The following is a 54,682-nucleotide window of genomic DNA, read 5'->3' on the forward strand; positions in this document are numbered from 1 at the left end:
ACGGGAGAGCGCCGGGCCCCTGACGGAATGTCACGGACCCGGCGCTGAAAGAGAGTTGGGGACTAGTCGGCGAACAAGCAGCCGAACTGCGGGGTGCCGGACGTCGATACGCCCGCGGCGCTCGCGGAGATCCAGCGGGAGCCGGTGGTGGTGATCTTCGTGCCGTTGGACGGGAGGTAGGTCACCGCGCCGTCGCCGCCGTTCTCGTACGAGCCGACGAGCAGGTCCGCCTTGCCGTCGCCGTTGACGTCGTCGAGCTTGACGTCGGCGCCGAACAGGTCGCTCTTCTCGTCGTCGCCGGGGACGCCGGCCGTGCTCTGGGCGAAGGACTGGACGCCGGTCGTGGTGTTCACGCCGCTCGCCGAGCCGTAGACGACCGTGACCATGCCGGCGTTGGTGTTGGCGCCGAGGTCCTCGTTCGGGGCGGAGGCGACGACGTCCTGGTAGCCGTCGCCGTTGACGTCGCCCAGGTCCAGGTCCCAGCCGAAGGCGTCGCCCTTCTCCGAACTGCCGGGTATGTTCCCGGAGTTCTGGGTGATGCCGGTGGTCGAGGCGGGGCCGGACGCGGAGCCGTAGGTGATGTTCACCTTGCCCCCGTTCGCCGAGTCCGGGACGGTCGTACCGTCGCTCGTCGTGGCGTCCCAGCCCGCGCCGCTGACGATGTCGCCGTAACCGTCGCCGTTGATGTCGCCGATGCCGGTGACGATGCCGGGCTTGAGGGTCTGCACGCCCGCGATGCTCAGACCGCTCGCGGCGCCGGGCACGTAGTAGTTGGTGTTCCAGCCGCTGGACGTCTGCGTCTCGTAGCCGTCGACCACGAGGTCGGTGCGGCCGTCGCCGTTGACGTCACCGGCCGTGAGGTGCCGCGGGCCGTACGGGAAGCCGGTCGAGCCGGCCTGGATCGGGGGCTTGATCGTGTAACGGCCGCCGGGCTTGCCGGTGGAGCTGCTGAAGCCGCCCTTGTAGACGTAGAGGGTGGCGGCCGAACTGCCCACCGCCAGGTCGGCCTTGCCGTCGCCGTCGAAGTCGCCGGCGGCCAGGGTCTGGCCCCAGTTGTCGTGCCCGGACACGGCCGGGTCCAGTACGTCGCTGCTCTTGCCGGTGAGGCCGCTCTTGGAGCCCCACAGGATCGCGAGGGCGCCGCCGTCGGTGTCGGTGCCGACCTTCTCGTACGGCGAGCCCACGGCGAGGTCGTCGTAACCGTCGCCGTTGAAGTCGGCGTACGCCGTCGCGAGGCCGAAGTAGTCGCCGGCCTCGGCCGTGCCGGGCACGGTGCCGGAGTTCTGGCTGATGACGGAGCGCTTGGCCGAGGTCACGCCGGAGGCGCTGCCGTACAACGCGACGATCTGGCCGGCGTTCGCGTGGCCGCTGACGGAGGCGCCGGGGGCCGAGGCCACGACGTCGCCGATTCCGTCGCCGTTGAAGTCGGCCTTGGCGACCTTGAACGAGTCGGCGGCGGTGGCCGTCGTCGCCGAGAGCGTGAGCAGACCGCCCGTCAGCGCGGCAGCGGCGGCCGTCGCGAGGGCGAGGCGCAGGTGCGGGTGGTGCTTCTGGTGCATGCGGGGTTCTCCTGCGGCATGCGGGGGATGCGTGGCTGGCATCCGCGTCGATGGGGTGCGGACCGTCCGTGTTCGCCGGGAGTTGTCCCTGGCTTCACGGGTGGTTGGCGATCAGGAGACCTGTGATGGTGCGCAATGGTTGTACGTGACTTCGGAGGCGGGCGGGGTTGTCGGGTCGGGTGCGGCGCTGACAACCGCCGCTGCCTTGACTCGCCGCCCCGAGCTGTCACTTGCGTACGTTGGGGAGTGGCCCAACGTCCACGTATCAGGCTGCGTTCGCTTCCCCACGGCGGCTCGCGAGCAGGCCCCCCGCCGCGCCCAGGGAGACCAGGCCCATGCCGGCAGCCGTCGCGATGCCCTTGATGCCGTCCATCGAGAAGTAACACAGCGCGGCCACACCGCCGTTGAAGAGGAACAGGAACCACAGGGTCGACGGCTTCGACAGGAACGCCTTGATCTTCGGCTTCTTCGCGATGCGTGAACCGGCCAGCAGCGAGACGGCGATACCGGTGTAGGTGGCCGCGGTCTTCGCCGTACCGTCCAGCACCGCCCCGGAGGCCGTGCTCGCGGCGAGGCCGGCGGCGAAGAACGACCACAGCAGCAGGTTGGCGACGTATGACTTCACGGTGACGAGCAGCGACTTCACGGGATTTCCTAAGGGGGAGAGGGGGCGTGATCTCTGTCCTCTACGATCCCGTCGCGCGCTCGCCGTCACGAGGGACCGTTCTCCCGGATCGGGGGTGTAGCCCGCTACACCCCCGGCCTCGAATCCGGTGCGGATACGACGTTGCCCCGCGCCCTTTCAGCAAGGGCGCGGGGCAACGTCGTAGCGGACTGGCCGGTTGTTACTTGACCGGCTCCGGCTCCGGGGCGTTCTCCGACTCCGACTCGCCCGCCGGGGGCTCGTCCTCGGAGGGCTTCCTGACCGAGTCGAGGAGGAGCTGGGCCACGTCGACCACCTGGATCGATTCCTTGGCCTTGCCGTCGTTCTTCTTGCCGTTGACCGAGTCGGTGAGCATGACGAGGCAGAAGGGGCAGGCCGTGGACACGATGTCCGGGTTCAGGGAGAGGGCCTCGTCGACGCGCTCGTTGTTGATGCGCTTGCCGATGCGCTCTTCCATCCACATGCGCGCGCCGCCGGCTCCGCAGCAGAAGCCGCGTTCCTTGTGGCGGTGCATCTCCTCGTTGCGCAGGCCCGGGACGCTGGCGATGATCTCGCGCGGGGGCGTGTAGATCTTGTTGTGGCGGCCCAGGTAGCAGGGGTCGTGGTAGGTGATGATGCCCTCGACCGGGGTTACCGGGACCAACTTGCCCTCGTCCACGAGGTGTTGGAGCAGCTGGGTGTGGTGGATGACCTCGTAGTCGCCGCCGAGCTGCGGGTACTCGTTGCCGATGGTGTTCAGGCAGTGCGGGCACGTTGCGACGATCTTCTTCGCCGACTTCGGCTTCGCGGACTCCGCCACGACCTTGCCGTCGTCGTCCAGTTCCTCGCCGAACGCCATGTTCAGGGCCATGACGTTCTCCATGCCGAGCTCCTGGAACAGGGGCTCGTTGCCGAGCCGCCGTGCCGAGTCGCCCGTGCACTTCTCGTCGCCGCCCATGATCGCGAACTTGACGCCCGCGATGTGGAGGAGTTCCGCGAAGGCCTTCGTGGTCTTCTTGGCGCGGTCCTCCAGGGCGCCTGCGCAGCCGACCCAGTACAGGTACTCGACCTCGGTGAGGTCCTCGATGTCCTGGCCGACGACCGGGACCTCGAACTCGACCTCCTTGAGCCACTCCAGGCGCTGCTTCTTCGCCAGGCCCCAGGGGTTGCCCTTCTTCTCCAGGTTCTTGAGCATCGTCCCGGCCTCGGACGGGAACGCGCTCTCGATCATCACCTGGTAGCGGCGCATGTCGACGATGTGGTCGACGTGCTCGATGTCCACCGGGCACTGCTCGACGCAGGCGCCGCAGGTGGTGCAGGACCACAGGACGTCCGGGTCGATGACGCCGTTCTCTTCGAAGGTGCCGATCAGCGGGCGTTCCGCCTCCGCGAGAGCCGCCGCGGGGACGTCCTTCAGCTGCTCCTCCGTCGCCTTCTCCTCGCCCTCCATCGACTTGCCGCCGCCCGCCAGCAGGTACGGGGCCTTGGCGTGCGCGTGGTCGCGGAGGGACATGATCAGGAGCTTGGGGGAGAGCGGCTTGCCCGTGTTCCAGGCGGGGCACTGCGACTGGCAGCGGCCGCACTCGGTGCACGTGGAGAAGTCCAGCAGGCCCTTCCAGGAGAACTGCTCGACCTGCGATACGCCGAACACGTCGTCGTCGCCCGGGTCGGTGAAGTCGATCGGCTTGCCGCCGGACGTCATCGGGAGCAGGGCGCCGAGCGAGGTCTCACCCGTCGCGTTCCGCTTGAACCAGATGTTCGGGAAGGCCAGGAAGCGGTGCCAGGCGACGCCCATGTCCGTCTTCAGGGCGACCGTGATCATCCAGATGAAGGAGGTCGCGATCTTCACCCCGGCGAAGAGGTACGTGAGGTTCTGGAGCGTGGAGACGTCCAGGTGCTCCAGCGCCGACACCACGGGGTACGAGATGAAGAACGAGGCCTCGTACGCGTCGACGTGGTGCTGGGCGCCTTCCAGCGCGTGCAGCATGAAGATGCAGACGCCGACGATGAGGATGACGGCCTCGACGAAGTACGCCTGGCCGAAGTTCGAGCCGGCGAAGCGGGACTTGCGGCCCGGCTTGTTCGGCTTGTTCAGCTGGCGGATCGCGATCAGCACGAGGATGCCGATGACCGTCATCGTGCCGATGAACTCGACGAAGACGTTGTACGGCGGCCACTCACCGATGACCGGCAGCAGCCAGTCGGCCTGGAAGAGCTGGCCGATGGCGTTGACGATCGTCAGCAGCAGCGAGAAGAAGCCCACCGCCACGAACCAGTGCGCGACGCCGACGACACCCCAGCGGTTCATCCGGGTGTGGCCGAGGAACTCCTTGGCCACGGTGACGGTGCGCTGCACGGGCTCGTCGGTGCGGGTGCCCGCTGGCACGTTCTGGCCGAGTCGCATGAAGGTGTAGATCTGCAGGACGGCGCGGGCGAACAGCGCCACACCGACCACGATCAGTACCAGCGACACGATGATCGCGGCGAGTTGCATTTCAGGGCTCCTCGGGCCTGCGAGGGGTCATGGCATCACCACTCAGCACATTACTAAGCGGTAACTTAATCGGTTCGACCGAGACTACCCCTATCCTGCGTCGCACTGTAGCCAGCCGTGCGGTGATCTGTGTCGCTGAGGGTTGCCTAAAAAGGCCTGCTCCGGGATCGTTCCCAAGCTTGTTACGGTCTGATCGTGTTATTCGTACTGAATTGGTACATTTGCGTCTAATTTAGATCCGTGCTCTACGGGATTCTCGCCGCCACGACCGCCCTGCTCCTCGCCGCCGTCCTCGCCGCACTGCTCCGGGTACCCGCACTGCGGGCGGGAATCGTCGACCGCAGACGGCGGACGCGTCCGGTACCGCTGCTCGGGGGGTTGGCTGTCGTGCTCGCCGTCGTGTCGGTGACCTGGGCGTGTCACTGGACCGGGGTCGCGCCGCTCGGCGACGGGGTCGGCGGGTTGCTCGGCGCCGGGTCCGGCGTCGCCGCGCTCGGGCTCGTCGCCGATGTGTGGCGGCTGAAGACGCGCTTCCTTGTTCTCGGTACGGCCGTGGCGGCGGCCTGTGTCGTGCCGTACGGCGAGATCGGGGTGCCCGGGGGGCTGCTGGCGGTGGCCTGGATCGTGTTCGTCGCCGGTGCCTTCAAGGGGCTCGATCACGCCGACGGGCTCGCCGGGACACTGGGGGTGGTCACCGCCTTCGGAGTCGGGGCCTGTGCCGCGATGGAAGTGATGGACGGGCTCGCGGTGTTGCTCAGTGTGCTGGCCGCCGCGCTCACCGGGTTCCTGATGCACAACTGGCATCCCGCGCGGATCGCGCTCGGCGCGTGCGGGTCGCTGTTCACGGGGTTCGTGCTCGCCTCGGCCGCCGTCATCACGCAGGCCGGGCGCGGGTTCGGGTCCAGTGCGGGGGTGTTGTTCGCGCTCACCGCGGTCGCGAGTGCGGATGCCGTGCTGGTGTTGCTGTCGCGACGGCTCGCCGGGCGGGCGTTGCTGCGGGGCGGGCCCGACCATCTCGCCCACCGGCTGCGGAAGTTGGGGCTCACTCCGCAGGGGGCGGTGGTGCTGGTGGGGATCGGAGGGTTCTCCTCGGTGCTTGTCGGGGTGCTCGTGCACAACGGGTGGGCGAGTGAATCCGGCGTCGCGTGGGTCGCGGGCGGGGCCCTGGTCGTCGTATTCGGACTGCTTAAAGTCACCGTCTACGGGGTGCGGCGTCCTGCATCCACGCAGGTCAGGGCGCAGTTGCGTGTAAGGAACGGATAAGAGTTGAGCCTGGTCGACTCAGCTCTGTTGACCCAGCGGTGAGTGTCGTGCACACTTGAGTCCGTTCCACTCAAGTCATTGCTGGAGGAATCAACCATGGCACGTGCGGTCGGCATCGACCTGGGCACGACTAACTCCGTCGTCAGCGTTCTTGAAGGCGGCGAGCCCACCGTCATCACCAACGCAGAGGGCGCCAGGACCACGCCGTCCGTCGTCGCCTTCGCCAAGAACGGCGAGGTGCTCGTCGGAGAGGTGGCCAAGCGCCAGGCGGTCACGAACGTTGACCGGACCATCCGTTCCGTGAAGCGCCACATGGGCACGGACTGGAAGATCGAGCTGGACGGCAAGAGCTTCAACCCGCAGCAGATGAGCGCCTTCATCCTGCAGAAGCTGAAGCGCGACGCCGAGGCGTACCTGGGCGAGAAGGTGGCCGACGCGGTCATCACCGTCCCGGCGTACTTCAACGACTCCGAGCGTCAGGCGACGAAGGAGGCCGGCGAGATCGCGGGCCTGAACGTCCTGCGCATCGTGAACGAGCCGACCGCCGCGGCGCTGGCGTACGGCCTCGACAAGGACGACCAGACGATCCTCGTCTTCGACCTCGGTGGCGGCACCTTCGACGTGTCCCTCCTGGAGATCGGCGACGGCGTCGTCGAGGTGAAGGCCACGAACGGCGACAACCACCTCGGTGGTGACGACTGGGACCAGCGGGTCGTCGACTACCTGGTGAAGCAGTTCGCGTCCGGCCACGGCGTGGACCTGGGCAAGGACAAGATGGCCCTGCAGCGTCTGCGTGAGGCTGCCGAGAAGGCCAAGATCGAGCTGTCCAGCTCCACCGAGACCTCGATCAACCTGCCCTACATCACGGCGTCCGCCGAGGGCCCGCTGCACCTGGACGAGAAGCTCACCCGGGCTCAGTTCCAGCAGCTGACGGCCGACCTGCTGGAGCGCTGCAAGACGCCGTTCCACAACGTCATCAAGGACGCCGGCATCTCCATCAACGAGATCGACCACGTCGTCCTCGTCGGTGGCTCCACCCGGATGCCCGCCGTCGCCGAGATCGTCAAGGAGCTGACCGCCGGCCAGGACGCCAACAAGGGCGTCAACCCGGACGAGGTCGTCGCCATCGGCGCGTCCCTCCAGGCCGGTGTCCTCAAGGGTGAGGTCAAGGACGTCCTGCTCCTCGACGTGACCCCGCTGTCCCTCGGTATCGAGACCAAGGGAGGGATCATGACCAAGCTCATCGAGCGCAACACCACGATCCCGACCAAGCGGTCCGAGATCTTCACCACGGCCGAGGACAACCAGCCCTCCGTGCAGATCCAGGTCTACCAGGGCGAGCGCGAGATCGCGGCGTACAACAAGAAGCTCGGGATGTTCGAGCTGACCGGTCTGCCGCCGGCCCCGCGTGGTGTCCCGCAGATCGAGGTCTCCTTCGACATCGACGCCAACGGCATCATGCATGTCACGGCCAAGGACCTCGGCACCGGCAAGGAGCAGAAGATGACCGTCACCGGCGGCTCCTCGCTGCCGAAGGACGAGGTCGACCGCATGCGCCAGGAGGCCGAGCAGTACGCGGACGAGGACCACCGTCGCCGCGAGGCCGCCGAGTCCCGCAACCAGGGCGAGCAGCTCGTCTACCAGACGGAGAAGTTCCTCAAGGACAACGAGGACAAGGTCCCCGCCGACGTCAAGACCGAGGTCGAGGCCGCCGTCGAGGAGCTGAAGGCCGCGCTGAAGGGCGAGGACACCGCCGAGATCCGTACGGCCACCGAGAAGGTCTCCGCCGTCTCGCAGAAGGTCGGCCAGGCCATGTACGCCGACGCCCAGGCCACCCAGGCCGCGGGCGGCGACGCGCCGGGTGCCGAGGCGCCCAAGGCGGACGACGACGTGGTGGACGCCGAGATCGTGGACGACGAGCGCAAGGACGGTGCCGCGTGACGGAGGAGACTCCGGGCTTCGACGAGAAGCCCGACGTCCCTTCCGGCGCCACCCCCGACGACGCCGAGCCGCAGGCCGCCTCCCCCTCCAGCAGTGGGGAGGGGGCGGCCCCGGCAGGGGACGCAAGTGCACAGATCGCCGGTCTGACGGCCCAGCTGGACCAGGTGCGCAAGGCGCTCGAAGAGCGCACCGCGGACCTCCAGCGGCTCCAGGCCGAGTTCCAGAACTACCGCCGCCGGGTCGAGCGCGACCGGATCGCGGTCAAGGAGGTCGCCGTGGCGAACCTGCTGACCGAGCTGATGCCCACGCTCGACAACATCAACCGCGCGCGGGAACACGGTGAACTCGTCGGCGGTTTCAAGTCGGTGGCGGAGTCGCTGGAGACCGCCGCGGCGAAGATGGGACTGCAGCAGTTCGGCAAGGAGGGCGAGCCCTTCGACCCGACGATCCACGAGGCCCTCATGCACTCGTACGCGCCGGACGTGACAGAGACGACCTGCGTGGCGATCCTTCAGCCCGGGTATCGCATCGGTGAGCGCACCATCCGCCCCGCGCGGGTGGCCGTCGCCGAGCCGCAGCCCGGCGCCACGGGGACCGGCAAGGCGGAGGACGAGTCCGAGGCCGGCGACGAGAAGGACAACGGCCCTGAAGAGGGCTGACGTAGCTGACGCAGCCGACGCATCGAGCGGACCGAAGGAGGGACGTCGAGGATGAGCACCAAGGACTTCATCGAGAAGGACTACTACAAGGTCCTCGGCGTCCCCAAGGACGCCACCGAGGCCGAGATCAAGAAGGCGTACCGGAAGCTCGCCCGCGAGTTCCACCCGGACGCCAACAAGGGCAACGCCAAGGCCGAGGAGCGCTTCAAGGAGATCTCCGAGGCCAACGACATCCTCGGTGACCCCAAGAAGCGCAAGGAGTACGACGAGGCCCGCTCCCTCTTCGGCAACGGCGGCTACCGCCCGGGGCCGGGCGGCGCGGGCGGCGGCAACTTCAACTTCGACCTGGGTGACCTCTTCGGAGGCGGCGCCCAGGGCGGCGGTGGCGCCGGGGGAGCCGGCGGCTTCGGCGGCGGGATCGGTGACGTCTTCGGCGGCCTGTTCAACCGCGGCGGCACGGGCACGACCCGTACGCAGCCCCGGCGCGGCCAGGACATCGAGTCCGAGGTCACGCTCAGCTTCACCGAGGCCATCGAAGGGGCCACGGTCCCGCTGCGCATGTCCTCCCAGCAGCCCTGCAAGGCCTGTTCGGGCACCGGCGACAAGAACGGCACACCGCGCGTGTGCCCGACCTGCGTCGGCACCGGCCAGGTCGCGCGCGGCTCCGGCGGCGGTTTCTCGCTCACGGACCCTTGCCCGGACTGCAAGGGCCGGGGCCTGATCGCCGAGCACCCGTGCATCGAGTGCAAGGGCAGCGGACGAGCCAAGTCGTCCCGGACCATGCAGGTCCGGATCCCCGCGGGGGTCACGGACGGCCAGCGCATCCGGCTGCGCGGCAAGGGCGCACCGGGTGAACGGGGCGGTCCCGGCGGCGACTTGTACGTCATGGTGCACGTCGACGCGCACCCCGTGTTCGGCCGCAAGGAGGACAACCTCACGGTGACGGTCCCGGTGACCTTCACCGAGGCGGCCCTCGGCGGCGAGGTCAGGGTGCCCACCCTGGGCGGGCCCCCGGTGACGCTGAAGCTGCCCCCGGGCACGCCGAACGGCCGGACGATGCGGGCCCGCGGCAAGGGCGCCTTCCGCAAGGACGGCACCCGGGGCGATCTCCTCGTCACCGTCGAGGTGAGTGTCCCGAAGGACGTCACGGGGAATGCTCGTGACGCACTGGAGGCGTACCGAGAGGCGACCGCGGGCGAGGACCCGCGGGCGGAGCTGTTCCAGGCCGCGAAGGGAGCATGAGAGTGATGGACGGCCGTCGACGCAACCCGTACGAGCTGACCGAGGAGACCCCGGTCTACGTCATCTCGGTGGCGGCCCAGCTCTCCGGCCTGCACCCGCAGACGCTGCGCCAGTACGACCGCCTCGGCCTGGTCTCCCCGGACCGCACGGCCGGACGCGGTCGGCGCTACTCGGCCCGCGACATCGAACTGCTGCGCACCGTCCAGCAGTTGTCGCAGACCGAGGGCATCAACCTGGCCGGCATCAAGCGCATCATCGAGCTGGAGAACCAGGTGGTCGCGCTCCAGCAGCGCGTCGCCGAACTCCAGGCGGCGGTCGAGGGCGCGGCGGCGACGATGCAGCAGCGCGAGGCCGCGGTGCACGCGTCGTACCGGCGCGACCTGGTGCCGTACCAGGAGGTCCAGCAGACCAGCGCGCTGGTGGTGTGGCGGCCGAAGCGGCAGCAGTCCTCGGACTGACGTCCACGCTCGCACGGAGAAGGGGCCCGGAGGATCCTCCGGGCCCCTTCTCCGTGTCACGTGCGGTCCGGGTCAGTCGCCCCAGATGCCGTACGCCTTCTGCTCCCGGACCTCCTCGTGGCCCGCCGGGTCGGTGTAGACCGCCCGGTAGTAGTACAGCGCGAGCCGGTCCTCGTGGACCGTGGTGTCGAGGTGGAACTGCGGGTTGTCGACCTTGCCGGTGGCGAACGTGGTCCAGGCTCCGGTCGCCGCGTCCCACTTCTCCCAGCGGTAGTCCGTGAAGTCACCGCACGGCAGGTCGTAGATGGTGACGCCGCAGCGGACGTAGAGCTCCGGGTAGCGGTCCTGGACGACCTTGGTGCCGGTCCAGCCCGGCGGGCGGGTGTCCGGCAGGGTGACGGAGAGGTCGGCGGGGTGGTAGGCCTCCGGGCCGTCGGCCTCGTCGTAGAGGGGGGAGCCGTCCAGGGCGGCGACGCGGTAGACGTGGGTCGCGCCGTCGGGGACGGTCGGGCAGAGGATCTCGGTCGCGGCCAGGGAGTCCCCGCCCCAGCAGTTCCGCTGCCAGACCCTCTCGCCGGTCTCCGGGTCGGTCGCGCTCTGCCAGACCGCGTAGCCGGTGACGTCGTCGTCGGCGGGCGGGGTCCAGCTCAGGCGGACACCGAGCGGGACCTGTTGCGCGGTCAGGTTCCCGACCGGGGCCGGGCGCTGGGTGTCCGGTGTGGTCTCCGTGGCGGCCGGGCCGGGCTGCGAGGTGTGCCCGTACGGGTCGACGGTCACGACCCGGTACTCGTACGTCGTCTCGGACGCGCCCGAGAGGTCCCAACAGGAGCCGCGGAGCAGCTTGTTGCCCGCGTACGCGGGGACGTCCTCACCGGTGGTCCACCACCAGGACACCGACGGCGGCTCCGGGGTGTCATTGAACAGCGTCGTCGACTTGCACAGGTCGACGCCGGTGCTCTCGCCCGTCGCCGGGTCGGTGCGGACGATCCGGTACGAGGGGTACGGGCCGCCGTCGAAGATCCACGGGTCGACGCTCTCCCACGAGATCATCACCCCCTCGTCGAACCGCGTCGCGGTGGTCTCGTACGCCGGGATCGCCTCCGCCCGGTCCGCCATCGTCAGCTGGATCTCCGCCGGGGCGGCGGCGTTGCCCGTGGCGTCCACCGAACGCACCGCGTACCGGTAGGTGTCGGCGACCGCGGCCAGCTGGCGCGGTACGACGTCGGTCTCCTTGGTGGTGCCCTTGCCGGGCAGCGCGTCGAGCCAGCCGCCGGTCGCCGGGTCGAGCTGGAGGACCTGGTAGCCGGCGGCCTTGTCGACGGGGGACCACACCAGGTGCGGAACACCCGACCGGTACTCGACCCGGGCACCGGTGACCGGGGCCGGCGGGATCAGGTCGGTGGTGGTGAACCTGGTGGCGGCGGAGTACGCGGACCAGTTGCCGGCGGCGTCCCGGGCCCGGCCCCGGTAGGTGACGGCGCTGCCGTCGGAGGGGTAGGTGGTGTCGCAGACCGAGCCCTTGGTGCCGGTGTAGACGGTGATCCACTTGCCCGTCGCGGTGTCGAGGCGCTGCATCTCGTACCAGGCGATGTCGGCCTTGTTCTCCGCCGTGGTGACGAGCTCCGGGGCCGCGTAGGGCGAGAGGTCCGCGCAGCCGTCCAATTCCACGAACGGCGCGGCGGGCGGGGTCCTGTCGGGGGTGGTGACGGGCTTGTCCGCGCCGCCCGCCGACTGGTTGCCCGCCTTGTCGTGGGCGCGGACCTCGTAGTAGTACGTGCCGCCGGTCGCGGGCGGGGTGTCCGTGTACGACGTGGAGGCGGTCGTCGCGAGCGGCTTGGTGCCGAACGAGGTGCCCTTGAGGCGCCGGTAGACCCGGTAGCCGGCGAGGTCCAGCTCCTTGTTCTTCGACCAGGTGAGCTTCGCCTTGCCGGTCGCGGAGGCGTACGTCACCGACGTGCCCGTCGGGGCAAGCGGCCTGACCTTGTCGACGGTGGCCGAAGGCCGGGGCGGGTACGTGAACTTGACCTTCGCGGTGCCCGTCCAGTTGACGTAGTCGATCCGCAGCGTGTGGTTGCCCTTGGGGATCGTCACGTTGACGGTCTTGGTGCGCGAACCGGTCGTGTCGGACCACAGGTTGATCTTGCGGCTGTTGTCCAGGTAGACGCGGATGCCGTCGGTCGCCGAGGCGGCGAAGGAGAACGGGCCGCCCGAGCCGAAGTCCCGCGTCACGCTCCAGCGGACGCCGAAGTTGTCCTTCGGGAGGCCGGAGGCGGGAGCGCCGCTCCAGTTCTGGTCGATCGCGGTGTCGCAGTCCGTCTTCTTCGGGGTGCCCTTGAACGTGGTGTTCGCGAAGAGCTGGCGCTTGTAGACGGGGGAGGCGCAACTCGCCGCCGCGGAGGCGGGCGTGGTCGCGCCGGCGAGCAGGCCGCCCGCGACGGCGAGGGCGAGGGCGGCGGCCGTCGCGTGTCTGGCTGGGTTCATTCGGTCCTCTGTCGGATCGGTACGGCAGCGAACGGCCGTCGACGATCACGACTCGTGAGGAACTGGGTTGGTTGTGCTGATCTTTGCCCGTTCCTGAACTCCCGTTGAGTGGAGGGGGCGTAAAGAGCGTTTGGATAGGATTCGCAGTACCTCCACACATCAAACGGAACATGCTGTTGCCATCTCGTTAAGCGGTTCCGCTTGACGCCGGTGGTCGCAGCCGCGTTGGCTTTTCAGTCACCTGGGTTGCAATGCTGCGCCCACGTCCGCACGGCACCAGAAGTGAGCTCCCAATGCGTCGTATCGCCATATCCGTGGCCGCGTCCTCGCTGGCCCTCCCCCTGGCCGCCTGTGGCGTGCTCAACTCGTCGGGGAGCAGCACGGACGCGACTCCGGCGAAGGGCAACGACATCACGGTGGGTGTGCTCATGCCGGAGAAGACGAACACGCGGTACGCGGAGTTCGACTACCCGATCATGAAGGCGAAGATCCAGGAACTCACCGCGAACAAGGGCAAGGCCGAGTACGCGAACGCCGGCGGCGTCGCGGCCACGCAGGACAAGCAGATGCAGCAGATGATCGACGAGAAGGTCGACATCATCGTGCTCGACGCCGTCGACTCGCACCTCATCCGAACCATGGTGAAGAAGGCCAAGACCGCCGGCATCCCGGTCATCGCCTACGACCGGCTGGCCGAGGGCCCGATCGACGCGTACGTCTCCTTCGACGGCGAACTGGTCGGCGAGGTGCAGGGCCGCTCCCTGGTCGAGGCGCTGGGCAGCAACGTGGACACCTCCGACAAGATCGTCATGATCAACGGCTCGCCGACCGACCCCAACGCCGCGGTGTTCAAGGGCGGGGCGCTGTCCGAGCTGCAGGGCAAGGTGACGATCGCCAAGAGCTACAACACCAAGGCCTGGGACCCGGTCATCGCCCAGAAGGAGATGACCGAGGCGATCGACAAGCTCGGCAAGAACAACATCGCCGCGGTGTACTCCGCGAACGACGCGATGGCCGGCGGCATCATCAAGGCCCTGAAGAACGCGGGCCTGACGAAGATCCCGCCCGTCACCGGCCAGGACGCCGAACTCACCGCCGTGCAGCGGATCGTCACCGGTGAGCAGTACATGAGCGTCTACAAGCCGTACCCCGACCTCGCCGAGGCCGCCGCGAAGATCGCGGTCGCCAAGGTCCAGGGCAGGGACATCGAGTTCGACGCCCTGACCCGTGACACGGTCGACAGCCCCACGAACAAGAAGATCCCCTCGCAGCTGGTGTCCGTGGTCGCGCTGACCCAGGACAACATCAAGTCGACGGTGGTCGCGGACGGCATCTACAAGATCTCCGCCATCTGCACGTCCGCCTACAAGTCCGCGTGCTCGGCCATCGACCTGAAGTAGACCGGCTCCGGCCGGACGTTACGACGACGGCGTCCGTGCCGTCGCCGCTGCCCACGTACGCGACTCCGGCCGCGGGTACCTTGCCGGATCTCAGCCGGGGGACTTGAGGTGTCTCAGGAGGGCGGTGAGTCCCTTGGGGGTGGTGGTGAGGGTGACGTCGGGGGTGTCGCTTTCGCGGAGGCGGATCGTTTTGTCGGGGGCGGGGGCGACGTAGAGGCAGTTGCCCTCGGGGCCGCCGCTGAAGGTCGACTTCTGCCAGGCGAGTTCAGTCATCGGGGCCTCCCCAGAGGGTGTAGAGCACGTGCTGGATGAGGGACAGCGAGTGCTTCACCGAGTGATCTCAGCCGGGGGACTTGAGGTGCCGCAGCAGGGCGGCGAGGCCCTTGGGGGCGGTGGCGAGGATGACGTCCGGGGTGTCGCTCTCGCGGAGGCGGATCGTTTTGTCGGGGGCGGGGGCGACGTAGAGGCAGTTCTGGTCGGGGGCTCCGCTGAACGAGGACTTCTGCCACTGCGGTTCGGACATGCGGGCCTCCTAGAGCGTGTAGAGCAAGTGCTGGATGAGGGACAGGGAGTCCTTCACCGAGTGTGCTTCGGGGGCCAACGATACGTCGACAGGATCAAGGGCGTTGGCGGCGAGCCGGGCGAACAGCGAGCTGTACTCGTCCAGTTGGGCCGGCTCGCGCAAGTAGTCGGTGCCCGTCGCGCGGTCGAGGACCACGGTGCCGAGCTGCGACGTGCGGGGGACGGCATGGACGAAGTTCCCGCTGAGTGCTGCGTACGCCTGCGCGCTGAACGGATAGATCTGGATGGTCACGTGCGGGAAGCGGGCCAACTCGATGAGCCGCACCAGCTGTTCGCGTACGACATGGATGCTGCCGAACCTCATGTGCAGCGCCGCTTCGTGGATCACGGCATGAATGGCGGGCGGGTTCCTGTCGGTCAAGATGCGCTGCCGTTCCATGCGGAACTTCACGGCTTCGTCGATGTTCCCGAAGCCCAGCTCGGGGCTGTTGAAGATGGCCCGTGCGTAGTCCGCGGTCTGGAAGATCCCGGGGACGAACAGGGATTCGTGCACCCGTAGGGCCACGGCCTGGGCTTCCAGTTCGGCGAGGTTGAGGCCGCCGGGGCCCAGGTGCTTCTTGTACGTGCTCCACCATCCCTTGCCGGTTGCCTCGGACATGGACACCAGTGCGTCAATGTAGGGCTTGTTTGTGCAACCGTACGTGCGGCACAGCTCTAAGAGTCGCTCGGTCAGGATCGATGTGCGGCCCAGCTCGATGTGGCTGAGCTGGGCGCGACTCATGCCGATCCGCTGGGCTGCTTCAGCTGCGTTCAACCCCGCTTGTTCGCGCAGTTGTTTGAGTTCGAAGCCCAGCCGGTGCTGGCGTTCGCTGATGGTGGTGCGTAGTCCCACGGTTACTCCTCGACGACTTCCCCCGAGTCTGCACGGCGTGGGGTGGTTGGTTCAACGAATCCAGCGAACAGGTTGATATGTATATCCCCATCCATCTACGGTGAGTGTGGATTCAGTCACGCACTGAAACCGATCAACTCCCCCTGCCCGTAAGCCGACAGAGCACCCGCGCCCCGCGGGCGACGCCATCGCCGGGCTCGGACCCCTCACAGACAGGAGCCGCTCCCCATGGACCCAGCCCGCCGAGCCCCGCACCGCCCCGCTCAACTGACCCACGACTACAGCCTGTTCGCCCCCGCCGACGCCACCGCACCCCGCGTCTGCCGTGACTTCGTACGCGCCGTCCTCTTCACCCACGACCGCGAACCCCTCGTCATGCCGGCGGCCCTCTGCACCTCGGAACTCGTCACCAACGTCCACCTGCACACGAAGGGCATCGCCATGCTCCGCATCCGCCTCACCCCGGCCCGCTTCCGGGTCAGCGTCTTCGACGAAAGTCCGGACCCACCTGTCGTCACACACCCCGCGGCCGGGGCGATCGCCTGCTGGGGGAGGGGCCTCGCGCTCGTCGCGGAGATGGCGGACAGGTGGGGCGTCGCGGACGAGAGGGCGGGGCGGTTCGCGAAGGGGGTGTGGTTCGAGCTGGGTGGGAGCAGAGGATCGATCCGACGCCAAGCCCACACACGAGGAGGTCTGCCGCAATGAACCCCGAACTGGACAAGGTCGTATGGCAGGCATGGAAGGCCATGGAACTCCCCGAGGGCTACCGCGCTGAGATCATCGAGGGAGTCATCGAGGTGTCGCCCACCGGCCGCCTTGCGCATGCCCGGGTTGCCAACCGCCTGCGTAGCGCCCTGGAGGTCTTTCTCCGTGACAGCGAGCGCGGAGCCTGGAACAGCATGCACGTGATCCACGCACACAGGGCGTGGATTCCGGACGGGTTCGTGGCTCGTCGGGACGTGGAACCGGCCGATGTGGAGGAGGACCTCGGCATCAAGGCTTCTGCGGTTCAAGTGGTCGCCGAGGTCGTCTCCCCCGGCAAGACCAACCAGGACCGCGACCGCATCCGCAAGCGCCGCGAGTACGCCCGCGCCGGCATCCCCATGTACGTCCTCATCGACGACTACGACGGCCAGGGCGCCGTAACCCTCTTCACCGGCCCCCGCCCCGACAAGGCCGACTGGGAGGACATCCACCGCGTCCCCTACGGCACGGAGGTCGAGATCCCGGACGGCCCCGCCAAGGGTTTCGTGATCGGGGAAGCGATCACGGGCCCGAAGCGGGGCTGAACAACAAGAAGTTCACGCCACCCGCGTGAACTCCACCGTCACCTCCGGCGGCCCGCCCGCCACCCCCCGGTAGATCCCCTTGTGGGGCGTCACGTCGTCGTAGTCGCGCCCCCGCCCCACCACCACATGGGACTCGTCGGGCCGGGTCCGGTTCGTCGGGTCGTAGCCGCACCAGTCGCCCGCCCAGTACTCGACCCACGCGTGGCTCTGGCCGGCCACCGGGCGGTGCAGTTCCGCCTCGCTCTCGGGGTGGAGGTAGCCGGAGACGTAGCGCGTGGGCAGGCCCAGGCCGCGCAGCAGGGCGATGGTGACGTGGGCGATGTCCTGGCAGACACCGGCGCCCTGTTCCCAGGCCTCGGCGGCGGACGTGTTCACGCCGGTGACGCCCGGGAGGTACGACACCCGGTCGGCGACCAGTGCCGAGACCGCGATCGCCGTCTCGTGCGGGTCGAGGCCGACCGCCGCCTTGCGTGCCTTCTTCAGCAGCTTGGGCGGGACCGTCGTACGGACCGTGGGGCCGATGAACTCCAACAGGCGGGAGTTCGTGGTGCGTTCGGTGATCTCCTGCCAGGTGGGGGAGGGGCCGAGGAGGTCCGGCGGGGACGTCTCGACCAGGCTCGACGCCGTGATCGTGAGGTCTGCGTGCGGGTCCATCAGGTCGAAGCCGGTGACCTGGGTGCCCCAGTAGTCCCAGTACGACCAGGTGGGGGTCGTGGGGTTCACGGTCACCCGCGCGTCCAGTGTCGTCTGGCCGGGGAGCGTGAGCGGGGTCATCCGCACCTCGTTGTGGGAGGAGACGGCCGCCTGGGCGTACGACACGCGGGTGGTGTGGCGGATGCGAAGCCTACGGGTCATCTCAGGCTCCTTCCTGGGCCCACTCGACGGGCCCCTGGTACGGGAAGAACAACTCCGCTACCGCTTCCGCAGAGTCCATGCAGGCGTGCTGCAAGTCCTTGAGGAGGGCGGGCAGTTGCTCTTCCAAGGCGTGCGAGTCCAGGTATTCGAGACGGGTGCGGAGTCGGCCGATGGGGCGGCGGGCGGGGTCCTGGCGCTGGCGGCCGAGAGCGGTCAGGCACTCCTCGGCCGTCGTCAGCGCGTGCAGCGCCGAGCGCGGGAAGTCCCGGTCCAGCAGCAGGAATTCGGCCACGCGCGGGGTGTCGCCGAAACCGCCGTACACACGCGCGTACGCCTCGTCGGCGCCCGAAGCGCTGAGCAGCGTCGGCCAGTCGGGTGCGTGCGCCGCGTCCAACACCCGTACCGACAGCAGCCGTACGGTCATGTCCACCCGTTCAAGGCTGCGGCCGAGGACGACGAAACGCCAGCTGTCATCACGGCTCATCGTGGAGTCCGCGAGGCCGAAGAACAACGCGGCGCGTCTGCGCACGAGTTCGAGGTAGGCGTAGGGGCCCGTACGGCGGGCCGCGAGGCGTTGGTCGGCCAGGGCGTGCCAGGTGGAGTTGAGGCACTCCCACATCTCCGAGGAGACGGCCTCGCGGGCGCTGCGGGCGTTGAGGCGGGCGGCGCCGAGCGCGCCCTCGATGGAACAGGTGGACCGGGCGTCGAAGGCGAGCTGGTCCAACACCTGCTGCATGTCCACGCGTTGACCGCCCGCATCGACCCCGAGGATCGCGTAGAGCGACCGGCAGGCCACGTCCTCGTCGCGCCAGGGGTCCTCCAACAGGCGGTGCAGATAGGCGTCGAGGATGCGCCCGGTGTTGTCCGCGCGCTCGACATAACGGCCCGTCCACGTCAGGGCCTCGGCTATCCGGGAGAGGATCACGTCGTTCACTGCTGCGCCCCTTCCTGTACGACCAAGAGGTTGCCGTCGGGGCCGAGTTGGCGGGGTGCCACCTCGGGCAGTTCGCCGTCCAGGGTCATCTGCTCGGGCTGTTCGGCGGGGCCCTCCGCGAGCACCCAGGTGTCCTTGGAGCCGCCGCCCTGGCTGGAGTTGACGATCAGGTTGCCCTCCTGGAGGGCGACGCGGGTGAGGCCGCCGGGCAGCACCCACACGTCGGTGCCGTCGTTCACGGCGAACGGGCGCAGGTCGATGTGGCGCGGTGCCATGCGTTCGCCCGCGAGGGTGGGGGAGGTGGACAGGGCGACGGGGCGCTGGGCGATCCAGCCGCGCGGGTCGGCGGCGACGGCTTTGCGAGTGCGTTCGAGCGTCTTCGCGTCCGCCTTGGGTCCGATGACGATGCCCATGCCGCCCGCGCCGTCGACCGGCTTCACGACCAGCTGGTCGATCTGGTCGAGGACCGCCTCCAACTGGCCGGGCTCGTCGGGGCGGTACGACTCCACGTTGGGGAGAATCGGTTCCTCTGAGAGGTAGTAGCGGATGAGGTCGGGGACGTAGGTGTAGAGGAGCTTGTCGTCGGCGATCCCGTTGCCGACCGCGTTCGCGAGGGTGACGTTCCCGGCCTGGGCGGCGTTCATGATGCCCGGGCAGCCGATCACCGAGTCGGGGCGGAAGTGCAGCGGGTCGAGGAAGTCGTCGTCGAGCCGCCGGTATACGACATGGACGGGCACCTCGCCGCGCGTGGTCCGCATCCACACCCGGTTGTTGCGGCAGGTGAGGTCGTGTCCCACCACCAACTGCACGCCCATCAGCCGTGCGAGCAGGGCGTGTTCGAAGTAGGCGGCGTTCCCCGGGCCCGGGGTGAGGACCACGACCCGGGGGTCCTGCGTCCCGGGGGGCGCGGCGGCCCGCAGCGAGGCGAGCAGCTTCTGCGCGTACCCGTCGACGGGGACCACGTGCTGCTCGGCGAAGAGCGAGGGGAAGATCCGGGTCATGGCTCTGCGGTTCTCGATGACGTAGGAAACCCCGCTGGGGACCCGCACGTTGTCCTCAAGCACCCGGAAGTCGCCCGCCTCGTCGCGTACGAGGTCGATGCCGGCGACGTGGATGCGGACCCCGCCCGGTGGCTCGACCCCCTGCGCGGCCCGATGGAAATGAGCCGAGTTGAGGAGCAGCCGCCAGGGCACGACCCCGTCCTCGAAGGCACGGCAGTGCGAGTACGCGTCGGAGAGATAGGCCTCCAGGGCCCGTACGCGCTGTGCCACCCCGCGCTGGATGAGATCCCACTCCAGCGCGTCGATGATTCTCGGCACCAGGTCCAGTGGCCAGGGCCGTTCCTCGCCCGCGAAGGCGTAGGTCACGCCGCGGTCGGTGAACGCGCGGGCCATCTGGTCCGCGCGGAAGCGCAGTTCACTCGGCTCGATGGGCTGGAGTGCCGCCAGTACCGGCTCGTAGGCGGTTCTGACCTCACCCGGCCGCACAAACATCTCGTCCCACGCATCGGCCAATGCGTATGCGTCAAATATGTCCGCCATGAGGGGACGTTAAGTGCGATACGTAACACGGTGATCTCTGAGTGATTTCCGGCAGCTCACGCGGAAAGTGATGCGACGAGGGACTCGGTGCTACTGGCCGGTCACCCCCCAGCTTGTTGCAAGGCGAGGTGTGGAGGCCGGGAGATAGTGGTTGATATCGGAGGTTTTCGGGGGCTGTTCGAGAGGGAGCCGTGTTGCGGAGCAGGACCTGTCCGCGCATAGTTGCGCTGCAAAGAGCCGGGAACCGGGGGTGGGATGGGCGATGGCCGGGCACGCGACGGACGAGCATCCACACGGTGCTGACCGACTCTGCGACGCCGGGGACCGCGTGTACTCCCGGGCCGTACGGCGGGGCCGCGTACCGCGCACGGACGCCGAACCGGTGCCGTGCCTGCTGGAGCTGGCACTCCTCCACCCGGACCCCGACGACATGGCCTGGCTGGTCCCGACCGCCCCGCAGGAGGTCATGACCCGGCTGCTGCGCGGGGTCTACGACGAGGTCGGCGAGAGCCACCGGCGGGTGGGTTCGGCGGTCGCCGCCTTCGAGCGGTACGCCGGTCTCGGCCGCCGTATCCAGGCGTCCGCGATGGCGTCGGCGTCGCTGGAGGGCGGTGCCGCGATCCGCGTCCTGGACGGGCTCTCCCGCATCCAGGCCGCGATGGACGACGCCACGGAGGCCTGCACCGGCGAGGTCCTCACCGTCCAGCCCGGCGGCATCCGCCGCGAGCCGGAACTGACGGAGGGCCTGCACCGCGCCCTGGCGCTGCGCTCGCGCGGGGTACGGATGCGCGACCTGTACACCCACGTGGCCCGGCACGGCCAAGGCCTGCTGAACTACCTGGAGTTGATGGGCGACGCGGTCGAGGCCCGGACCCTCGACGAGGTCGTGGACCGGCTGATCCTCTTCGACCGCACGGTCGCCTTCATCCCCGCCAACGCCGACCACACGATGGCCCTGGAGCTGCGCCACCCCGCGCTGATCGACTACTTCGTCACGGTCTTCGACCGCCTGTGGCGCCTGGCGATCCCGGTCGCGGCCGCCCTGCCGGACACCGGCATCGAGGGCATCTCGCACCGCGAACAGTCCATCGCCGCCCTGCTCGCGGACGGCCACCAGGACGCGGTGATCGCGGAACGGCTCGGCATAAGCGTGCGGACGTGCCGTGCCCACATCGCCCGCCTGTCGGAGACGCTGGGCGCGGCGAGCCGTACCCAACTCGGCGTCCGTATCGCCCAGGTGGGCCTGGACGGCGCCGCCGCACGCCTGCCGGACGTGCCCGTGCAGCTCACCCCGGTGGATCGAGAATCCCCGACCGCCCGATGAGGTAGCCGAGTTGGGCCCTGCTCTCGCTGCCGAGGGTGACGGCCAGTTTGGCGATGTGGACCCGGGCGGTGCGGACGTTCATGCCGAGGCGGTCCGCGATCACGGCGTCGGTGTGGCCCTCGACGAGCAGGCTCGCTATGGCGCGTTGGCGCGGGGTGATGCCGTCCTTGGAGGGCTGTCGGACCGCTTTCGGGTACATGGGGGTGGCCAGGTGCCAGAGGCGGTCGAATACCGTCACGAAGTAGGTGATCAGGGCCGGGTGGCGGACTTCCAGGGCGAGGGTGCGGTCCTCGTTGGCGGGGATGAAGGCGACCGTGCGGTCGACGACGATGAGGCGGTCGGTGACCTCGTCGAGGGTGCGGGCCTCGGCGTCGCCCCGCAACTGCTCGTAGCGGGTGAGGACGGCGGGCTGGTGACGGAGCGCGTGCGGATACAGGGTGTGGATACGGCCGCCGCGGTCGAGGAGGGCCTGGTCCTGTTTCAGGGCGTTGAGGTTGATGTCGAGGGACTCGGGGTTCCGCCTGCGCGGCTGGATCGCCAGCACCTCCCGGGAGGCCGCGGCCACGGCCTCCGCGATGGCCGAGTTGATCTGGTCGAAGCCGTTCAGGACGGTGATCGTCGCGGTGTCCGACGTTCCGGTCCGGCCGCCGTCGATACGCATCAGCGGCTCGAACGCCTCGGTCAGCCGCTCCTCGCGCCGCCGTTCGTCCGCGATCCGCGCCCCCGAGGTGCGCAGCAGCCGGTGCAGGGCCACGGCGGGGGCGACCGGCTCCAGCCGGTCCGGGTCCGCGACGGCCGGATGCAGCAGGCCGTGGTCGAGCAGGCACGGAGCCGCGTCGGCGTCCGCGGGGTGCACCCATCCGTCGCGCAGGGCGCGGGCGTACAGCTCCGATCCGGTGGGGCACAGGTCTTCCACACCGTGCTCCGCGTGGGGCGTGGAGGTCACTCTGCCGTTCCCTCCTGTCCGAGGACCTGGACCTGCCTGAGGATTCCCGACTCCGCGATGAGGTAGCCGAGTTGGGCCCTGCTCTCGCTGCCGAGGGTGGCGGCGAGTTTGGCGATGTGGACCCGGGCGGTGCGGATGTTCATGCCGAGGCGGTCGGCGATCACCGCGTCGGTGTGGCCGTCGACGAGCAGGCTCGCTATGGCTCGTTGGCGGGGGGTGATGCCGTTGAGGGAGGGCTGCTGGACCGCCTCGGGGTACATGGGGGTGGCGAGGTGCCAGAGGCGGTCGAAGACGGTGACGAAGTAGTCGATCAGCGAGGGGTGACGGACTTCGAGGGCGAGGTTGCGGTCCCTGCTGGCCGGGATGAACGCCACCTGCCGGTCGATCACGAGCAGCCGCTCGGTGACCTCGTCCAGGGTGCGGGCCTCGGCGTCGCCCCGCAGTTGTTCGTAGCGGGAGATGACGAGCGGCAGGTGGCGCTGGGTGTGCTGGTAGAGGGTGCGGATGCGGCCGCCGCGGTCGAGGAGGGCCTGGTCGCGGACGAAGGCGACGGCGTGCGCCTCCGGACTGCGTGGGTTCACGCTGGGCTGGATGGCGAGGAGTTCGTCCGTGGCGTCCGCCATGGCCTCGGTGATGGCCTGGTTGATGCGCTCCCTGTCACCGAGGACGGTGAGCGTCGGGTTCACCGCGGCCGGCGTATGGGAGCCGTCGAGCTGTATCAGCGGCGCGAAGGCGGTCTCCAGGCGCTCCTCACGGCGCCGCTCGTCCGCGATGCGCTCCGCCGACCGCCGTAGCAGGCGGTGGAGTACGGAGGCGGGGGCGACGGGCCGCAGCCAGCCGGGGTCGGCCCCGATCTCGGGCTGCAGCAGGCCGAGGCCGACCAGACACGGTGCCGCCTCGTCGGTGTCGTCCGCACGCACCCGCCCGGCGCGCAGGGCTCGGACATACAGGCTCTGGCCTGCCTCGCACAGTTCGTCCGCGCCGTGCGTGTGCGCCTCGGTCACGGTGTGCCGTCTCCTCCCCGCGGGGGGTGGTCCTTGTTCAGGATCCCCGACTGGGCTATGAGGAAGCCGAGCTGGGCACGGCTGCCGCTGCCCAGGGCTGTCGCCAGTTTGGCGATGTGGGCTCGGCAGGTCCGCACGTTCATGCCCAGCCTGCGGGCGATGGCCTCGTCGACATGGCCCTCGATCAGGAGCTTGGCGATGGAGTGCTGGATGTCGGTGATGCCGTCGGGGGCGGTCTCGTACGGGGCGCCGGTGCTCAGTGGGACCGCGCGGGCCCACATGAACTCGAAGACCTTGACCAGATAGCCGACGAGTCCGGGGTGGCGAAGTTCCAGGGCGACCTTCTGGTCGTCGCGGGCGGGGATGAAGGCGACGGTCTCGTCGCAGATGATGAGCCGCTCGACCAGCTCGTCGATCGTGCGGTACTCGACCTTGCCGTTGGCGAACTGGTCCGTGTAGGCCAGCTTCTCCGGGCTGTAGCGGGCCGTGTGCTGGTACAGGGTCCGGATGCTCACACCACGTTCGACGAGCGGCCTGTCGCGCTCCAGCCCCTGAACGAGGCTGCGCTCGGGGCGGTGGCCGCTCGGCTGGACCGTGAGCATCTCGTGCTGGCACTGGGCCGTGGCCAGGTCGAGGGCCGCGTTGATGCGGTCGTTGCCCTCCAGCACCGTGATCGAGTGGGTGCTCGTCGTGGTCTGGGCGGTGAGGGCCATGAACGGCTCGAAAGCGTCGGCCAACTCGATCGACAGCCGCCGGCGCTCGGTGATCTCGTGCTCGATGGGGTGGAGCCGCTGGGCCAGGGCAACCGATGGAGGAACCGGACGCAGCCAGTTCGCGTCGTCAGGGTCGGGATGAAGAAGGGCGAATTCCATCAGGCACGGAGCGGGTTCCACGTCCGCGCGGGCTATTCGTCCCGTGCGTAGAGCATTCGCGTACAGGCGCCCGCCCTCCTCACACAGTTTCGCCACCGTGTGGGGATGTGTCGCCCTTGTCCCTTTTATTCCCAAATCTCCACCCCCCAGGGTCCTGAACGTGCAGGAACATGATGCATCGATTATGTGGCCATGAAGTGCCCGAATGAGCCATCGTCGTACTCGACGGGGGAAGAGGGACCTTCAAGTGAGGATGAAGCCGACTATGCGTAACAGAATGCTTCACTCGGTGCTTGTCGCCGCCTTCTCCGCCGTCGTGGCCTTCGGAGCGTTCGGTGGAGTCTCCGGCGAGAAGAGTGACACTCGGGCGGACAGCGTCTGGCCGGCGGCTGCTCAGACCGTTGTTGTCGCCGGTGACAGCGTCTGGCCGGTGGCTTCTGCTCACGCAGACGACAGCGTTTGGGCTTGACGTGACGACGCCTCCTGACGACCGCTCCTTCCGCCGCGAGATGGCCACGGCCTACCGCTCCGGCTGGCACTTCATCGACCTGGCCACCGCCATCCCCCACAGCGGTGACTCGCTCATGGTGACCGTGTTCGGTGAGCCGGTCGTCGTGACGCGGGACGAGGACGAGGACGTACGGGCGTACCGGTGTCTGCGACGGCCCCGGGGGGCGCCGCAGCCAGTGCGATGTGCCATTCGGTACGGAATGATCTTTGTGAATCTGGACCAGCGAGACCACCGGCTGGTGGAGACGGATGCCCCCGACATCCAGACCATCTCAGCCACCCCCCGCAGTGCCTGACGCGATTCCCCCGTCGTAACAAGATCGCTCAGGTGCTTCCCCCCGCAGCGGCGTCACCGTGACCTGAACACGGTGACGCCGCTGCAGTTTGTGCGGAATCTCCCGGTATTGGACGATCCCGGGTGACCGGAAATCGGCGCTTCAGCTTTTCCCCGGCACCTTCTTCACCGCCTTCCCCATCGCCCGCGTCAGCTCGATCTCGATCACCACCCGGGACGGGTTCGGCGACGGCGTCCGCTCATAGCGCTCCGCGTACCGGCGCTCCGCCTCCGCGACCCGGTCGGGCTCCGCGCGGACGAAGGCCCGGCCCTCCAGCGTCGCCCAGCGCCGCCCGTCCACCTGGCACACGGCGACCCGTGCGCCCTCGGGTCCGGCGGCCAGCACGTTCAGCACCTTCGTGCTCGACTTGTTCGCGATGACCCGAGCGAGGCGCGCCTCCGGGTCGTATGTCACTCCGACAGGGACGACGTGCGGGCTGCCGTCCGGGCGCGGGGTGGTGAGGGTGCACAGGTGCCGTTCCCGCCAGAAGCTGAGGTACGACGGGTCGGGATCGCCCGGGTCCACCGGATATGCGGCCATGGTCCCGGAACTTAGTCCCTCGATCCTCCCCGCCACTGCCTTGAGTGGAATAGACTCAACTTTGTGCACGTTGACCGTGTCATTCCGTGCACGAAGGTCGTAGGAGGAGGAGTACGCGAACGTGGACGCCGAGCTGACCAACAGGAGCCGGGACGCGATCAACGCGGCCAGCAGCCGTGCCGTGACCGGGGGGCACGCCGATCTGACCCCGGCGCATCTGCTGCTCTCCCTGCTCGAAGGGCAGGACAACGAGAACATCACCGACCTGCTGGCCGCCGTCGACGCCGACCAGGCGGCCGTACGGTCGGGTGCCGAGCGGGTGCTCGGCTCGCTGCCCAGCGTGACCGGGTCGACCGTCGCGCCCCCGCAGCCCAGCCGCGAGCTGCTCGCGGTCCTCGCGGAGGCCGACGAGCGCGCGAAGGAGCTCGGCGACGACTACCTCTCGACCGAGCACCTGCTGATCGGTATCGCCGCGAAGGGCGGCGCGGCCGGGGACGTACTCTCCCAGCAGGGGGCCGGCGCGAAGAAGCTGCTGGACGCGTTTCAGAAGAGCAGGGGAGGGCGCCGGGTGACCACACCCGACCCCGAGGGGCAGTACAAGGCGCTGGAGAAGTTCGGTACGGACTTCACGGCCGCCGCGCGCGAGGGCAAGCTCGACCCCGTCATCGGGCGGGACCAGGAGATCCGGCGGGTCGTCCAGGTGCTGTCCCGCCGCACGAAGAACAACCCCGTGCTGATCGGCGAGCCCGGCGTCGGCAAGACCGCCGTCGTCGAGGGGCTGGCGCAGCGGATCGTCAAGGGGGACGTGCCGGAGTCCCTGAAGAACAAGCGGCTGGTCTCGCTGGACCTCGGCGCGATGGTCGCGGGGGCGAAGTACCGGGGTGAGTTCGAGGAGCGGCTCAAGACCGTCCTCGCCGAGATCAAGGACTCCGACGGCCAGATCATCACCTTCATCGACGAGCTGCACACCGTCGTCGGCGCGGGCGCCGGGGGCGACTCCTCGATGGACGCCGGCAACATGCTGAAGCCGATGCTCGCCCGCGGCGAACTCCGCATGGTCGGCGCGACCACCCTCGACGAATACCGCGAACGCATCGAGAAGGACCCGGCGTTGGAGCGCCGCTTCCAGCAGGTGCTGGTCGCGGAGCCGAGCGTCGAGGACACGATCGCGATCCTGCGCGGCCTGAAGGGACGCTACGAAGCGCACCACAAGGTCGTCATCGCGGACAGCGCCCTGGTCGCCGCCGCCACCCTCTCCGACCGCTACATCACCTCCCGCTTCCTCCCCGACAAGGCGATCGACCTCGTCGACGAGGCGGCGTCCAGGCTGCGCATGGAAATCGATTCCTCCCCCGTGGAGATCGACGAACTCCAGCGCTCCGTCGACCGGTTGAAGATGGAGGAGCTGGCGCTCGACAAGGAGACGGACGCGGCCTCGATCGAGCGGCTGGAGAAGCTGCGCCGCGACCTCGCCGACCGCGAGGAGGAGCTGCGCGGTCTCAACGCCCGCTGGGAGAAGGAAAAGCAGTCCCTCAACCGGGTCGGCGAGCTGAAGGAGAAGCTCGACGAACTGCGCGGCCAGGCCGAACGCGCCCAGCGCGACGGCGACTTCGACACCGCGTCCAAGCTGCTCTACGGCGAGATCCCTTCCCTGGAACGGGACTTGGAGGAGGCCTCCCAGGCCGAGGAGGAAGCTTCCAAGGACACGATGGTGAAGGAAGAGGTCGGCCCCGACGACATCGCGGACGTCGTCGGCTCCTGGACCGGCATCCCCGCAGGCCGCCTCCTGGAGGGCGAGACGCAGAAACTCCTGCGCATGGAGGAGGAGTTGGGCCGCCGCCTCATCGGCCAGCGAGAGGCCGTAGAAGCGGTCTCCGACGCCGTGCGACGCACCCGCGCGGGCATCGCGGACCCGGACCGCCCCACCGGCTCGTTCCTCTTCCTGGGCCCGACAGGCGTAGGCAAGACCGAACTGGCCAAGGCGCTCGCGGATTTCCTCTTCGACGACGAACGGGCCATGGTCCGCATCGACATGTCGGAGTACGGCGAGAAGCACAGCGTGGCCCGACTGGTCGGCGCGCCTCCCGGCTACGTCGGCTACGAGGAGGGCGGCCAGCTCACGGAGGCGGTGCGCAGGCGGCCGTACTCGGTGATCCTGCTCGACGAGGTCGAGAAGGCGCACCCGGAGGTCTTCGACGTGCTGCTCCAGGTGCTGGACGACGGGCGGTTGACGGACGGTCAGGGCCGGACGGTCGACTTCCGGAACACGATCCTGATCCTCACGTCCAACCTGGGCAGCAACTTCCTGATCGACCAGACCACGGGCGAGGACGAGAAGAAGGACCAGGTTCTGCAGGTGGTGAGGGCCTCTTTCAAGCCGGAGTTCCTGAACCGGCTGGACGACCTGGTCGTCTTCTCCGCCCTGAACCGGGAGGAGCTCGGCCGTATCGCCGCGCTCCAGATCGGCCGCCTGGCCAAGCGCCTCGCGGAACGCCGCCTCACCCTGGAGATCAGCGACGAGGCCCTGACCTGGCTCGCGGACAACGGCAACGATCCGGCGTACGGGGCGCGACCGCTGCGGCGGCTGGTCCAGACGGCGATCGGGGACCGGCTCGCCAAGGAGATCCTGGCCGGCGAGGTCAAGGACGGGGACACGGTGCGGGTGGACGCGTTCGGGGACGGGCTGATCGTGGGGCCGGCGAGCGGGAAGACGCTGTGACGCCCGGTGTTCGGGTCGTGATGCTCGGCGTTCAGGTCATGACGCCCGGCGCTCAGTAGGAACTCGCGTCGAAGGTGACGAGGGCGGTGTCCCCGGCGGACCCGCCCTCGTAGTACACGCTCACCGTGACGCCGTAGGCGCGGGCCGGGTGGGGGTGCGGGTCGCGGAGGACGTGGACGCACTCGTCGTCGTCCCCGTCGCACGGGATACCCGTACTGTCCGGGAACGACTCGGTCAGCCAGCCGCGCACCGCGGCGCGCGGCATGCGGAAACTGCCGTCGTACGCCTGGCCGCCCCAGGTGTACGAGGTGCAGTGCGCGTCCCGGGTGTCCTCGGGGAGTGCGGCGCCGGAGAAGTCCATGGCGTCGGCGCAGTCGGCCTTGTGGACGGTGTCGGGCGGGTCCTCACTGGAGGCGGCGTAGAGCATCGTCTGTGCGAACCACCAGCCCGCCCACACCACGAAGAGCAGGCACATCCACCACATCCCCCACAGCGGCCACCGCATCCCCCTAGGCATGTGCATGACCGTATATCGGTCAGCCCGTGGCGGACAGTCCCGGCAGGGGTTGCCACCCCCCTCCCCGCATGGGGGAGGATGGCGGGATCCGTACGAAGGGAAATACACGGTGAGCATCGACCCGTCCTCGATTCCGAACTTCGGGGGCCAGCCCGAGCCAGACCCCCAAGGACCGGCGGGCCCCGTCGTCCCGGATCAGGACCTTGTGAAGCAGCTCCTCGAGCAGATGGAGCTGAAGTATGTCGTCGACGACGAGGGTGACCTCGCGGCGCCGTGGGAGCAGTTCCGTACGTACTTCATGTTCCGCGGTGAGGACGACCAGCTCGTCTTCTCGGTGCGGACCTTCTACGACCGTCCGCACGACATCGAGGTCAAGCCGCAGCTGCTTGAGTCCATCGACGACTGGAACCGCCGCACCCTGTGGCCCAAGGTCTACACGCACACCCACGACGACGGCACCGTCCGTCTCATCGGTGAGGCGCAGATGCTGGTCGGCACCGGCGTCGACCTGAACCACTTCGTGTCCTCGACGGTCAGCTGGGTGCGGGCCGCGATCGAGTTCGACCGCTGGCTCGTCGAACAGCTCGGCCTCACCGAGGAAGTCGACGAGGCGGCGGCGGAGAACCCCAAGGACGAGGGCGACGAGGAGTAGTAGTCCTCAGCCTCGGTCCCGGGTGATCTGCCTGACCTGTTCGAACGCGCCGGCGCCCGTCCACAGCCTGTGGACGGGCGCCGTCGTCGTACCGCTCGGGCTCGGGGCCGACGTGCTGAACATTCATTCCGAAGGTCGCCATCGGATACCTATCCCAGGTACGGAGTCAGGCGGTTCTCCAAGAAGTGCTGAATCCGTAGCCGCTGGGTGCGATGCATGGGTAGTTCGTCGATCTCGCTGGGGTCCATGAAGCGGATCTCCGTGCTCTCGTCCGAGATGGCCAGTGATCCGCCGACGATGCGTGCCCGAAAGCACACGTTGAACTGGCGACGTACTTCCCCGTCGCTGTAGGCGATGATGTGGCGCGGGTCGGTGTATGTGCCGACAAGCCCCGTGATCTCCACGTCATAGCCGGTCTCTTCCTTGACCTCCCGCACGGCGGTGCCGGGTAGCGAGTCGGTCATATCCATGCCGCCCCCTGGCAGTGCCCACAGGTCGTTGTCTCTCCGGCGCTGTAGCAGGATGCGCCCGTTGGAGTCCGTCACGACCGCTGAGGCAGCAACCACAAGACTGTTCGGCTTGGGCGCGTTGGGGTCGTCGTAATACTCGGAGCGTGCCAATTCCTAGCCTTCCTGAGCGGGGGTTCCCGTCCTCCACGCGGCTTCGAAGCTCTCTGCGTAGGTGTCGAACATCCCGCCTTCGTTGTGCCGGCGCAGATGCCACACGGGTGCGCCGTACGCGTTCACGCCCCACACGTGAGCGTTGACCAGCATCTGATCATCCGCGCGATAGAGACTGTTGTAGAGGGTCGTTCCGTGCGTGCGCAGTTCGACACCAGGCACCCCGAGCAACGGCCGGTAGTGCATGAGCGCGAGTCGGCAACGTGATGCGATCCCGTGGCCGAACTTCTCTTCCTGTCCCCGCTGTTGGACGTTTTCGCTGTCGGCGTTTCCCAGGGCGATTCGGACAGCGCACCCCTCGGCGGCCCGCTCCCGCAGTAGGTCGTTCAGTCGTGGGTACGCCTCGTGCAGGAAGACAGCTGCGTACACCAGGACGTCAATGCGCTCCCGAGCCTGCGTGAACAGGTCGACGAACGTGGAAACGGGAAGGTCTGCCCGCTGGTCGTACAGCGCGACCAATTCGGGACTCACCGCTCTCGCCGCGCGTGCCTGCCTCAGCTTCGGCCAGAGTGCAAACACGTCTTCTCCAATCGCCTCAGCGGCTTGCACGGCCGTTTTCCTGCGGGGTGTCCGGCCCAAGTTGACCCAGCGCTCAACCGACTTGGGATCAACATCAACCTTGTCCGCCAGACTTGCATAGGTCCAGCAGCCTGCCGCCATGGCCGCCCGTAGTCGTTCGTTCTGCACGGTCTCCCCCTGGGACGCTCCTAGGGACGTTCTACCCCCTGTGGGACGTCCCGAAGTGGGAAACGTACGAGGTTCCTCCGTCCCGACGACCGGCCCGAAGATCGGCCACATGACCGAGCCGAAGCCCTACCCCACAGCGCCGGTTGAGTTGCCCTTGCGGCTGGAGCCTGATCCGGAACCCACGGCCGGTTGTGATGTGTGCCTGGCGCTGGATTCTCAGCGGACGGAAGCCAGGATGCGCGGGGACCTTTCGAAAGTCAGCGACCTGAACGTCGAGATCCGACGACACGCGCACGGGTCATGAGTGCGCCCACGACCCAGCGCCCTGTTCGCCGTCCCAAGCCACGTGCCGGACGGACAGGCGGAGAAGAGCCCTGGTCATTGTGGAAGTGCGGGAGTCTGTGCGGCTGTTGCGCCGGGCACGGCGAGATCTGGTGTGACGGCTGCTGCGGGTTCGGTGGCTGTCGGCTCTGCGGGTGGACAGAGAAAAGGCCGTGCCCTGTGTGCACAGGTGGGAGCGCCGAACCCGTCCGCTGGTGAGGCTCCGGTCCGGTGCGGAAGGTGCCCCCATCTGCCTTGCTGCCGACCGGAGTCGAGGATCGGGCCGGACCTGGGCAGCATCGGGACGGAGCGCGCCGCCGACGAGACGATCCGGGAGCACCCCCGCCGCCGGAGTACCGACCGGAAGGGGGCGGGGCATTGAGAGCAGAGACCCGGCGTGCCAAGCCTCCCCGCGCTCTCAGCCCCGCGCCCTTCCAGTCCGCCGCGCAACTCAGCGTGGGTGACGTGGTGTTCGACGCTGCGGCGGAGATGCCCGGCGAGCTGATCGACGTAGACGGGATCTTCGTCAAGGTCGGGCGGCCCACCGGCTACACGTGGCGCGTCCCCTTTCGGACTCTGCGCCCCGCCACCGCATGGCAGCGCCGACAGCTCATAGCGGTCGGCAGGCTCCACGCGCAACGGATGAGGGGTACGGCATGAGAGGCACGAAGACGATGGCGGAGCACACGGGGCCGATCGTGGCGGGCACGGTGGGGGACGACGTCCTCACTGTCCACAAGCTCAGGGTCCTGGACGAGAGCGCGGGGAGTCGGCGCGCAGTCTGCGATGCGGGCAAGCCCGGTGACGTGACCGATGAATGGGCGCGGACCGTGAACTGCCCGGAGTGCCTTGCCATCGACACCGAATGAGACTCCCGTTCCTGCCGGACGGAAGCGAACCAGGCTCCCTCGCAGCCTTTCGCAATCCCGGCAGGGCGGGCACGACGGGCCCGCCGACAAGGCGCGGGTCTCAGCAGGGCACAACCCCCACGAGGAGAGACATGGAGAGCACCATTCCCGCCGTACAGGCGGGCGACACGCCCCAGGAGTCCGGTCTCGTCAGGGCGCGGCGCAGCATCAGCGCCGCTCGCGAGCGGGGCGCGACCCCGTCTGACGGGGGCTCCACCGGCAAGTCCGACGGCAACGACTAACCGGAGGAACCGTTGTCGCCGCTGAATCTGGCGGCACACCTGGGTCGGGACGAGTTCCTGACCCAGGTGTTCCACCGCCACTACCGCCATCTGCCGGGCGCGTTCTCGGCTCCCGGGGAACTGATGACCTGGGACGACCTCAACACCATTCTCGCCACCCACCGCATGGATCCGCCAAGGCTCCGCCTGTCCATCGACGGGGAGATGGTGCCGCAGTACCGGTACAGCGCCCCTGTCTCCACGCGGCGCCACACGGTGTGGCAACGCACGCACCCCGCGGAGCTTCACGAGCGCCTGGCCGAAGGCGCCTCACTGGTCATCGACGCGGTGGACGAACTCCACCCGCCCGTGGGCCGTGCGGCCATGGAGCTGGAGCAGTGGCTCCGCACCGGTGTCCAGACCAACCTGTACGCGTCATGGACCGCGCGGGAGGGCTTCGGAGTTCACTGGGACGACCACGACGTCGTGGTGATTCAGGTGGACGGCTCGAAGCGCTGGAAGATCTACGGGCCCACCCGCACCGCCCCCATGTACAAGGACACGGAAGAGCCGGAGCCCCCGCCGGAGAAGCCGCTCACCGAAGTCGTCATGCGCCCCGGGGACCTTCTCTACCTCCCGCGTGGGTGGTGGCACTCGGTCGCCGCGTCGGAGGGGGAGCACTCGCTCCACCTGACGTTCGGAATCCAGACGACCACCGGCGCGCAGCTCCTGTCGTGGCTCGCTGACGATCTGCGGCGCCATGACGTGGTGCGGCTGGACCTCCCCGTCTTCGCCTCCACGGAGGAACAGGCGGCCTATCTTGAACGGCTCCGCAGGGAAGTAGTGGCAGCGCTGGGAGACCCCTGATGCAATCCGCCTCACGCGGAGATCACCCGGAACTCGTCCCCGCGCTCCGCGCACTGGCCGCTGAATTGGCCTGACCGAGACCGCCCCGTCCGCCTGTCAATTCCCTGCACAGGCGGGCGGCCTCATTCGTCGGCGGCGGACTCGTTCGACGGCTTCCGGTCCGCCACATAGGTCCCGCGCTGAGGCACGGTGAAGACCCAGCCCTCTTCCCGCAGATGTTTCACGGCGTTGCGGGCGGTCTCCCGAGCCACGCCGAAGCGCTGAGTCAATGCGGACTCAGAGGGGATCTTCCTGTTCACCTCCAGGGCGCCGTTCTCGATCTCCGCAACGATCAACGCGGCAATCTGCCGGTAGACCGGCGTGGGCGACTCGTGGTCAATCTCCGACATACGGCCAGAGTAGACAACCGACCATGTCTGGGTTCGCAGCCAGACGACTACAGACTTGCATAGACGAAGGTAGACAAGTTGAGTTAGTGTGCCAGCACGACAAGAACCCCGGCGACGGAGGCGGCTGGTACCCGCCTTGATCCGTCCCGGGGCGTGGACGACAGCTACAGAGGAGCTGACGACATGCGAGACCTTACCCTTGGGCAATTTTTTCTTGGCTGGGTGCTGACAGCCCTGGCGCTCTTCCGCCCTGAGGGCTCCCGGAACCGACCCCGGCACGCTGCACCGAGGACACGCACAGCCCAGCCGGAGAAGATCCATGTGTCTCTGGCCGGGCTCAAGCCCCTCTGGGAACGGCACCCGGACACCGACCCGGACCTCCCGCCGGTGCCGCCCATCCGCCCCCTGTTCATCGCGCTCGCCGAGGCACACAGGGACGCCCAGTGGGAGCGGACGCAACAACGAGAGAGGTTGATCGCAGCCACGGCAGTCACCTTCGGGTACGAGTACCCCTACACCTACAGTGGCGCCCCGTCCTGCTAGTGCCGCGCCTGGGCTCTGTCCGGCACAAGGGCAGGCCGGGGCTCATTTCTGCAGCTTGGACAGCCTTTCGGTGGCTTCCTCCAGCACACCCACCCGCTTGCAGAACGCGAACCGTACGAAGGGCGCGCCCTCCTCCCGGTGGTCGTAGAAGACCGCGTTCGGGATGGCGACGACCCCGGCGAGTTCCGGCAGGGCGCGGCAGAAGGCGAAGCCGTCGCCGTTCCGGGAGAGCTCCGGGCCCAGGGGGCGGATGTCGGTGGTGACGAAGTACGTGCCGGCCGGGCGGAAGACCTCGAAGCCCGCCGCCGCCAGACCCGCCGCCAGGACGTCCCGCTTGGCCAGCATGTCCGCGCGGAAGGCGGCGAAGTAGGAGTCGGGGAGGGCGAGTGCTTCCGCGACCGCGTACTGGAAGGGGCCCGAGGCCACGTACGTGAGGAACTGCTTCGCCGACCGTACGGCCGTGACCAGGGTCGGCGTCCCCGTCACCCACCCGACCTTCCAGCCCGTGAACGAGAACGTCTTGCCCGCCGAACCGATCGACACCGTCCGCTCCCGCATCCCCGGGAACGTCACCAGCGGGATGTGCTCGGCCTCGTCGAAGACCAGGTGCTCGTACACCTCGTCCGTGATCACCAACAGATCGCGTTCTACGGCGAGTTCGGCGATGGCGGCGAGTTCCTCGCGGGTGAGGACGGTGCCGGTCGGGTTGTGCGGGGTGTTGATGAGGAGGAGGCGGGTGCGGTCGGTGACGGCGGCGCGCAGCTCGTCGAGGTCCAGGCGGAACGCCCCCTCGTGCGGGCGCAGGGTGACCGGTACGCGGGTGCCGCCCGCCATCGCGATGCAGGCGGCGTAGGAGTCGTAGTACGGCTCCAGGGCGATGACCTCGTCGCCGGGTTCGACCAGGGCGAGGAGGGCGGCGGCGATCGCCTCGGTCGCGCCCGCCGTGACCAGGACCTCGGCGTCGGGGTCGTAGGAGAGGCCGTAGCGGCGCTCCTGGTGGGCGGCGATCGCGGTGCGGAGTTCGGGGACGCCGGGGCCCGGCGGGTACTGGTTGCCGCGTCCGTCGCGCAGTGCGCGCACCGCCGCCTCGCGGATCTCCTCGGGGCCGTCCGTGTCGGGGAAACCCTGGCCGAGGTTGATCGACCCGGTCTTCAGGGCCAGGGCGGACATCTCGGCGAAGATCGTGGTCCCGAACTCGGCGAGCCGGCGGTTGAGGAGGGGGCGTGCGGTGGAGGTCATGCCCGTCATCCTGCGCCCATGCTCCGGAGTTCCTCAACTCACGTCCAGGGAATGGCGCCTGCGGCGCGACCCGACGCACCGTCCCTGAGCAGGGAGAGAGCGGTTCGGCAACGGTCGTCGCCGGTCGGCGTCGGCCACCGTCGGACGGCCCGGAGAAGGGCCACATGCCGAAGGCCTCGCTCCCCTTCATGAAGAGGGGCGCGGCCACCCTTTCGATGAGCTTCGAAAGGATGGAACACGGCCTGTGCACACGTCACCCTGGGGTTGACCGGCCCACAGACCAGGGCCAAAGACGGACGGGGGACCATCGTGCTGCGCAAAATCACGACCGCGATGGCGGCAGTTGCACTCCTAGTCGGCGTCGGACTAGCCGGCACGGCATCGGCTGCGCCTGCGAAACCAACAGCATCCTGCGCCTACGGTCACATATGCGGTTGGGACGCCTATGGGCATTCATTCGATTTCTACCACTGCGACATACAGCGCCTGAAGTACATGGTTGGCCAGGGCACCCTGGACAACAATCAGTGGCCGGGAACAGAGGCCGTTCTGTACTCGGACAGCCAGGGGTCTGTTTACGCCTACTCGGTAGCCCCTGACCACTGGACGGTCGTCAACTGGACGGACGTCTGGTGGATAGCACCCTGCTGAGGTCGGCCCAGCAAGACCAGGGCGGCCCCTGAACTGCCGACAGGGCAGGTCAGGGGCCGTTCCCGTGGGAGAACCCTCTGAACTTCCTCAACTCTGCTTTGGCAGTTGAGACGGCCGGGCATCCCTGTGTCACGCACCACACGAGGCGCCCACGGGGGGCCGCTTCGGGGGAATCGGAAGGAGGGTGACGTCATGGTTTTCGGCATCATCCTGGCGGTTGCGATTGTCGCAGTGGCATTGGTAGGAGCGGTCGTGCGCGCGGCGCGCGAGGACAAGCCCGTCAAGCTCGGCAAGGGATCGGGGCGGCGGGGCGGGTCCTACGGCGGTAGCGCCGCCGGTACGAGCAGCAGTTGGTGGGCCGGGGACGGGGGGTCGTCGTCCTCGGGCGGCGGGCACTCCGGGGGGCATCACGGGGGCGGTCACCACTCCTGCGGTGGCGGGCACTCGTCCTGTGGCGGTGGCTCGTCGTGCGGCGGTGGGTCGTCCTGCGGGGGTGGCGGCTGCGGCGGGGGCAGCTGACACCGGGCGGGCGAGCGGACGCGGTGACCGCCGGCGCGGGGCGGCTGAGCGGGCGTGGTGGCAGCTGACACGGGGCAGCTGAGCACCGCGAACGCGAGTCGAACGGGGGTCGTACGGGGGTCGTGGCGCCCGTCGGGAGATCGCTCCCGGCGGGCGCTCCGGCGTGCGCCTGACACGCCTGGGCGTACGCCCTGGTTGAACAGTTGAGCTGTGCAGCCCCCTGAGGGATGGAAACCCCACGAAGTTGGGTAAAAACGCTGTGGTGGCGCCACCGCTCATGATTCCCTCTACATCACCAACGCAGCCCCAACGCAACTCCTCGGGCGCCTGCAGACACCTTCTCCTTACTGGGCTGACCAGGCCGATGTCCTGGTGTCGGCCGGGGTGTGCCGGACCCCCACACCTCCCCTCACCTCCCCTTTCTTTGCGTGCTAGCGGAGCCGATCCATGCTCACGACCCTGAAGACCTCCTACACCGATACGCGCGCGGCCGACCTCGCCTGGACGCTGGGGCTCGACCCGCTTCCCGCCCTGGCCACGCTCGATCTCGAACTGGCCGGTGCGAAGCTCCAGTTGAGACTGCTCGGCGCGTCCCACCAGGTACTCCTGTACGAGGAGCGGGGCTGCTGTTCGGAGACGGTCGCGTGCATCCCGGGTTCCAGTACGCCGTTGCCGCTCGGGGTGGCCAAGCGGGTCGACGACTGGGAGTACGAGTTCGCGGCCCGGGTCGAGGTGCTGTCCCCGGGGCAGTTCGCGGGCCGCGCCCAGGAACTGCTGGCCCTCGTCGCCGACCATCCCAACGGCCTGGCCGGGGTCTTTCCCGGCAGCCCGCACGCCTTCACCGCGATGCTCGCCCAGCGGCACGAGGGGCAGGTGCACTGGCGCACCTGGCACGCCTATCCGCAGGACGGGCAGCTCGTGGCGACCCGGACCCGGGTGGGGGTACGGGTGCCGGTGCCGATCCCCGTGCCGGTGGGGCATACCGTGCCCTCGCCTGTATGAGCTGTGCGGCCTGCATGGGCTGTGTGGCCGACACCGGCCCCCGCCGGTGTAAACACATTCCACACGTGTGGGTGACGAAGCGTGCCCATCATGTGACGTAACGTCGCAGCGTGATCGAACCGCACGCGCCGGCCCGGCCGGGTACCCAGCCACCGTGGGCAGGCCCCGCGCGGCTGCCCGTACGGCCGGGCACGGGCCGGTTCCTGGTGCTCGCGGGTGTCTTCGTCTGCGCGGCCTGCGGACTCGTGTACGAACTCGAACTCGTCGCCCTCGCCTCGTACTTGATCGGCGACTCGGTCACCCAGGCGTCCGTCGTCCTGTCCGTCATGGTGTTCGCCATGGGCATCGGCTCGCTCGGCGCGAAACGGCTGCGCTGGCATGCGGCGGCCGGGTTCGCCGCCGTCGAGGCGGCGCTCGCGCTGATCGGCGGATGCAGCGCGATGGCCCTGTACGCGGTCTTCGCCTGGACCGGGAACTGGGGCGGGCTGTGGGCGCAGGGCCCGCGGTGTCTCCTGGTCGCCTTCTCGCTCGCCATCGGGCTGCTGATCGGCGCGGAGGTTCCGCTGCTGATGGAGCTGATCCAGCGGATCCGCCGCCAGGACGCGGGGGGTGCGGTCGCCGATCTGTTCGCGGCGGACTATGTCGGTGCACTGGTGGGTGGCCTGGCGTTTCCCTTTCTGTTGCTGCCCTTCTTGGGACAGCTGACCGGCACCCTGCTCACCGGCACGGTCAATGTGGTCGCCGGTGGGTGTCTGGTCCTGGGGCTGTTCCGGCGTGACCTGACCCGCCGGGGGTGCTGGCTGCTGGTGATCGCCAACCTCACCGTGCTCGGGCTGCTCGCCTCCGCCGCCGTACTGGTCGACGACTTCGAACGGGCCGCGCGGCAGGCCGTCTACGGCAAGGACGTCCGGGTCGCGCTGCAGACCGACGTCCAGGAGGTCGTCCTCACCGGCGGTGACCATGGTCGGCCTCTGGATCTTTTCCTCGACGGGCGCCTCCGGGTCAGCGGGCGGGACGAGCGCAGGTACCACGAGGCGCTCGTCCGTCCCGCGATGAACGGGCCGCACGCGCGCGTGCTCGTCCTCGGCGGCGGGGACGGGCTCGCGGCGCGGGAAGTACTGCGGCACCGGGGTGTGCGCCGCGTCGACATCGTCGAACTCGACGCGGGTGTCGTTCGGTTGGCCCGCCATGACCCTGCCTTGTCCGGTTTGAATGGTCATGTCTACGACGATCCGCGCGTCCATGTGACTACGGGCGACGCCTTCGACCTGCTGCGCGGGGTCCGCCCAGGGTCGTACGACGTGGTCATCGCGGATCTTCCGGATCCGGGCATCACCGCCAGTACGAAGCTGTACTCCCAGGAGTTCTACGGCCTTGCGCGTCGTGCTCTCGCCGATCGGGGGCGGCTGGTCGTGCACGGTGGGCCTGTTGCCTCGCGGCGCCATGTCTTCTGGACGGTGGTCGCGACGATCCGTGCGGCCGGGCTTCACGCTGTCCCGTACCGGGTGGGGGGTCGAGCCTCGGGGTTCGCGGCGGGGCCTGATCGGGCCACCGGGACGTCTCGGGCTCCGCGGGACTGGGGGTTCGTGCTGGCGACTCGGGGGGTGGCGCCTGCGGAGCCGGGGCTGGATCCGGGGCTGGAGAGCGAGGAGCGGGCGGCGGAGCGGACGTGGGTGCCGGGGCTGGCGGCTTCTACGTTGGTGCATCCGCGGTACTGATGGTGGGTGGGCGCAGGTGTGTGGGTGGGCGCCCGCAGGGTGTGGTGGGGTGGGGTCGGGGTCGTGGCGGTACGGCGAGCCCGCCGCTGGTCGGGCCCCTCTGGTGTTGTCACAGTTGGACGGGTTGGTGCCGGGTACGTGGCGGGCTGCGCCGTACCGCCACGACCCGCTCCCGTTGTTCGGCGGCTGCGGGCCTGTGGGGGTGTGCCTTTTATGCAGGGGCGCTCGCACGAACACGGGCGCACTTAAGGGCAACGACAGGTGTAGCCCCGGTCAACCTAGGTAGGCTCGGCAAGCATGGAGCATGAGGTGCACGTTCCGGTTCCCGCCGAGCGGCTGCGGGCCGCGCTGGGCGACCCCGTCCGGGTCGCGCACGCCCTTCCCGGCTTTCAGCAGGACGCCGGTACCGAACCCGTCGCCGGGCGCCTGAAGGTGCGTATCGGCAGTCACTCCATCACCTATCGGGGGGCCGTTCGCGTCTCCGCGCAGGACGACGGTACGTATGCCGTCGAGGGGGACGCGACCGAGGCCCGCGGCACCGGTTCCGTGAAACTCGCCCTCAGCCTGCGCGTTCGCGAGGCCGACGGTGGCTGCACCCTCGTCTTCGACGGTACGGCGACGGCTGACGGTCGGATCACCGAACTGGCGCCGGTCGCGGTGCGGTCGGCGGTGACAAGGCTCCTGGATCGGTTCGCGGAGAGTCTGGGGGCGGACGTGGACGAGCCTGAACAGCCCCGACCCACGGATCCCGCCCCGGAGTTCGAGACTGAGCCCTCGCCCCTCGATCCACTGCCGGCCGATGACATCGACGACACCGTGGACGATATCGACGACACCGTCGCCGACATCGGTGGCCTGGACGAACCCCACGTCTCCGAGACCTTCGCCGACGCCCCGGAGCTTCCCGCCGAAGCCGCTCACGCCCGCCGCACGATGATCGGGCGCAGCGCGGAGGAGGTCGATCACGCGCCGCCGCGCGGGCGGTACGCCCCCGTTCCCGCCCCGCAGACCGTGTCGGCTAACGCCACCCTCCGTTGGGCGGCACCCGCGGCAGCGCTGGTCCTCGCCTCGGCGATCGTGGTCAACAGGGTCCTGCGCAAACGCCGTTGAGTTGAAGGGTCGGCGCCCTTCGCTTTTGATCAGCCCAGTAGGGTCGTGCCGTGAGTAACGAAGAGATCACGCTGACCGCGGGCGACGCGGAAGTGACGGTGCAGCCGGGCAACGGCGGCCGTATCGGAGGGCTCCGCGTCGGCGGCACCGAACTGCTGCGCCAGGGCGAGCGGTTCGGGTGCTTCCCGATGGTCCCCTGGTGCGGGCGGACCCGCGACGGCCGCTTCCTGGACGGCGGGACCGTCCGCCAGATGCCGCTCAACTCCCCGCCGCACGCCATCCACGGCACCGTCCGCGACGGCGCCTGGCGCACCGCCCGCAGGTCGGCCGACGAGGCGGTCATCACGTACGACCTGGTCGAGCCCTGGCCCCACCCGGGCCGCGTCACCCAGGTCGTCGCGCTGACCGGGGACGCCCTGACGCTCACCATGGCGGTGGAGGCGTACGACGACTCGTTCCCGGCGCAGATCGGCTGGCACCCGTGGTTCCACCGGAACCTCGGCGGCGAGGACGTGACCGTCGACTTCAGTCCCGCCTGGCAGGAGGAGCGCGGCGAGGACCACCTCCCCACCGGCAAGCGCATCGACCGTGAACCCGGCCCCTGGGACGACTGTTTCGGCATGCCCGGTGGTGTCGACGTCACGCTGACCTGGCCGGGGCAGCTGGAGTTGAGGGTGACGAGCCCGGAGGAGTGGGTCGTCGTCTACGACGAGCAGGAGGCCGCTGTGTGCGTGGAACCGCAGACCGGGCCGCCGAACGGGCTGAACACCCTGCCCCGCCTGGTCACGCCGATCGAGCCGCTCGAAGCCACGATGACCTGGAGTTGGACGCGCCTCTAAGCTGGGCGGCATGACGGACGTACGCGGCGTGGTGCTGCAGCAGATCAAGGACAAGGCCGTGGTGCACGGCAAGGTGACCCTGTCGTCGGGGCTGGAGGCCGATTACTACATCGACCTCCGCCGCGTCACCCTCGACGGGGAAGCCGCTCCGCTCGTCGGGCAGGTGCTGCTGGATCTGACCGCGGACCTGGACTTCGACGCGGTCGGCGGGCTGACCATGGGCGCCGACCCCGTCGCCACGTCGATGGTGCACGCCGCCGCCGCGCGCGGGCGCAAGCTGGACGGCTTCGTCGTGCGCAAGGCCGCGAAGGCCCACGGCATGCAGCGCCAGGTGGAGGGTCCGGAGATCGCGGGCCGCCGGGTGCTGGTCGTCGAGGACACCTCCACCACCGGTGACTCCCCGCTCACCGCCGTCGAGGCCGTGCGCAGGGCCGGTGCGGAGGTCGTCGGCGTCGCGACCATCGTGGACCGGGCGACCGGTGCCGCCGAGAAGATCGAGGCGGGTGCGGGAGTGCCGTATCTCTTCGCCTACTCCAAGGACGAGCTGGGCCTGGACTGACCGCGTCCGCCTGAGTTATCCACAGGGCGAGACAGCGGGGTCCTGGCATTCGGCCGCGTCTGGAAAGATGGGGCCGACGATGACGTCGCACCCAAGGTCTAGGTCAGGGCCGTAGTACGCAGATCGCGAAGATCGCCAACCCGCAGATACCAAGGAGCGGACCATGCCCATCGCAACCCCCGAGGTCTACAACGAGATGCTCGACCGGGCGAAGGCAGGCAAGTTCGCCTACCCGGCCATCAATGTGACCTCGACCCAGACCCTGCACGCTGCGCTGCGCGGCTTCGCGGAGGCCGAGAGCGACGGCATCGTCCAGATCTCCACGGGTGGCGCCGAGTTCCTGGGCGGCCAGTACGCCAAGGAGATGGTCACGGGCTCCGTGGCCCTGGCCGAGTTCGCGCACATCGTCGCCGAGAAGTACCCGGTCACGGTCGCGCTGCACACCGACCACTGCCCCAAGGACAAGCTCGACGGGTACGTACGCCCGCTGATCGCCGTCTCCGAGGAGCGCGTGAAGGCCGGCGGCAACCCGCTGTTCCAGTCCCACATGTGGGACGGCTCGGCGGAGACCCTCGCCGACAACCTCGCCATCGCGCAGGAGCTGCTGGCCCGCGCGGCCGCCGCGAAGATCATCCTTGAGGTGGAGATCACTCCGACCGGCGGCGAGGAGGACGGTGTCTCGCACGAGATCAACGACTCCCTCTACACCACGGTCGAGGACGCGATCCGTACGGTCGAGGCGCTCGGCCTCGGCGAGAAGGGCCGCTATCTGCTGGCCGCGTCGTTCGGCAACGTGCACGGTGTGTACAAGCCGGGCAACGTCGTGCTCCGCCCCGAGCTGCTCAAGGAGCTGAACGAGGGCGTGGCCGCGAAGTACGGCCAGCCGGCCGGCAGCAAGCCGTTCAACTTCGTCTTCCACGGCGGTTCCGGCTCCACGCCGGAGGAGATCGCCACCGCGCTGGAGAACGGCGTGGTGAAGATGAACCTCGACACCGACACCCAGTACGCGTTCACGCGCCCGGTCGCGGACCACATGCTGAAGAACTACGACGGTGTCCTGAAGGTCGACGGCGAGGTCGGCTCCAAGAAGACCTACGACCCGCGCACCTGGGGCAAGCTCGCCGAGGCGTCGATGGCGGCGCGCGTCACCGAGGCGTGCTCCCACCTGCGCTCCACGGGCACGAAGATCAAGTAACCCTCTCGAAGATCGAGCAGGCGTCTCTTCGAGGCGTTCACGAGGGTTTATGGCGCCCCTTTTCGCGAGCCCGGTGCTACGGCACCGGGCTCGTTGTATACCTGGGGCATGTCCTCCGACGTCCGGCTTGCCTCGCCCCAGGGCAAGTGGATCCTGCTGACCACGGTCCTCGGCTCCAGCATGGCCATGGTGGACTCCACCGTCGTCAACGTCGCCCTGCCGCGCATCGGCCGCGACTTCGGCGCCGACCTGGCCGCCCTCCAGTGGACGGCCAACGCGTACATGCTCACGCTGGCCGGTCTGATCCTCCTCGGCGGTTCGCTCGGTGACCGCTACGGCCGCCGCAAGGTCTTCGTCCTGGGCGTGATCTGGTTCGCGGCGGCCTCGCTGCTGTGCGGGCTCGCGCCCAACGTGGGTGTCCTGGTCGCCGCGCGTGCGCTCCAGGGCATTGGCGGCGCGCTCCTCACTCCCGGCTCCCTCGCCCTCATCCAGGCCTCCTTCCACCCCGACGACCGGGCCAGGGCGGTCGGCCTGTGGTCCGGCTTCGGCGGTATCGGCGCGGCGATCGGGCCGTTCCTGGGCGGCTGGCTGGTGGACGGCCCCGGCTGGCGCTGGGTGTTCCTGATCAACGTCCCGCTGGCGCTGGCGTGCGTCCCGATCGCCGTACGACACGTCCCCGAGTCGGCGGACGGCCGTAAACACGGAAGCTTCGACGTACTGGGCGCGGCGCTTGGCGCGGTGGCGCTCGCCCTGGTGACGTACGCGCTGATCGAGGCGCGGAACGGTTCGCTGGTGGTCGCGCTGACCGCCGTCGCCGGCGTGGCCGCGGGGATCGCCTTCGTCTACGTCGAGAAGCGCCGCCCCGACCCGATGATGCCGCCGGGCATCTTCGCGTCGCGCCAGTTCACGGCGGTCAACCTCGTCACGCTCTGCGTCTACGCGGCCTTCGGCGGCTTCTTCTTCCTCACCGCGCTCCAACTCCAGGTAGTGGCGGGCTATTCGGCACTCCAGGCGGGCACGGCGCTGCTCCCCACAACCGCCCTCATGCTCCTGTTCTCGGCCCGCTCGGGCGAACTGGCCCAGCGGATCGGCCCCCGCATCCCCCTCACGGTCGGCCCCCTGTTGTGCGCGGCGGCCATGCTGCTGATGCTGCGCGTCGGCCAGGACGCCTCGTACCTGGCCGATGTCCTGCCCGCCCTGTTGGTGATGGGCACCGGCATGGTCACCCTGGTCGCGCCGCTCACGGCCACGGTCCTCGCCTCCGTCGACACCGCCCGTGCGGGCCTGGCCAGCGGCATCAACAACGCGGCGGCCCGCGCGGCCGGCCTCATCGCGGTCGCCGCGCTGCCGTTGCTGGCGGGCATGGGGCCGGAGGCGTACCGGTCGGCGGGTGCCTTCGACCACGCCTTCGACCGGGCGATGCTGTGGTGCGCGGGGGTTCTGGTGGTGGGGTCGGTGGTGGCTTTCGCGACCGTACGCCGCCCGGCTCCGGACTGCCGTCGGCCGGAGTGCCTTACGCACGGGTGGGTTACGGCTCCGCCGTTGGAGCCGCGGGTGGGGAAGGGGCGGTTGGAGGCGGAGTAGGGGAGTAGGGGTCGATGCCGGGCGGCGATGAGAGGTCCGGCGGCGACGGTGAGCGGGCGGGGCTAGGCCTCCGTGGCGATGTATGGGTGGCAGGGGCAGGTACACCGCGCGACCAGGATGATGCCGCCGCCGTGGGGCAGCGGGATGTCGTCGGTCTGGCGGCAGTCCTGGTGCAGGTCTTGATAACCGGCCTGGGCGGCGAGGGCGCATTCGGCGGAGCGAGTGGAGAGGTCGTCGGTCGCCGACGTGCTCATACGAAGGTTCCGCCGCTGCTCGCCGCGTTGAGTGCCCGAGTGCGCTCACACATGGCTGTGCGCCGTTCTGCTTCCGTGGCCGGACGGACGTGAACCGGGGAGGCGTCCCACTCGCGTCCGCCGGTCACTGGGCGCAGCTGGGTGTACGGGCCTTCGTGCCCCGTGACGTAACCGAGTCTGCTGGTCTCGGCGTCGAAGACCAGAGCGCCTTCCTGCTGTTTCCCCGCCATCATTCACGGCCCCCTCGCCGAACCGCCTCCGCCAGTCGCTCGGCCACGTCGGCGCGGACTCTCCCCATCTCGACGAGGTTCAGGCCGGGGTGCCCGAAGTCGACGCCGAGGGACGGGAGGACGATCCCGGCCTCGGCGAGTGCTTGCCGGAGGGATTCCACTGCCGTATGCGGGTCGACGTCCCGCCGTTCCGTCGTAGCCATGAACAGGACGGTAGGAGTGGGGAGTTGCGCGGCACGAGGGGAGTTGCTCGAAGTTTCTTGACGATGTGGTGAAGTTGCGCGATGTTAGCCGCGCGGGCCGACCGAACCCGGTACACAGGCAGTTGCCCTCCGTGATGCTTGATGGATCAGTTCTCCCGAGTCCTCCCGAGGAAAGGATCTGGTCATGACGCGACGCCTGCGCTTCAACGGCACCGGTAGCGGCGGAGGTTCCTGCCCCGCGATCCATGAAGACCTGGACACGGGCGAGATCATCGTGCACGGTCCCCGGCTCACCGACCCGGACGCCATCGCCCAGCTCCAGCACTTGGACGAGGACGAGATCCCCGTCGTGGTGCCGCGAAACACGATCATCGACTTCGGCCCGAAGAACCGGGACACCGAGCCGCGCATGCTCGACCCGGAGGCGTTCGCGCGGCTCTTCGAGAACTTCCGGCACAGCGCCTGGCATCTGGAGATGCGCAAGGGCTACGCCGTGGACCGGGCCACCGACACCTACGCCCAGTTCGTCCGGGGCGAGGTGCCGGCATGGGACATGGACTCGCCCTGGGCACGCACCATCAGTGCCAAGACGCGCGACGGCGCATACGTCGGCCGCGTCCGTATCGTCGACAACCCGCCGACAGAAGGGCAGTTGTACCTTCTCGCGCATGCCGAACACAACGCGGCGCTGGGTGAGGAGGTGCGGAACATGTGGCGTGAGGACGCCGAGCGCGTGCACCTGCCCGACGAGGATTTCTGGATCTTCGACTCGCATATCGTCGCCCTGTGCCTCTGGGACGACGAGGACAATCTCACGGGTGCCGAACTGATCACGGAGCCCGCACGCGTCAACCAGTACAACCGGCTGCGTGACGTTGCTATGCACTACGCCGTCCCGTACGAGGGGTTCAAGGCCTTGGCCGACGCCAGGGGGTAGAGGTGAGGCAGGTGCCTATCGGTGAGCACGGACTATCAGCAGGCCCGCGAGGCGCTCGGAGTGCGGCTCCGGGAGCTTCGCCTGACGGCTCCTGACGGCCGGCTCACCGGTACGCAGCTCGCGGAACGGCTCGGCCCGGGATGGACCAAGGTCAAGGTCAGCAAGCTGGAGAACGGCAGGCAGACCGCCACGGCCGACGACTTGAGGGCATGGGCGAACGGGACCGGTCACCCCGAGGCCGTCGACGAACTGCTCGCCAAACTCCGGGGGTTCGAGTCACACATCCGCTCGTGGCGCCGTCAGTTGGCCGCGGGGCACAAGACCGTCCAGGACGCCGCCACCGCGGAGCACGAGCGCACGCGGGTCCTCACCATCTGGGAGAGCTGCCTGATCCCCGGCCTCCTGCAAACCGCGGACTACGCCCGCCACGTCTTCGCCCGGCACGCCGATCTCCTACGGTCACCACGCGACACTGAGGACGCCGTCCGCGCCCGGATCCAACGTCAGGAAAGGCTGTACCAGCGTGGCCGCACCCACCGGATCATGATGTGGGAGGGCGCACTCCGCTCCCTGGTCTGCCCGCCGTCCGTCCTGGCGGCGCAACTCCACCATCTCGCCGCCGCGATCGGCCTGGACACCGTCGAACTCGGCATCATCCCGTTCAGCGCCCCCCTGAAGATCTGGCCCGGCAACAGCTTCTGGGTCTACGACGAACGCCTCGTCATCGTCGAGGACTGGCACGCGGAGTTGTGGATCGACGACGCGGACAGTGTCGCTACTTACCTGCGGGTCTGGGCGACTTTGGCGGAGTCGGCGCTATACGGCAACGACGCGCACAACGTGATCAACGCGGCGCAGCGGGCGTTGAGCCCCTAGTCGCAGTCGGCATGACCGCCGAGAGCGCCCGCGCGGAAGGCGGCCCACTCGGCAGCGGTGAAGCGCAGGAAGCCTCGACAGGGGTCCTTGGAGTCGCGAACTGCCCTGTCACCGCCCGGGAGTTGGGCGACCTCGACGCAGTTTCCCTCCCCGCCGCTGGCGGATGCCTTCCGCCATATCGCCGTGGTCAGGTCGAAGCTGCGCAGGTCCGGATTGGGGATGTCACTCATGTGGCGCTGCTTCTCCTCGATGGGGGCGATCAGTGCCAACTCGCCGGTCACAGTTCGCCGGTGATGACACCCTTCCGGAAGGCGGTCCACTCCGAGGCGGTGAAGCGCAGGTCAGCTCGGTCGGGAGCCTTGGAGTCGCGAACTGCCTTTGCTCCGGCCGGGAGTTGGGCTATCTCGACGCAGTCGTGCTCCGCGCCGCTGGCGGATGCCTTCCGCCATATCGCCTCGGTGAGGTCGTACGCGTACAGCTCAGCCTTGAGGTGATTCACTTCCGGTGGCTCTCTTCCAGCTCGGCGATTCTCGCGAGCGAGTCCTCCACCGGAAGGGCCGTTGCACGGATGCGTTCAAAGGCCTTGGTGAAGGGGGTCGCATCGTCGCCCTCAACGTACGTCGCGCCGCCGAGGTTCTCCAAGAGCACTACGGAAGGCATGGGCGGTGGAAAACCGGTGAGGGTGAAGCCGCCGACCACCCCGGGATGCGGGGTGGAGTCCAAGGGCATCACCTGCACGGTGACGTTGGGCATGTCCGAGGCGTCGAGCAGCCGACGGAGTTGCTCGCGCATGGTCGAGGACCGTGCGGAGAAGCGCTGGCGCAGTGCCGCCTCGTGGATGATGGCCCACATCTCAGGGGCCGTGCCGGGGCGGGACAGGACGGCTTGCCTGGCCATCCTCACCTCGGCCAGAGCGGCCACCTCGTCCGGGGTGCGCGAGGTCGTCACGCCTGTGATCGTCTCCCGGGCGTAGGCGGCCGTCTGCAGCAAACCCGGGACGACGAGTGGTGACCAGGCGCAGATGGTGTCGGCGTCCGTCTCCAGGGAGATGTAGTCGGCATAGGCCGGCGAAACCACCCCGCTGTACGTCTGCCACCAGCCCCTCTTTCCGGCGTCCCGCGCCAAGTCCTCCAGTGCGTCCCTCACTTGGGGGTCTGCCACGCCGTAGACACTGAGCAGCGCACCCACGTCGGCCGGCCGGATCGCTTGAGTGGCGCTCTCGATCTTCGACAGCTTCGGGCCCCTCCAGCCCATGGCCGTGGCCGCGACGTCGAGCGTCATTCCGGCCTCGTTGCGGAGGCCGCGCAGGCTCGCGCCCAGGCGGCGGCGTCGAACAGTCGGTACCAGTGGCGAGTTGGGCATGTGCGGAGTGTCGCAAGTCCGGGGTGTGGATCGCACACCGTCGCGAGCAATTCACTCACACGAGTGGAAAGTTTTCTACCTTAGGGAGAAAACTTTCCGAACGGTGCAAGCTGTGAGCAGTTCCCGATGACCGCAAGGAGGCACTCCCATGCAGCCCGCGTCGATCCCTACGCTCACCCCGCACCCCACCCCCGGCTACTACCTCCGCCCCCGCCCCCAAGGCTTCGCCGCCCACATCAACGCCTCACCCCAAAACCTGGGCGCCGTAAGGGCGTTGACCCGCGACGAACTCCTCGGTCACGGCATCTCGGGCGACGCCGTCGACTCCGCGCAGCTCGTGCTGTCCGAGCTGGTCGGGAACTCGGTGCGGGCCTGCGGGCCACACGTGCCCCTTGTGGTCGAGGTGTACGTGACGTCGTACGGCATCGCGGTGAACGTGCACGATCCGGATCCCGGTGTGTTGCCGACGCGGCGGGCGACGGCGCTCGACAGCGCGGAGGCGGAGAGCGGGCGGGGGCTCGGGCTGGTCGGTCTGCTGGCGCCGGGATGGCAGGTGCGGAGGTCGGCGATCGGGAAGCAGGTGCGGTGCCGGGTGCCTGCCGAACCGGAGTGGGGCTGACGCAGGAAGCCGGGGGCGTACGCAGAGTTCGGAAGCGCACCGCCTCGCATCGGCGGCATTGACACTGGACCTCTTGCCCTCGTCACTCACGGTGATCCAGGAGCCCATCTCCTTGTCCAAGAGAGCCGAAGAGAGCCGAAGCGAGCCGACGTGGACGGGATGCCAGGCAATCGCCACCCCTGGGGGAGACTGGAACCCATGACGATTCACGAGAACCTCCTCGGGGGACCGCCCCCGACCCACCTCCCCGAAGACCCCGGGCCGCGCGACCTCCTCGCGAGTGGTGCGACGCCCGCCGATGTCGCCGCGAAGTACCCGACCTCCTCGCTGGCCTGGGCGCTGTTGGCCGACGACGCGTTCGAGCGGGGGAGTGTCGTGGAGTCGTACGCCTATGCGCGTACGGGTTACCACCGCGGGCTGGACTCCCTGCGGCGCAACGGATGGAAGGGGCACGGACCGGTGCCCTGGGAGCACGAGCCGAACCGTGGGTTCCTGCGGGCCCTGCACGGCCTCGCGCGGGCCGCGCAGGCGATCGGGGAGCAGGAGGAGTACGCGCGGTGCAGCCAGTTCCTGAAGGACTCCTCGCCCACGGCGGCCCAGACGCTGGGCTAGTCCCGTAGTCCCGTAGTCCCGTAGTCCCGTAGTACGTGGGTATTGATGCAGGTCCGCCTGGTGTGACCAGGCGGACCTTGCGGTCTCGGGGGACGATTGGGGAGGATGCCCGGTGGGGACCGGGGCCACCGTGTCGATAACGGCAGGGGCGGACCGCTACCCGGAGTACGCATCAGGAGACAGCGATGTCCCAACCGGCTCAGGAAACTCAGGAGCCCGAGGCCCCGCATCTCGACTTCCAGGGGACGACCCCCTACGAGGACTACGTCCAGGCCGACGTCCTCACCCACCTCCAGCACACCCGCTCCGACGACCCCGGCGAGATGGTCTTCCTCGTCACCACCCAGGTCATGGAGCTGTGGTTCACCGTCATCGTCCACGAGTGGGAGACCGCCGCACGGGCCCTGCGCGAGGACCGGGTGCCGGTCGCGATCGACGCGCTGAAGCGCTCCGTACGGGAACTCGACGCGCTCAACGCCTCCTGGCGGCCCCTCGGCCAGCTCACGCCGGCCCAGTTCAACTCCTACCGTGCCGCCCTCGGCGAGGGCTCCGGCTTCCAGTCCGCGATGTACCGCCGGATGGAGTTCCTGCTCGGCGAGAAGTCCGCGTCCATGCTCGTCCCGCACCGCGGAGCGCCGCGCGTGCACGCCGAGTTGGAGAAGGCCCTGCACGAACCGAGCCTCTACGACGAGGTGTTGAGGCTCCTCGACCGGCGCGGGCACGCCGTTCCCGAGGCCGTACTGACGCGTGACGTGACGCTGCGGTACGAGCCGTCGGAGGCCGTCGAGGAGGTGTGGACCGCCCTCTACTCCGGTGACGCCGGCGACGAACTCGCCCGGCTCGGCGAGGCGTTGACCGATGTCGCCGAACTGGTCTGGCGATGGCGCAACGACCATCTCGTCGCCACCCGGCGCGCGATGGGCGCCAAGACCGGGACCGGTGGCTCCGCGGGCGTGGCCTGGCTGGAGAAGCGGGCCCAGAAGAACGTGTTCCCCGAGCTGTGGACGGCGCGGTCCCATGTCTGAACTTGCCGCAGAAGCAGAGAAGTTGGACGCCATCGATGAACTGGCGCGCGTGCGTTCGCAGTTCGTCCTCGATGGCGTGGTCTATCTGGACGGGAACTCGCTCGGCGCGCTGCCGGTCGGTGTTCCGGGGCGGGTCGAGGACGTCGTACGGCGTCAGTGGGGCGAGTTGCGGATCCGGTCCTGGGACGAGAGCGGGTGGTGGACCGCGCCCGAGCGGATCGGTGATCGGATCGCTCCGCTGGTCGGGGCGGCGGCCGGGCAGATCGTCGTCGGCGACTCCACAAGTGTCAATGTCTTCAAGGCACTTGTGGCTGCTGTGCGGATGGCGGGCGAGGGTCGGGACGAGATCGTCGTCGACGCGACCACCTTTCCCACGGACGGGTACATCGCCGAGTCGGCGGCCCGGATGACCGGGTGCACGCTGCGGCCGGTGGCTCCGGCCGAGGTGCCGGGCGCGCTCGGCGAGCGTACGGCGGCGGTGCTCCTCAACCACGTCGACTACCGCACCGGGCGGCTGCACGACCTGCCCGCGCTCACGGCCGCGGTGCACGCGGCGGGTGCCGTGGTCGTCTGGGACCTGTGCCACAGTGCGGGCGCGCTGCCGGTCGGGCTCGACGAACACGGGGTCGACCTCGCGGTCGGCTGCACCTACAAGTACCTGAACGGCGGCCCGGGTTCACCCGCGTATCTGTATGTGCGGCGGGAGTTGCAGGGGCGCTTCGACTCGCCGCTCCCCGGCTGGAACTCGCACGTCGAACCCTTCGGTATGCGCTCCGAGTACGAACCCGCCGCCGGTGCCCTGCGCGGGCGCGTGGGCACGCCGGACATCCTGTCCATGCTCGCCCTGGAAGCCGCCCTCGATGTGTGGGACGGCGACGGGGAGGGAGAGGGCGTCTCGATCGGGGCGGTGCGTGCCAAGTCCCTTGCTCTGACGGACTTTTTCCTGGAGTGCGTGGGGGCGTACGTCCCGTCCGGGCACGTGGAGTCGGTGACTCCGGCGGCCCATGCGGAGCGCGGCAGTCAGGTCGCGCTGCGGTGCGAGGGCGCCGGGGACGTGATGAAGCGGCTGATCGAGCGGGGCGTGGTCGGCGACTTCCGGCATCCCGATGTACTGCGGTTCGGATTCACGCCGTTGTACGTCGGGTTCGGGGACGTGGAGCGGGCGGCCCGGGTGCTGGGCGCTTCGCTGGAAGAGCAGTGATGAAACCACCGGCCGGTGGGGGCTGGTCGCGCAGTTCCCCGCGCCCCTTCGGGGCGCTGTCGACCTAGCCCATCAGCCGCTGACCGTGCACATACACCCCTGCCACGGCGGCGGCCCGCGCGGCGAGCGCGGCCCGCTCCGCGGCAGGGGCGTCCGGGGCTGTGCCGGTGGTCAGCAACTCGTAGTAGAGGGGCGCCGATACGGCCCGTACGACCTGAGAGGGATCGGTCCCGGCAGGCAACTCCCCTCGTGCTACGGCCTGTTCGACACAGGGTGCCCACTCGGTGACCTGCACGTCGTAGAAGTGGCGCAGGGCCTCGGCCGTACGGGCGTCGCAGGTCGCGGCGGCGATGACGGCGCGGAACAGGGCGCCCCGGCGGGGATCGGCGAGCGTGCGCTGCACCAGCAGGGCGCCCGCCCGCAGGTCGCCGAGCAGTGAACCCGTCTCCTCGCGCGGCAGCGACTGTTCGGCCATGTCGACGAGGAGGTCCGCGACCAGCGCGGGCACCGAACCCCAGCGCCGGTACACCGTGGTCTTGCCGACCTCCGCCCGGCGGGCGACGTCCGAGAGGTCGAGCCGGTCGACACCGCGCTCGGCCAGCACGTCACCCGCGGCCCGTAGTACGGCCGTACGCACGCGTGCCGTGCGGCCACCGGGGCGCAGGGTGCCGGGTTCGGGTTCGGGTTCGGGTTCGGAGTCGGGGGACATGATGGGCTCCTGAGGGTGCTGATGCGGTGCCGTGACGGGCACGGCGTCAGCGTAACGAAACAGCAGAACCGTTTAACCCTCACCCAACGTGATATCCGCGTGTCCGCGCACGTCACCGGCCTGGTAGCGTCCCGCCAACGGCCGCAATCTTCCCCAGGTCCGCCACATCCGAACCGTCCAAATCCTCCCCCAGTGCCGAAAGCCTGGGAGGTGCCCCCATCGTCGCTGAGAGGTTGGAGCATGCCGGACGACGCAGCCGCACGTGCCGTCGCAGAAGAGGAGTCGGCCTTCTCGCACCCCGCCGTCGACCCCGACAGCACCGCCGCGTACGGCGACCACCCCGACCAGGTGATCGACTTCTACGCCCCGCGCGGCGAACGCCTGCCGGGCGAGGCTCCACCCCTGGTCGTAGTACTGCACGGGGGCGCGTGGCGCGCCCCGTACGACCGCAGACACATCACCCCGTTCGCGGACTTCCTGGCGCGACGGGGGTTCGCGGTGGCCAACGTCGAGTACCGGCGGGGGCCTGCGAGTCCTGCGGCGGGCACCTCAATTCCGGCGCAGGGCAGCGCGATCGGCTCCGCGACTGGCTCTGCGGAGGGCGCTGCCGGGGGCCCGGTCGCGGGGCGCTGGCCGGACACCTTCGACGACGTCGCCGCCGCGCTGGACGCGCTCCCCGCGCTGGTACGGGAGGCGCTGCCGCAGGCCGATCCGCGTCGCACGGTGATCACCGGGCACTCGGCGGGCGGTCACCTCGCGCTGTGGGCGGCGGCCCGGCACGTCCTCCCGAAGGACGCCCCCTGGCGCACCGACGCCCCCGCCGCGCTGCGCGGCGTGATCGCCCTCGCCCCGATCGCCGACTTCACGGTCGCCGAGGAGCTGGCGGTGTGTGACGGAGCGGCCGCCCAACTCCTGGGCGGAGAAGCCAAGTTCGCCGAGCGCCTGCCGTACGCGGACCCCACGCTCCTGCTCCCCACCGGCATCGCCACCACCCTCGTCCAGGGCCGCGCCGACCTCGTCGTCCCGCAGGCGGTCGCCGAGTCCTACGCGGACGCGGCGGCGAAGTCCGGCGAGGTCGTCGGCCTCACGCTGCTGGAGGACGTCGGTCACTTCCCGCTGATCGACCCGGCGGCGGACGCGTGCGCGGTGGTGGCAGAGGAGATCGCCCAGCTGGCGTGGTGAGCGGCCGGGGGAGTGGTGGGTGGCTGCCGGTTGTCGCTCGGCGGTCCCGGTTGTCGGTCGGCCGTCCCGGTCATACCCGTAATACCTGAGAGCTACGACGCAGGTGAGCTCCCTGGTGTGACGCGGACGACGTGCCCCGATCCGTAATTTTCCTTCCAGATGAGCCCGGCGGTCGGCCGGGCGGACCGGGAGGGGAGACGGGGATGAGGGCGGGGACGGGGCTCGATACGGGGGTGGGGCTCGACACGGGGACGGCGCTCGGGTCGGGGGTGGCGCTCCGGTCGGGGGCGGCCGAGGCGGCAACTGCCGAGCCGGATACGGAAGTTGCCGGGGCTGCCGTGCCGCGGGCGAGCAGGCGTCGCCGTACCGGCAGATGGCGTCGTGCCCTGCTCGCCGCGTTCGTCACCGGTGCCGTGGTGATCCCCCTCTCGGCCGCGGCGCAGCCGGTGATTCCCGCGCCGGTGCCTGCCGTGCTCCCTCCGCTCACGGCGGGCACGTTGGACGAGGTGTATGCCGCCAACCGGGCCAATGCCGCCGAGGCGTCCCGGATGGCCGGCGCCGACGGCGACGACCGTCGTGCGGCGGCGGACCGCGGGATGGCCGATCCGGATCGTGACTTCCTCGCGTTCGACGGCCGCGGGTCGGGTCAAGCGACCGGAGTCTTCGGCGACTTGGCGCACGCCGACCGCGTGGCCGTCCTGGTCCCGGGTTCGGACACCACGCTCGACACCTACGACCGCTTCCGCGCGACCGCGCTCAACCTGCACAGCCAACTGACCCGGGACGCCCCCAACTCCCGTACGGCGGTGGTCTCCTGGCTCGGCTACGACACCCCGCGCACGGTGAGC

General features: G+C 69.2%; 58 protein-coding genes (1 of these 58 cut by a window edge). 33 read left to right on the top strand and 25 right to left on the bottom strand.

The features are described from left to right. Positions 1–62: 62 nt before the first annotated feature. The 3 genes from SPR02S_RS41740 to SPR02S_RS41750 all read right to left on the bottom strand — a co-directional run bounded on the left by SPR02S_RS41740 (position 63) and on the right by SPR02S_RS41750 (position 4,696). On the bottom strand, positions 63–1,559 hold the full coding sequence (locus SPR02S_RS41740; protein ID WP_019062987.1) for an FG-GAP and VCBS repeat-containing protein: 1,497 nt from the start codon (positions 1,557–1,559) through the stop codon (positions 63–65). Positions 1,560–1,824: 265 nt separating this feature from the next. Next, positions 1,825–2,205, bottom strand: a complete 381-nt coding sequence (locus SPR02S_RS41745) for a hypothetical protein (protein WP_019062988.1) — start codon at positions 2,203–2,205, stop codon at positions 1,825–1,827. A gap of 199 nt (positions 2,206–2,404) precedes the next feature. Next, on the bottom strand, positions 2,405–4,696 hold the full coding sequence (locus SPR02S_RS41750) for a (Fe-S)-binding protein (RefSeq protein WP_019062989.1): 2,292 nt from the start codon (positions 4,694–4,696) through the stop codon (positions 2,405–2,407). 240 nt (positions 4,697–4,936) lie between these two features. Here SPR02S_RS41750 and SPR02S_RS41755 point away from each other — a divergent pair, with 240 nt between their 5' ends. From SPR02S_RS41755 to SPR02S_RS41775, 5 genes are all read left to right on the top strand, one after another. Then, entirely contained in the window at positions 4,937–5,959 is a 1,023-nt protein-coding gene (locus SPR02S_RS41755; protein ID WP_019062990.1) for an MraY family glycosyltransferase, read from the top strand. Positions 5,960–6,055: 96 nt separating this feature from the next. Next, the gene (dnaK, locus tag SPR02S_RS41760) at positions 6,056–7,900 is read left to right on the top strand and encodes a molecular chaperone DnaK (protein ID WP_019062991.1); all 1,845 of its coding nucleotides are present in this window, start codon (positions 6,056–6,058) and stop codon (positions 7,898–7,900) included. Next, entirely contained in the window at positions 7,897–8,559 is a 663-nt protein-coding gene (gene grpE / locus SPR02S_RS41765) for a nucleotide exchange factor GrpE (protein WP_019062992.1), read from the top strand. The genes dnaK and grpE overlap by 4 nt, the downstream gene beginning before the upstream one ends. Before the next feature lie 51 nt (positions 8,560–8,610). Further along, entirely contained in the window at positions 8,611–9,801 is a 1,191-nt protein-coding gene (dnaJ, locus tag SPR02S_RS41770; RefSeq protein ID WP_019062993.1) for a molecular chaperone DnaJ, read from the top strand. Between the two features lie 5 nt (positions 9,802–9,806). Beyond that, positions 9,807–10,259 carry a heat shock protein transcriptional repressor HspR gene (locus SPR02S_RS41775; protein ID WP_019062994.1) on the top strand — a complete coding sequence of 151 codons (453 nt, stop codon included), beginning with the start codon at positions 9,807–9,809 and terminating at the stop codon, positions 10,257–10,259. A 72-nt stretch (positions 10,260–10,331) separates the two neighbouring features. On the opposite strand, the gene SPR02S_RS41780 is transcribed toward SPR02S_RS41775, so the two are convergent. Further along, positions 10,332–12,740, bottom strand: coding sequence for a fibronectin type III domain-containing protein (locus SPR02S_RS41780; protein ID WP_019062995.1), 2,409 nt, complete (start codon positions 12,738–12,740; stop codon positions 10,332–10,334). A gap of 293 nt (positions 12,741–13,033) precedes the next feature. On the opposite strand from SPR02S_RS41780, the gene SPR02S_RS41785 reads away from it, so the two are divergent. Further along, positions 13,034–14,140, top strand: a complete 1,107-nt coding sequence (locus SPR02S_RS41785) for a sugar ABC transporter substrate-binding protein (protein WP_019062996.1) — start codon at positions 13,034–13,036, stop codon at positions 14,138–14,140. Between the two features lie 90 nt (positions 14,141–14,230). Here SPR02S_RS41785 and SPR02S_RS41790 read toward each other — a convergent pair whose 3' ends face one another. The 3 genes from SPR02S_RS41790 to SPR02S_RS41800 all read right to left on the bottom strand — a co-directional run bounded on the left by SPR02S_RS41790 (position 14,231) and on the right by SPR02S_RS41800 (position 15,554). Further along, the gene (locus tag SPR02S_RS41790) at positions 14,231–14,413 is read right to left on the bottom strand and encodes a DUF397 domain-containing protein (protein WP_019062997.1); all 183 of its coding nucleotides are present in this window, start codon (positions 14,411–14,413) and stop codon (positions 14,231–14,233) included. Positions 14,414–14,480: 67 nt separating this feature from the next. After that, positions 14,481–14,663, bottom strand: coding sequence for a DUF397 domain-containing protein (locus tag SPR02S_RS41795; RefSeq protein ID WP_019062998.1), 183 nt, complete (start codon positions 14,661–14,663; stop codon positions 14,481–14,483). A gap of 9 nt (positions 14,664–14,672) precedes the next feature. Then, on the bottom strand, positions 14,673–15,554 hold the full coding sequence (locus SPR02S_RS41800; RefSeq protein WP_019062999.1) for a helix-turn-helix domain-containing protein: 882 nt from the start codon (positions 15,552–15,554) through the stop codon (positions 14,673–14,675). Between the two features lie 228 nt (positions 15,555–15,782). Between SPR02S_RS41800 and SPR02S_RS41805 the strand changes: the two genes are divergently transcribed. Both SPR02S_RS41805 and SPR02S_RS41810 read left to right on the top strand, forming a co-directional pair. Beyond that, complete coding sequence (locus SPR02S_RS41805; RefSeq protein WP_019063000.1) at positions 15,783–16,259, top strand: ATP-binding protein; 477 nt, start codon at positions 15,783–15,785, stop codon at positions 16,257–16,259. Next, on the top strand, positions 16,256–16,843 hold the full coding sequence (locus SPR02S_RS41810) for a Uma2 family endonuclease (protein ID WP_019063001.1): 588 nt from the start codon (positions 16,256–16,258) through the stop codon (positions 16,841–16,843). The genes SPR02S_RS41805 and SPR02S_RS41810 overlap by 4 nt, the downstream gene beginning before the upstream one ends. Before the next feature lie 12 nt (positions 16,844–16,855). On the opposite strand, the gene SPR02S_RS41815 is transcribed toward SPR02S_RS41810, so the two are convergent. The 3 genes from SPR02S_RS41815 to SPR02S_RS41825 are packed head-to-tail and all read right to left on the bottom strand — an operon-like array spanning position 16,856 to position 20,173. Beyond that, a complete protein-coding gene (locus tag SPR02S_RS41815) occupies positions 16,856–17,698 on the bottom strand; it encodes a transglutaminase family protein (RefSeq protein ID WP_019063002.1) in 843 nt (280 codons plus the stop codon). Position 17,699: 1 nt separating this feature from the next. Next, positions 17,700–18,632, bottom strand: coding sequence for an alpha-E domain-containing protein (locus SPR02S_RS41820; protein ID WP_019063003.1), 933 nt, complete (start codon positions 18,630–18,632; stop codon positions 17,700–17,702). Next, positions 18,629–20,173 (bottom strand): circularly permuted type 2 ATP-grasp protein, encoded by a 1,545-nt coding sequence (locus SPR02S_RS41825; RefSeq protein WP_026151349.1) that lies wholly within the window; start codon positions 20,171–20,173, stop codon positions 18,629–18,631. The genes SPR02S_RS41820 and SPR02S_RS41825 overlap by 4 nt, the downstream gene beginning before the upstream one ends. 262 nt (positions 20,174–20,435) lie before the next feature. Here SPR02S_RS41825 and SPR02S_RS41830 point away from each other — a divergent pair, with 262 nt between their 5' ends. After that, positions 20,436–21,497: a helix-turn-helix transcriptional regulator gene (locus SPR02S_RS41830; protein ID WP_019063005.1), complete on the top strand. Its 1,062-nt coding sequence runs from the start codon at positions 20,436–20,438 to the stop codon at positions 21,495–21,497. Here SPR02S_RS41830 and SPR02S_RS41835 read toward each other — a convergent pair. From SPR02S_RS41835 to SPR02S_RS41845, 3 genes are read right to left on the bottom strand one after another with little or no spacing between them, the layout of a single operon-like run. Next, a complete protein-coding gene (locus SPR02S_RS41835) occupies positions 21,460–22,443 on the bottom strand; it encodes a helix-turn-helix transcriptional regulator (protein ID WP_019063006.1) in 984 nt (327 codons plus the stop codon). The two genes, SPR02S_RS41830 and SPR02S_RS41835, sit on opposite strands and share 38 nt — an antisense overlap. After that, positions 22,440–23,447, bottom strand: coding sequence for a helix-turn-helix transcriptional regulator (locus SPR02S_RS41840; protein WP_019063007.1), 1,008 nt, complete (start codon positions 23,445–23,447; stop codon positions 22,440–22,442). Before SPR02S_RS41840 ends, SPR02S_RS41835 begins: the two co-directional genes overlap by 4 nt. Then, complete coding sequence (locus SPR02S_RS41845; protein WP_019063008.1) at positions 23,444–24,319, bottom strand: hypothetical protein; 876 nt, start codon at positions 24,317–24,319, stop codon at positions 23,444–23,446. Before SPR02S_RS41845 ends, SPR02S_RS41840 begins: the two co-directional genes overlap by 4 nt. Before the next feature lie 509 nt (positions 24,320–24,828). On the opposite strand from SPR02S_RS41845, the gene SPR02S_RS41850 reads away from it, so the two are divergent. Continuing rightward, positions 24,829–25,125, top strand: a complete 297-nt coding sequence (locus SPR02S_RS41850; protein WP_052347132.1) for a Rieske (2Fe-2S) protein — start codon at positions 24,829–24,831, stop codon at positions 25,123–25,125. A 141-nt stretch (positions 25,126–25,266) separates the two neighbouring features. Here SPR02S_RS41850 and SPR02S_RS41855 read toward each other — a convergent pair whose 3' ends face one another. After that, positions 25,267–25,704, bottom strand: a complete 438-nt coding sequence (locus tag SPR02S_RS41855; RefSeq protein ID WP_019063010.1) for a pyridoxamine 5'-phosphate oxidase family protein — start codon at positions 25,702–25,704, stop codon at positions 25,267–25,269. Between the two features lie 121 nt (positions 25,705–25,825). Between SPR02S_RS41855 and clpB the strand changes: the two genes are divergently transcribed. Beyond that, positions 25,826–28,423, top strand: coding sequence for an ATP-dependent chaperone ClpB (gene clpB / locus SPR02S_RS41860; protein WP_019063011.1), 2,598 nt, complete (start codon positions 25,826–25,828; stop codon positions 28,421–28,423). A 52-nt stretch (positions 28,424–28,475) separates the two neighbouring features. On the opposite strand, the gene SPR02S_RS41865 is transcribed toward clpB, so the two are convergent. Then, a complete protein-coding gene (locus SPR02S_RS41865) occupies positions 28,476–28,940 on the bottom strand; it encodes a hypothetical protein (RefSeq protein ID WP_245607702.1) in 465 nt (154 codons plus the stop codon). Positions 28,941–29,049: 109 nt separating this feature from the next. Between SPR02S_RS41865 and SPR02S_RS41870 the strand changes: the two genes are divergently transcribed. Continuing rightward, entirely contained in the window at positions 29,050–29,592 is a 543-nt protein-coding gene (locus tag SPR02S_RS41870; RefSeq protein WP_019063013.1) for a type III secretion system chaperone family protein, read from the top strand. Between the two features lie 149 nt (positions 29,593–29,741). On the opposite strand, the gene SPR02S_RS41880 is transcribed toward SPR02S_RS41870, so the two are convergent. Next, positions 29,742–30,212, bottom strand: a complete 471-nt coding sequence (locus SPR02S_RS41880) for an NUDIX hydrolase (protein WP_026151351.1) — start codon at positions 30,210–30,212, stop codon at positions 29,742–29,744. A 3-nt stretch (positions 30,213–30,215) separates the two neighbouring features. After that, entirely contained in the window at positions 30,216–30,959 is a 744-nt protein-coding gene (locus SPR02S_RS41885; protein WP_026151352.1) for a DUF5919 domain-containing protein, read from the bottom strand. A gap of 109 nt (positions 30,960–31,068) precedes the next feature. Between SPR02S_RS41885 and SPR02S_RS64560 the strand changes: the two genes are divergently transcribed. From SPR02S_RS64560 to SPR02S_RS57495, 5 genes are all read left to right on the top strand, one after another. After that, the gene (locus tag SPR02S_RS64560; protein ID WP_078623155.1) at positions 31,069–31,263 is read left to right on the top strand and encodes a hypothetical protein; all 195 of its coding nucleotides are present in this window, start codon (positions 31,069–31,071) and stop codon (positions 31,261–31,263) included. A 395-nt stretch (positions 31,264–31,658) separates the two neighbouring features. Further along, a complete protein-coding gene (locus SPR02S_RS41895; protein ID WP_026151353.1) occupies positions 31,659–31,940 on the top strand; it encodes a hypothetical protein in 282 nt (93 codons plus the stop codon). After that, positions 31,937–32,149 carry a hypothetical protein gene (locus SPR02S_RS41900; RefSeq protein ID WP_019063018.1) on the top strand — a complete coding sequence of 71 codons (213 nt, stop codon included), beginning with the start codon at positions 31,937–31,939 and terminating at the stop codon, positions 32,147–32,149. The genes SPR02S_RS41895 and SPR02S_RS41900 overlap by 4 nt, the downstream gene beginning before the upstream one ends. A gap of 131 nt (positions 32,150–32,280) precedes the next feature. Next, positions 32,281–32,430 carry a hypothetical protein gene (locus SPR02S_RS63595; protein ID WP_019063019.1) on the top strand — a complete coding sequence of 50 codons (150 nt, stop codon included), beginning with the start codon at positions 32,281–32,283 and terminating at the stop codon, positions 32,428–32,430. Between the two features lie 12 nt (positions 32,431–32,442). After that, positions 32,443–33,276: a cupin domain-containing protein gene (locus SPR02S_RS57495; protein WP_019063020.1), complete on the top strand. Its 834-nt coding sequence runs from the start codon at positions 32,443–32,445 to the stop codon at positions 33,274–33,276. 122 nt (positions 33,277–33,398) lie between these two features. Here the strand turns inward: SPR02S_RS57495 and SPR02S_RS41915 are convergent, their stop codons facing one another. Then, positions 33,399–33,665, bottom strand: coding sequence for a GntR family transcriptional regulator (locus SPR02S_RS41915; RefSeq protein WP_019063021.1), 267 nt, complete (start codon positions 33,663–33,665; stop codon positions 33,399–33,401). A 321-nt stretch (positions 33,666–33,986) separates the two neighbouring features. On the opposite strand from SPR02S_RS41915, the gene SPR02S_RS41920 reads away from it, so the two are divergent. Then, positions 33,987–34,208: a hypothetical protein gene (locus SPR02S_RS41920; RefSeq protein WP_019063022.1), complete on the top strand. Its 222-nt coding sequence runs from the start codon at positions 33,987–33,989 to the stop codon at positions 34,206–34,208. A 42-nt stretch (positions 34,209–34,250) separates the two neighbouring features. On the opposite strand, the gene SPR02S_RS41925 is transcribed toward SPR02S_RS41920, so the two are convergent. After that, entirely contained in the window at positions 34,251–35,456 is a 1,206-nt protein-coding gene (locus tag SPR02S_RS41925; RefSeq protein ID WP_019063023.1) for a pyridoxal phosphate-dependent aminotransferase, read from the bottom strand. A gap of 1,608 nt (positions 35,457–37,064) precedes the next feature. On the opposite strand from SPR02S_RS41925, the gene SPR02S_RS41930 reads away from it, so the two are divergent. The 7 genes from SPR02S_RS41930 to SPR02S_RS41960 all read left to right on the top strand — a co-directional run bounded on the left by SPR02S_RS41930 (position 37,065) and on the right by SPR02S_RS41960 (position 44,624). Next, a complete protein-coding gene (locus tag SPR02S_RS41930) occupies positions 37,065–37,619 on the top strand; it encodes a DUF2617 family protein (RefSeq protein WP_019063024.1) in 555 nt (184 codons plus the stop codon). Between the two features lie 110 nt (positions 37,620–37,729). After that, positions 37,730–39,337, top strand: coding sequence for a polyamine aminopropyltransferase (locus SPR02S_RS41935; RefSeq protein ID WP_019063025.1), 1,608 nt, complete (start codon positions 37,730–37,732; stop codon positions 39,335–39,337). Positions 39,338–39,634: 297 nt separating this feature from the next. After that, positions 39,635–40,447 carry an SRPBCC domain-containing protein gene (locus SPR02S_RS41940; RefSeq protein WP_078623157.1) on the top strand — a complete coding sequence of 271 codons (813 nt, stop codon included), beginning with the start codon at positions 39,635–39,637 and terminating at the stop codon, positions 40,445–40,447. Positions 40,448–40,497: 50 nt separating this feature from the next. Next, the gene (locus SPR02S_RS41945) at positions 40,498–41,286 is read left to right on the top strand and encodes an aldose epimerase family protein (RefSeq protein WP_019063027.1); all 789 of its coding nucleotides are present in this window, start codon (positions 40,498–40,500) and stop codon (positions 41,284–41,286) included. 10 nt (positions 41,287–41,296) lie between these two features. Then, the gene (gene pyrE / locus SPR02S_RS41950) at positions 41,297–41,845 is read left to right on the top strand and encodes an orotate phosphoribosyltransferase (protein WP_019063028.1); all 549 of its coding nucleotides are present in this window, start codon (positions 41,297–41,299) and stop codon (positions 41,843–41,845) included. A 163-nt stretch (positions 41,846–42,008) separates the two neighbouring features. Beyond that, a complete protein-coding gene (fbaA, locus tag SPR02S_RS41955) occupies positions 42,009–43,040 on the top strand; it encodes a class II fructose-bisphosphate aldolase (RefSeq protein WP_019063029.1) in 1,032 nt (343 codons plus the stop codon). A 108-nt stretch (positions 43,041–43,148) separates the two neighbouring features. Then, on the top strand, positions 43,149–44,624 hold the full coding sequence (locus SPR02S_RS41960) for an MFS transporter (protein WP_019063030.1): 1,476 nt from the start codon (positions 43,149–43,151) through the stop codon (positions 44,622–44,624). Between the two features lie 62 nt (positions 44,625–44,686). Here the strand turns inward: SPR02S_RS41960 and SPR02S_RS41965 are convergent, their stop codons facing one another. Both SPR02S_RS41965 and SPR02S_RS41975 read right to left on the bottom strand, forming a co-directional pair. Continuing rightward, complete coding sequence (locus tag SPR02S_RS41965) at positions 44,687–44,878, bottom strand: hypothetical protein (protein ID WP_019063031.1); 192 nt, start codon at positions 44,876–44,878, stop codon at positions 44,687–44,689. A 229-nt stretch (positions 44,879–45,107) separates the two neighbouring features. Next, positions 45,108–45,311 (bottom strand): hypothetical protein, encoded by a 204-nt coding sequence (locus tag SPR02S_RS41975; RefSeq protein ID WP_026151355.1) that lies wholly within the window; start codon positions 45,309–45,311, stop codon positions 45,108–45,110. 184 nt (positions 45,312–45,495) lie between these two features. Here SPR02S_RS41975 and SPR02S_RS41980 point away from each other — a divergent pair, with 184 nt between their 5' ends. Continuing rightward, positions 45,496–46,248 (top strand): DUF6879 family protein, encoded by a 753-nt coding sequence (locus SPR02S_RS41980; RefSeq protein ID WP_019063034.1) that lies wholly within the window; start codon positions 45,496–45,498, stop codon positions 46,246–46,248. Between the two features lie 21 nt (positions 46,249–46,269). Then, positions 46,270–47,124, top strand: a complete 855-nt coding sequence (locus SPR02S_RS41985; protein WP_019063035.1) for a helix-turn-helix domain-containing protein — start codon at positions 46,270–46,272, stop codon at positions 47,122–47,124. On the opposite strand, the gene SPR02S_RS41990 is transcribed toward SPR02S_RS41985, so the two are convergent. The 3 genes from SPR02S_RS41990 to SPR02S_RS42000 are packed head-to-tail and all read right to left on the bottom strand — an operon-like array spanning position 47,121 to position 48,486. After that, complete coding sequence (locus tag SPR02S_RS41990; RefSeq protein WP_019063036.1) at positions 47,121–47,405, bottom strand: DUF397 domain-containing protein; 285 nt, start codon at positions 47,403–47,405, stop codon at positions 47,121–47,123. The two genes, SPR02S_RS41985 and SPR02S_RS41990, sit on opposite strands and share 4 nt — an antisense overlap. After that, complete coding sequence (locus tag SPR02S_RS41995; protein WP_019063037.1) at positions 47,402–47,623, bottom strand: DUF397 domain-containing protein; 222 nt, start codon at positions 47,621–47,623, stop codon at positions 47,402–47,404. Before SPR02S_RS41995 ends, SPR02S_RS41990 begins: the two co-directional genes overlap by 4 nt. After that, on the bottom strand, positions 47,620–48,486 hold the full coding sequence (locus SPR02S_RS42000) for a helix-turn-helix domain-containing protein (protein ID WP_026151357.1): 867 nt from the start codon (positions 48,484–48,486) through the stop codon (positions 47,620–47,622). Before SPR02S_RS42000 ends, SPR02S_RS41995 begins: the two co-directional genes overlap by 4 nt. Before the next feature lie 148 nt (positions 48,487–48,634). Between SPR02S_RS42000 and SPR02S_RS42005 the strand changes: the two genes are divergently transcribed. The 4 genes from SPR02S_RS42005 to kynU all read left to right on the top strand — a co-directional run bounded on the left by SPR02S_RS42005 (position 48,635) and on the right by kynU (position 51,943). Further along, a complete protein-coding gene (locus SPR02S_RS42005) occupies positions 48,635–49,105 on the top strand; it encodes an ATP-binding protein (RefSeq protein ID WP_019063039.1) in 471 nt (156 codons plus the stop codon). 198 nt (positions 49,106–49,303) lie between these two features. Further along, on the top strand, positions 49,304–49,717 hold the full coding sequence (locus SPR02S_RS42010; RefSeq protein WP_019063040.1) for a DUF3151 domain-containing protein: 414 nt from the start codon (positions 49,304–49,306) through the stop codon (positions 49,715–49,717). A gap of 185 nt (positions 49,718–49,902) precedes the next feature. After that, positions 49,903–50,742, top strand: coding sequence for a tryptophan 2,3-dioxygenase family protein (locus tag SPR02S_RS42015; protein WP_019063041.1), 840 nt, complete (start codon positions 49,903–49,905; stop codon positions 50,740–50,742). Continuing rightward, positions 50,735–51,943, top strand: a complete 1,209-nt coding sequence (gene kynU / locus SPR02S_RS42020; protein WP_026151358.1) for a kynureninase — start codon at positions 50,735–50,737, stop codon at positions 51,941–51,943. The genes SPR02S_RS42015 and kynU overlap by 8 nt, the downstream gene beginning before the upstream one ends. A gap of 64 nt (positions 51,944–52,007) precedes the next feature. Here kynU and SPR02S_RS42025 read toward each other — a convergent pair whose 3' ends face one another. Then, the gene (locus tag SPR02S_RS42025; RefSeq protein ID WP_019063043.1) at positions 52,008–52,652 is read right to left on the bottom strand and encodes a TetR/AcrR family transcriptional regulator; all 645 of its coding nucleotides are present in this window, start codon (positions 52,650–52,652) and stop codon (positions 52,008–52,010) included. A 240-nt stretch (positions 52,653–52,892) separates the two neighbouring features. On the opposite strand from SPR02S_RS42025, the gene SPR02S_RS42030 reads away from it, so the two are divergent. Next, positions 52,893–53,834, top strand: coding sequence for an alpha/beta hydrolase family protein (locus SPR02S_RS42030; protein ID WP_019063044.1), 942 nt, complete (start codon positions 52,893–52,895; stop codon positions 53,832–53,834). 338 nt (positions 53,835–54,172) lie between these two features. Continuing rightward, positions 54,173–54,682, top strand: partial view of an alpha/beta hydrolase gene (locus SPR02S_RS42035; protein WP_019063045.1) — the 5' portion only. It continues 468 nt past the right edge of the window; only the first 510 of its 978 coding nucleotides appear in the window; the start codon lies at positions 54,173–54,175; the stop codon falls past the right edge of the window.

The organism is Streptomyces prunicolor NBRC 13075 (assembly GCF_000367365.1).
Classification (GTDB): domain Bacteria; phylum Actinomycetota; class Actinomycetes; order Streptomycetales; family Streptomycetaceae; genus Streptomyces; species Streptomyces prunicolor.

Excerpts from the sequence above, each read along its gene's own strand:
- SPR02S_RS41795 (WP_019062998.1), bottom strand. The coding sequence starts at position 14,663 with ATGTCCGAACCGCAGTGGCAGAAGTCCTCGTTCAGCGGAGCCCCCGAC.
- SPR02S_RS41825 (WP_026151349.1), bottom strand. The coding sequence starts at position 20,173 with ATGGCGGACATATTTGACGCATACGCATTGGCCGATGCGTGGGACGAG.
- SPR02S_RS41830 (WP_019063005.1), top strand. The coding sequence starts at position 20,436 with ATGGCCGGGCACGCGACGGACGAGCATCCACACGGTGCTGACCGACTC.
- SPR02S_RS41850 (WP_052347132.1), top strand. The coding sequence starts at position 24,829 with ATGGCCACGGCCTACCGCTCCGGCTGGCACTTCATCGACCTGGCCACC.
- SPR02S_RS41865 (WP_245607702.1), bottom strand. The coding sequence starts at position 28,940 with ATGCCTAGGGGGATGCGGTGGCCGCTGTGGGGGATGTGGTGGATGTGC.
- SPR02S_RS41790 (WP_019062997.1), bottom strand. The coding sequence starts at position 14,413 with ATGACTGAACTCGCCTGGCAGAAGTCGACCTTCAGCGGCGGCCCCGAG.
- SPR02S_RS42010 (WP_019063040.1), top strand. The coding sequence starts at position 49,304 with ATGACGATTCACGAGAACCTCCTCGGGGGACCGCCCCCGACCCACCTC.
- fbaA (WP_019063029.1), top strand. The coding sequence starts at position 42,009 with ATGCCCATCGCAACCCCCGAGGTCTACAACGAGATGCTCGACCGGGCG.
- SPR02S_RS41915 (WP_019063021.1), bottom strand. The coding sequence starts at position 33,665 with ATGTCGGAGATTGACCACGAGTCGCCCACGCCGGTCTACCGGCAGATT.
- SPR02S_RS63595 (WP_019063019.1), top strand. The coding sequence starts at position 32,281 with ATGGAGAGCACCATTCCCGCCGTACAGGCGGGCGACACGCCCCAGGAG.
- SPR02S_RS42025 (WP_019063043.1), bottom strand. The coding sequence starts at position 52,652 with ATGTCCCCCGACTCCGAACCCGAACCCGAACCCGAACCCGGCACCCTG.
- kynU (WP_026151358.1), top strand. The coding sequence starts at position 50,735 with ATGTCTGAACTTGCCGCAGAAGCAGAGAAGTTGGACGCCATCGATGAA.
- SPR02S_RS41785 (WP_019062996.1), top strand. The coding sequence starts at position 13,034 with ATGCGTCGTATCGCCATATCCGTGGCCGCGTCCTCGCTGGCCCTCCCC.
- pyrE (WP_019063028.1), top strand. The coding sequence starts at position 41,297 with ATGACGGACGTACGCGGCGTGGTGCTGCAGCAGATCAAGGACAAGGCC.
- SPR02S_RS41975 (WP_026151355.1), bottom strand. The coding sequence starts at position 45,311 with ATGGCTACGACGGAACGGCGGGACGTCGACCCGCATACGGCAGTGGAA.
- SPR02S_RS41960 (WP_019063030.1), top strand. The coding sequence starts at position 43,149 with ATGTCCTCCGACGTCCGGCTTGCCTCGCCCCAGGGCAAGTGGATCCTG.
- SPR02S_RS41810 (WP_019063001.1), top strand. The coding sequence starts at position 16,256 with ATGAACCCCGAACTGGACAAGGTCGTATGGCAGGCATGGAAGGCCATG.
- SPR02S_RS41815 (WP_019063002.1), bottom strand. The coding sequence starts at position 17,698 with ATGACCCGTAGGCTTCGCATCCGCCACACCACCCGCGTGTCGTACGCC.
- SPR02S_RS64560 (WP_078623155.1), top strand. The coding sequence starts at position 31,069 with ATGACCGAGCCGAAGCCCTACCCCACAGCGCCGGTTGAGTTGCCCTTG.
- SPR02S_RS41930 (WP_019063024.1), top strand. The coding sequence starts at position 37,065 with ATGCTCACGACCCTGAAGACCTCCTACACCGATACGCGCGCGGCCGAC.
- SPR02S_RS41750 (WP_019062989.1), bottom strand. The coding sequence starts at position 4,696 with ATGCAACTCGCCGCGATCATCGTGTCGCTGGTACTGATCGTGGTCGGT.
- SPR02S_RS41775 (WP_019062994.1), top strand. The coding sequence starts at position 9,807 with ATGGACGGCCGTCGACGCAACCCGTACGAGCTGACCGAGGAGACCCCG.
- dnaK (WP_019062991.1), top strand. The coding sequence starts at position 6,056 with ATGGCACGTGCGGTCGGCATCGACCTGGGCACGACTAACTCCGTCGTC.
- SPR02S_RS42005 (WP_019063039.1), top strand. The coding sequence starts at position 48,635 with ATGCAGCCCGCGTCGATCCCTACGCTCACCCCGCACCCCACCCCCGGC.
- SPR02S_RS41980 (WP_019063034.1), top strand. The coding sequence starts at position 45,496 with ATGACGCGACGCCTGCGCTTCAACGGCACCGGTAGCGGCGGAGGTTCC.
- dnaJ (WP_019062993.1), top strand. The coding sequence starts at position 8,611 with ATGAGCACCAAGGACTTCATCGAGAAGGACTACTACAAGGTCCTCGGC.
- SPR02S_RS41925 (WP_019063023.1), bottom strand. The coding sequence starts at position 35,456 with ATGACGGGCATGACCTCCACCGCACGCCCCCTCCTCAACCGCCGGCTC.
- SPR02S_RS41780 (WP_019062995.1), bottom strand. The coding sequence starts at position 12,740 with ATGAACCCAGCCAGACACGCGACGGCCGCCGCCCTCGCCCTCGCCGTC.
- SPR02S_RS41965 (WP_019063031.1), bottom strand. The coding sequence starts at position 44,878 with ATGAGCACGTCGGCGACCGACGACCTCTCCACTCGCTCCGCCGAATGC.
- SPR02S_RS41740 (WP_019062987.1), bottom strand. The coding sequence starts at position 1,559 with ATGCACCAGAAGCACCACCCGCACCTGCGCCTCGCCCTCGCGACGGCC.
- SPR02S_RS41900 (WP_019063018.1), top strand. The coding sequence starts at position 31,937 with ATGAGAGGCACGAAGACGATGGCGGAGCACACGGGGCCGATCGTGGCG.
- SPR02S_RS41940 (WP_078623157.1), top strand. The coding sequence starts at position 39,635 with ATGGAGCATGAGGTGCACGTTCCGGTTCCCGCCGAGCGGCTGCGGGCC.
- SPR02S_RS42015 (WP_019063041.1), top strand. The coding sequence starts at position 49,903 with ATGTCCCAACCGGCTCAGGAAACTCAGGAGCCCGAGGCCCCGCATCTC.
- SPR02S_RS41805 (WP_019063000.1), top strand. The coding sequence starts at position 15,783 with ATGGACCCAGCCCGCCGAGCCCCGCACCGCCCCGCTCAACTGACCCAC.
- SPR02S_RS42000 (WP_026151357.1), bottom strand. The coding sequence starts at position 48,486 with ATGCCCAACTCGCCACTGGTACCGACTGTTCGACGCCGCCGCCTGGGC.
- SPR02S_RS42030 (WP_019063044.1), top strand. The coding sequence starts at position 52,893 with ATGCCGGACGACGCAGCCGCACGTGCCGTCGCAGAAGAGGAGTCGGCC.
- SPR02S_RS41855 (WP_019063010.1), bottom strand. The coding sequence starts at position 25,704 with ATGGCCGCATATCCGGTGGACCCGGGCGATCCCGACCCGTCGTACCTC.
- SPR02S_RS41845 (WP_019063008.1), bottom strand. The coding sequence starts at position 24,319 with ATGGAATTCGCCCTTCTTCATCCCGACCCTGACGACGCGAACTGGCTG.